Raw genomic sequence first — 57,671 nt, forward strand, 5'->3', positions numbered from 1 at the left:
TCGTGACGCCGAGGACCAGATCGGCCAGGGCGTCTCCCGCCGCCGTACGGGTGTTGAAGTGCGGGTTCAGCTTGCGCAGCGGCCACCCGAGGACCGGTGTGCCGAGGAGCGACCAGGCCGTCCGGAGGGGCAGCGCGAGATCCTTGGCCAGGCCCGTCCCGAAGACCTGCCCCGGATCGAAGGCAAGCGCGGTGAGGCGGTGCTCCGGGAGCCCCGACAGGGACCGGGCGGTGAGCACGGCGCACAACTTGGACGCGGTGTACGCGTGCTCGCCCGCCTTGCGCGGCCGCGGGTCGCATTCGGGATCGCGCTCGGGGTGGGCGAGCAGCTCCGCGTCCGCGTGGCGCGGCGGCGTGAGACCGGCCTGGGTGGCGGGGTCGTACGTACCGCTCGTGGTCTGCACGACGAGTGCGCCGTCCCGCAGGACGGGCAGCAGCAGGCGTACCAGGAGGTAGTGCGCGAGGTGGTTGACCGCGAACGTCGGCTCGAAGCCGTCCGTCGTTCTGCCGGTGACGTCGGGGCGGATCACGCCGGCGTTCAGGACCAACGCGTCGACGGGAGTCCCGCCGAGGCGTCGGCGGACCGCCGCCGCGAAGGCACGCACCGAGTCGAGCTCCGTCAGGTCGAGCGGGAGCGCACCGTCACCGGCTGCCGGACGGCGCGCCCCCAGGATCAGCAGGGCCTTGCCCGGCCGCGTCAGTCGTCGCGCGGCGATCGCTCCGAAGCCCGAAGTGCCGCCGGTCATCACCATCGTTGACACGCTGTCCCCTCGGGAGCCGCCGATCCAGGACGGCTTCGAGCGTAGCGCCCGAAGGGCCGGATGCCGGGCGTCCGGCGTCAGCCCTTCTGTTCCACCCGCACCCAGTCGACCTCCGCCTTCACACCGCCCGCCGCGACCCTGTCCACGCTCGACTGCGGCAGGCCCCAGTACGGCTGGGTGACCTTGTTCCAGCCGGCCGGGTAGGCGCCGCCGAGGGCGAGGTTGAGGATGACGTACTGGTCGTGGTCGAAGACCCATTCGCCGCGGGTGGACTCCAGCTTGTTGCGCGTCGTCTCCTGGACCAGGCGGTCGTCGACGTAGAAACGCATGACCGTCGGGGTCCACTCCACCGCGTAGGTGTGCCACTGGTCGGCCCTGCCGCCGTTCGGATAGGTCTGGCGGGCGCCGACGTTGCCGTCCGCCGAGTAACCGGGGCCGTGCAGTGCGGAGCTCGTCCAGTCCGCGTAACCGATGTTCTCCATGATGTCGGTCTCGCCGGAGGCCGGCCACGAGACGTCCGGGTCGTCCACGTCACTGCCCAGCATCCAGAAGGCGGGCCAGAACCCGTCGCCCACCGGCAGCTTCATGCGTGCGCTGACCTTGCCGTACGTGAAGTCGAACTTGGTGTTGGTGTCGATGCGGCCGGAGGTGAAGTCATAGGTGCCGCCGCCCGCGGTGGTGCAGTTGTCGCAGTAGTCGGCCTCGAGGATCAGACTGCCGTTCTCCGTACGGATGTTGTCCGTGGAGTCGACGTACGCCTGCGACTCGCCGTTGACCGACCCCATCTCCTGACCGGTCCTGACGACCCGCCACTTGGAGCGGTCCAGGCTCCCGGCGGTGAAGTCGTCGAAGAACGTCGTCCTGTACGCCCCCGACTGCTCGCCCGGCAGCGCCGGATACGCGGCGGACGCGCTGCCGCCGGTGCCCCACACCTCGAACTCGTAGAGCGAGTAGCCGAATTGAGCGGTGGACGGGGCCGGATTGTGGAAGGAGCGGCGTTCCTTGCCGAGCATCCGCACATAGCGGCCGGTCGCCGGCTGCGAGAGCCGCACGTTGTCATGCAGCCCCACCGCCTCACCGGGGGACTTGATGTTCGCCCGCCGCGACGCGACCTCCGTGGCGGAGGGCCTGTGGACCGTGCGCCAGGTCCGGTTGTCGTCGGAGACCTGCAGTTCGTAGTCGACCGCGTAGGCCGCCTCCCAGTACAGGTCCACGGTGTCGATGGTGGACCGCGCCCCCAGGTCGACCGAGATCCAGCGGTCGGCGTTCCAGTCGCTGGACCAGCGGGTCTGATCGGCCTTGAGGTCCGCGGGCCGACCGCCGTCGGTCGCGAAGGACGGCGCGTTGCCCGCGTGCTGGTAGCGGTTGGTGTAGGCGGGGTGGTTCAGGGCCAGGTTGGAGCGGGTCGTGGACGCCGGGGCGGGTTCACCGCCGTAGACCTTGAAGGCGTGCAGCGAGTAACCCCAGGACGTCGCACGTTCGACTCCGCGCATCCGCACATAGCGGCCCGTCACCTCCTGGGGGTAGGTGTGGGCGGTGACGGAGCCGCCCGTGCCCGCCGTCTCGGTGTAGAAGGGGGTCCAGTCGGAGCCGTTCCTGGACACCTCCAGGACGTACTTCTTGCCGTAGGCCGCCTCCCAGTCCAGGACGACGCGATCGACGCGGAGCGTGGTGCCGAGGTCGAGGCGTATCCACGCGTCGTCGGCGAACTGGCTCGACCAGCGGGTCGAGGCGTCGCCGTCGAAGGCGGCGCCGGGTCCCGCGCTGCCCGCCTCGTTGCCGGACGCGGTCGCGGAGGACGGGTTCGCGGAGTACGCCTCGGCGGCGCGGTCGGTGTCCCAGGCCGCTGCGGCGACCGCGCCGGGAGGGTCGGCCGGCACGGCGGAGGCGAGGCCGGCCATCAGGGTCAGGACACAGACCGTCGCCAGCGCGACGACCGGGGTGAGTCTCTTTCTGCGGGAGGCGCGGGAGGCGCGGAAGGTACCGGAGCGCATGCTGCTCTCCTTGCGGATGGGGGAGGACTGGCCTGGGACGTCGGGTGACCGGTGGTTCAGGGGAAGGTGACCACCGTGGACGGCACGGTGTCGGAGCCCGACGTGGGAGCACCGATCGCGTTGATGACGTGCGCGTACTGGCCCTTGCCGCCGAGCGAGACGACGAGCAGGTGGTGGAATTTCACGCCCGGTTTGTTCGGAGCCGCGAAGCCGTGTTCCTGCACGATGGTCGGGTCGACGTTGTAGTAGCAGTAGCTGCCAAGGCCCCAGCCCTCATGGGTGTTGACGGAGTCGGCGACCTTGTACGAGGCGAAGCCCCGCAGGCTGCCGTTCTGGATGGCCGCCTGGTTGGGGGCGTCGTACGCCTTCTCGTTCTGGTAGAAGATCGTGCGCCCGCGCTCGCCGTTCCACTGCACGTCGTACTTGTTGAAGTGCTCCACGAACAAGCCGGTCGCGAGCACGTCCGCGCCGTTGACGACCACGCCGTAGTCGGCCCGGTTGGTCTCCCAGCCGACGCCGTCGCCGTGGTCCGCGCGCCAGACCCAGGTGTGGTCGACGATGGTGTGGCGGCTGTTGACCACCATGCTGGTGGTGGCCTTGCCCGCGCCCGCGCCGCCGATGCGGATGAACACGTCCTGGACGGTGGTCGGGTTGCCGACGTGCGAGGCGCTCGCGCCCGAGGGGCCGATCTCGACGAGCGTCCTGGAGTTCTGCGGGCCCGCGTCGACCAGGAATCCGGCGAGCCGCACCCCGTCGACGTCGGCGGTCTTGACCGCGGTGACCCCGTTGTCCGGGATGAGGGTGGCGTAGCCGATGCCGAGGACGACGGAGTTCGCCCGCTTGACCTCGATCGGCCGGTCGAGGTGGTAGATGCCGGGGGTGAGCAGGAGGTGCAGCCCCTGGGCGAGGGCGGCGTTGAGGGTGGCCGCGCTGTCGCCCGCCTTGGCGACGTAGAAGGCGGAGAGGGAGAGGGACTGGCCCTGCGGGGTGCCGTGGCCCCAGCTGGTGCCGCGGGCGTTGGTGCGCAGGGCGGGCAGGAAGACCTTGTACTCGGCGCCGTCGAGATAGATGAAGGGCTTCTCCCGGGAGTACGGGGTGTTGTTCAGGGTGGTGTACGGCGGGTTGGGGAAGGAGTCGCCGGGCGCGCCCTCAACCCCGGAGAAGACCATGTTCCAGACCGCGTTCAGCCAGCCGCCGATCGAGCTGTCGCGGGTGTACCACTGCTGCTGGGAGTACGGCTGGACGGTGCCGTCGATGCGGCTGTCGGCGATGTAGCCGCCGCTGGCCCAGCCGTAGCCGTTGGGGGCGAGGTTCAGGTCGCCGCGGATGTGCATGCGGCGGAACGGCGCGGCCTGTGAGACCGCCCAGCGGTTGGCGCCGCTGACCGGGGAGAGTGAGAGGTTCTCCGCCGACCGCCAGAAGTTCTGGGTGGCGTTTCCGTTGAACCAGCCCGCGTCGACGGTGACGTCGCCGTTGAAGTGGGTGTCGTCGGGGGAGAGCCCCAGGCCCATGATCGAGGTGTAGAAGCCGATCTGGGCGTTGAGGCCGCTGTAGTTGCCGGGCTTGAACAGCAGGGCGTAGCGGTCGGTGCCGAACTGGGCCGACTCCTGCTTCCTGAATATCTCGTCCAGCTTCCCCTGGATGCCGCCGGTGGACGGGTCGAAGACGATGACGTTCGGGCCGAAGTCGGGGGCGAAGGCGTTGGCGGGCCGCGGGCGGCGGGCGGCGGGGGCCTGTGCCGGGGGCGCGTCGGGAGCGGCGACCGCGTGCGAGGCGAGCATCCCGGTGGCCGGGACCGCCAGCGCGGCGGCCAGGGCCGAGCGGCGGGAGAGGGTGGATCTCGCGGCGGGCGCGGGCTGGTGCTCAGACATGGCAAGTCCTTCTGTCGACTGGGCGGTTGAACGCGTCGAAGCGCTGGTGGTGGGGGCGGCGCCGCCCCGGAGTGTTGGGGCGGAGCGGTGCCGCGTGCGGTCGGTTCAGAGGCCGGACTTCGTTCAGAACCTGAACGGTGATCGCTGAGAGAGCGCTCTCTCGCGTTGGATAGTTGTGTCTGGGACAAGGCACGTCAAGGGGGTGCGCACGATGTCGCGCTGACTGGGTGGGAAGAAGTCAACTAGGTGCCGCTGTGGGCGCGTTGACGCCAATCGCTGGTACGTGGGTGATATGTCCGGTGGTGGCGCGGGGCCGTCAACGGCCGTGGAGGCAGGCCGACTTGCCCCCGCATCAGGCAAGGAGAGCCGAACGCCCGCCCACCCCGGTTGCTATAAAGACCCCGTGACTGCCGACACCTCGCGCCCCGCCCGCCCCGTGACCCTGGAGGACGTGGCCCGGACGGCCGGGGTCTCGCGCGCCACCGTCTCCCGGGTCGTGAACGGCGCGCCCACCGTCGACCCGGTGCTGCGCCGCAAGGTGGAGGAGGCGGTCGAGGCCACCGGCTACGTCCCCAACCAGGCCGCCCGCTCCCTGGTCACCCAGCGGACCGACTCCATCGCCCTGGTGGTGTCGGAGCGGGAGCGCCGGCCCGTCGAGGCTCCCTTCGTCGGCCGGATGTTCACCGACCCCCACTTCGGCCGGGTGGTCGGCGGTCTCCTGGACGTGCTGCGCCCGGCCGGGGTCCAGATGGTCCTGATGCTGGTGGACGACGACACCTCGCGCCGGCAGTTCCTCTCGTATCTGCGCCAGGGTCACGTGGACGGGACGGTGCTCGTCTCCTCGCACGCCTCCGATCCGCTCCCCCGACTGCTCGCGGAGACCGGGCTGCCCGCCGTGCTCGCGGGGCGCCCGGCGGAGACGGTCCCGCTGCCGTACGTGGAGGTGGACCAGCGGGCGGGGGCGCGGATGGCCGTCGACCGTCTGGTGGCCGGGGGGCGCCGCACGATCGGCAGCATCGCGGGGCCGCAGGACATGCCGGCCGCCCAGGAGCGCCTGCAGGGGTTCCGCGACGCGCTGGCCGCGCACGGCATCACCGAAGCACCGTGGGCCGAGGGGGACTTCACCCGGGTGGGCGGCGCCGAGGCGACGCGACGGCTCCTTGCCGAACACCCGGACCTGGACGGCGTGTTCGTCGCGTCGGACCTCATGGCGCAGGGCGCGCTGCAGACCCTCCTGCGGGCGGGCAGGCGGCTGCCGCGGGACGTGGCGGTGGTCGGCTTCGACGACAGCGAGGCCGCGGGTGCCTGCGAGCCCGCGCTGACCACCGTCCGGCAACCGGTAGAGGAGATGGCCGCCGAGATGGCCCGGCTGCTCCTGGGGCGGATCAAGCGGCCCGGGCGCGCGCCGCTGTCGATGGTGTTCCGCCCGGCACTGGTCGAGCGGGCCTCGGCGTGAGCGGCGCCGGCCGTGCGGCCCGGCTCAGGACAGCAGCGCCACCAGGGTGACCGTGGTCCCGGCCGCGCAGACCGAGATGTCGAACTGGTCCACGAGGGCCTGGGCCAGCCACAGGCCCCTGCCGCTCTCGGCCTCGTAGCCGTCGGGAAGGGCCGCCGCCACGCACGGCTCCGCCCTGGGCAGCCCCGGGCCGCTGTCCCCGATGACGCACCGCAGTCCCTCGGCCGTGTGTGCGAGATGGATGCGGCCCTTGCCGCCGCCGTGCACGACGGCGTTGCCTGCGACCTCGTGCACGGCGAGCACGAAGTCGCTGAGCCGGGGGTCGCAGAGGCCCGCGTCCTCGGCGCGGCGATTGACCAGGAAGCGCAGGCGCGCCAAGTCGGCGATGGTGAAGGGAAGTTCCAGGAGAGTCGTCCTGTCCGGTGTCGGGGTGAGGGTGGCGTCGATGTGGTCCCGGTGCGGGGCCGGGTCACCGCCGTTGTCGTCGTTGCCGATGCCGCGGTTGAGGATCACTTCGCGGATCACCCTTCGCCCAGGACCAGTTGAGGCACTTCGACGGCTCCGCAGAGCCGTATCACTCTGTCCTGCCCGGGCCGGGAGCGGACCGTCAGAAGGTGGTCGCGGGGCAGCCCGCCCGCGAGCCGCACCAGCGTCGACGCGGCATGTACGTCCATGAAGCACAGCTCGGAGAGATCGAGCAGGCGCGGACGGTCCGGGCCGGTCAGGGCGCGCGCGAGCGCCGAGTCGAACTCCTCGCGCGTGGCGAGGTCGACGTCTCCGGCGATCCGCAGTTCGGCGCCGGTCCTGGCTATGTCCAGGGCGCCCAGGTGGCGCAGGATCTGTTTGGGGTGGGCGCGGTGGACCCGGTCCAGGAGATCATCGCCGAACTTGCGCCGGTCGTACTCGCAGATGGCGGTGAACCCGATGTCGGCGAAGAGCGGCGAAAGCCCGGACTCGTACTCGACCAGGAGATCCCGGTCGACGCCCGGGTCGGCGGCCCAGCCCATGTCGCCGACCGCCCGGATCCCGGAGAAGCCGTCGTGGCGTGCCTTGTCGGTCAACTCCACCCAGGTGGCGACGCGTTCGACGGGGTCGAAGCCGGTGGCCGGGTCGTACCCGGGGACTTCGTTGACCACGACGAGGCGGCCGTCCATGAGTGCGGCCCCCAGCGGAAAGCCGCCGGCGCTCAGCTGCTCGGCCGCGACGGCGGGAGTGGTGTCCCGGTCGGTGAAGAACACCACTTGCTCGCCGCGCGACAGGCCGATGTCGGCGTACGCGGCACGGAGTTCCCAGCGGGTTTCGTCGTCGTCGAATCCGAGGCATGCGTGGTCCCCGGAGTTCAGACGGGTGACGGAGACCGTCCTGGTCACAGAACTGGCATCCATGGGGCAGAGCCTAGGGTCCGCGCGAGGCGACGCGGCCGTCGTGATCACTGTTGACTGAAGTCGTTCCAATCGCTCGACAACTCGATAATTCGTTGCGCGGCGCGCTTGCGGGTGACGATGATCCCCGCATGGTTTCGACTCCTCCCGATGGCCGCGCCGGCATCGACGCCGCCCTGGTGAGGCGTCTGGTCGCCGCGCAGTTCCCGCAGTGGCGCGACCTGCCCGTCAGGCCCGTGGAGGTCGACGGCTGGGACAACCGGACGTACCGCCTCGGTGACACCCTTACGGCCCGGCTGCCGACGGCAGCCGGTTATGTCCCCGCGGTGGCCAAGGAGAACGAGTGGCTGCCGAAACTCGCGCCGTCCCTGCCGTTCGCCGTCCCGCCGATCCTGGGCGCGGGCGCCCCGGGCGAGGGCTACCCCTTCCCGTGGTCGGTCCGCGGCTGGCTCGACGGGGAGACGGCCGCGCGCGGGCGCATCGACGACCTGCCCCGATTCGCGCTCGCCGTCGCGGAGTTCATCCTCGCCCTGCAGCGCTGCGACACCACCGGAGGTCCGCTCGCGGGCGAGCACAGCTGGTACCGAGGGGCGTCACCCGCGCACTACGACGAAGAGACCCGGCGGTGCCTGGCCGCCCTCGAAGGCCACGTCGACACGGAGAGGGCGGCCGCCGTCTGGGACGCCGCCCTCGCCGCCGAGTGGCACGGGGCGCCCGTCTGGTTCCACGGCGACATCGCCCCGGGCAACCTGCTGGTCGCCGACGGCAAGCTGACCGCCGTCATCGACTTCGGCACCTCGGGCGTCGGGGACCCGGCCTGCGATCTGGTGATCGCCTGGGGGATGCTCGCGGGCGAGAGCCGGGAGACGTTCCGGCGCGCGGTCGGGCAGGACGCGGGCACGTGGGCGCGAGCCCGCGGCTGGCTCCTGTGGAAGTGCCTGCTGACCCTGTCCGAGAACATCGGCACCGACCCGGAGCGGGAAGCCGTCGACCGGCGGCTGATCGCCGAGGTCCTGGCAGACCACGAGCTCTTCGGCTGAGCCGGGGCCGGCGGAGTACGGCCGCGCCTCACGTGGGCACGACGGTGACCTCCGTCGCCTTCACGCTGGTCCACACCCGCGTCCCGTCGGCGAGGCCGAGTTCGGCGGCGGCCTGCGGGGTGATCTCGGCGACGAGGTCGGGGGCCTGCGGCGAGGTGATCAGGAGCCGGAGCCTGCTGCCGCTGGTGGTGATCTCGCGGATGGTGCCGGGCCAGACGTTGCGGGGGCTGCCGGTGGGCCTTTCGCGGTGCACGGAGACCGCTTCCGGGGCGATGATCGCCAGGGCCTCGGTGCCCGGCGGCAGCGGGTCGGCGATCACGAGGGTCCCCCCGCCGGGCAGGGCGAGCCCCTCGGGTCCCGCGGTACCGGGCCAGGCGTTGCGGCCCAGCATCCTGGCGACCCAGGGGGAGCGCGGATGCCGGGTCACTTCGGCGGGCGCCTCGTCCTGGAGGGCGAGCCCCTGGTCCAGTACGAGAACCCGGTCGGCGAGGGACACCGCCTCGACGGGATCATGGGTGACGATCAGGCAGACGCCGCCGAAGGTGTCGAGGTGCGTGCGCAGGGTGTGCCGCACGTGGGCCCGGGTGGTCTGGTCGAGCGCGGCGAGCGGTTCGTCCAGCAGGAGCAGCCGGGGCCGAGCGGCCAACGCCCGTGCCAGCGCCACCCGTTGGGCCTGACCGCCGGAGACCTGGGCCGGCCTGCGGTGCGCGAGGTGACCGACGCCGAGCCGGTCGAGCCACTCCTGGGCGCGCCGCCGGGCCTCGGCTCGCGGGACACCCAGCGCGCGCGGTCCGTACGCCGTGTTGGCGAGGGCGCTCATGTGCGGGAAGAGGGCGCCGTCCTGCGGGACCCAGGCGACGTGCCGGCGGTGTGGCGGCAGCCCGGTGACGTCGGTGTCGCCGAGCCGGAGCTCGGCGTGGGCGCGCGGGGTGAGCCCGAGGAGCGCGCGCAGCAGGGTGGTCTTGCCCGCGCCGTTGGGACCGACCACGGCGATCGTGGTGCCCGGTTCTGCGTCCAGGGTGAGCTGGTTGAAGCCGCTGACCTCGGCGTGCAGGGACCAGCGCTCCGGGGTCGGCGACGGGGACGGGAGCTCCACCGCAGCGGACTCCGCTGCCGGGGCCCGGGAAGGCGCGGGCGAGGCCGCCTCCTCCGGCAGCCGCTCGTACCGCCCCTTGCGCCGGTCGCCCGGGGCGCCCATCCAGCGGCCGCGCAGTGCGACGAGCACCGCCATGGCGATGGCGAGCAGCAGCAGCGACACGGAGGTCGCGGCCTCGGGGGAGTCCTGGAGCAGCAGGTACACCTGGAGGGGCAGGGTCTGGGTCGTGCCGGGGAGGTTGCCCGCGAAGGTGATGGTCGCGCCGAACTCGCCGAGGGCCCGCGCCCAGGTCAGAGCGGCTCCGGCGATGAGCCCCGGAGCGACCATGGGCAGCGTGACGGTGCGGAACACCCGTAGCGGCGAGGCACCCAGGGACGCCGCGGTCTCCTCGTAACGGGGGCGGAGTCCACCGAGCGCGCCTTCGAGGCTGATGACGAGGAACGGCATGGCGACGAACGTCGCGGCGATCACCGCACCGGACATGTGGAACGGCAGGGTGATCCCGAACGTGTCCTCGAGCCACGGCCCGAGCAGCCCGCGCCGCCCGAAGGCGAGGAGGAGGGCGACGCCGCCCACGGTGGGCGGAAGCACCATCGGGAGCAGCACGAGGGAACGTACGACCGCCTTGCCGGGAAAGTCGACGCGGGCGAGCAGCCACGCCAGCGGCACCCCGAGCAGCAGGGACAGTGCCAGCGCCCAGAGGGAGACGACGAGGGACAACCGCAGCGCCTGCGTGGTCCCCTCACTGGTCAGATGGGCCCCGAGCTCGCCCCATTCCGTACGGGCGAGGATCCCGATCAGCGGCAGCATCAGGAACGCGACGGCGAGCAGCGCGGGGATCGCGAGGGCGATCGGGGTGCGGGGGCCGGTGGTGCGGCCGCGCAGGCGTTTCATCGTGGTCCCTGGGGTGCGCGCTGGGTGGTTCGCGAGGTGAGGGGGCGTCAGGGGCGGTCCGGGAGACGGCCGGACCGCCCCGACCGGGGAGGCGGCCGGCCCCCTCACCTCGGCGGGTGCGGCTCCATCCTGCCGGGGGTGGTGCTCTTCTCCCGGCAGGGTGGGGCCACGGCTTTCCGGGCGATGGCTACGGCTTCTCGAAGCCGGCGCCCCGCAGGATCTTCTGCGCGGCGGGCGTGGAGAGCCACTTCACGAACGCGGTCGCGGCCTGCGCGTGCTCGGAGGTCTTCAGGGTGGCCGCGGGGTATTCGGCGATCGCGTTCTCGCCGTCGGGGATCTTGACCGCGTCGACCTTGTCGGCAGCGGTGGCCGCGTCGGTCTTGTAGACGAGCCCGGCATCGGCCTCGCCCAGTTCGACCTTGCTCAGGACCGCGCGGACGTTGGGTTCCTGCGAGACCGGCCGCACGTCGATGTCCTGGTCGTCCAGGATCTGCTTGCCGTAGCGGCCGACGGGCACCTCGGGCGCGGCGAGGACGACCTTCAGCTTGCTGTCGGAGAGGTCCTTCAGCTCGGCGACCTTCTTCGGGTTGCCCGCGCCGACCGCGATGACCAGACGGTTCCTGGCGATGACGGACGGCTTCCCGGTGTCGGCGCCGAGCCCGTCCATGGTCTTGGTGTCGGCGGTGACCAGCGCGTCGGCCGGGGCGCCCTGCTTGACCTGGGCGGCCAGTTCCTGCGAACCGGCGAAGGAGAAGTTGACCTTCGTGCCCGGGTGCTCCTTCTCGTACGCGGCACCCGCGGTCTTGAAGACATCGGTGAGCGAGGAGGCGGCGAGCACGGTGAGGTCGGCCTTCGGGGCGGCGGCGCCCGCGGGCTTCTTGCCGCTGTCGTCCTTGCCGTCGTCGTTGCCGCAGGCGGCGAGCGGCACGAGCAGAGCGGCCGTCAGTGCGGCGGCCGCGGCGCGGCGCCGGACGGGGGTGGGAGCGAGGGACATGAGCGAGAACTCCTAGAAGGCGGGCCGACGGCGCGGTCCGGCCCGTGGTGGCGGGCCCTGGGGTGCGGACCAGGGGTCAGGTGCGGTCGATGTGCACGCTGGTGGACTTCACGCGGGCGGTCGCCTGCATGCCGACCTCCAGACCGAGCTCCTCCACGGCCTCCCGGGTCAGGAGCGAGACGAGCCGGTGCGGACCTGCCTGGATCTCGACCTGGGCCGCGACGTCGCCGAGCTTCACGGCGGTGACGATGCCGGGAAAGGCGTTGCGGGCCGAGGTGTAGGGCACCTCTTCCTCACCGCCTGCTCCCTGCGTCTGCCCCTGCGCGACCTCGACGGAGAACGCGGCGAGATCACGGCCGTCGATGAGCCGGCGGCCGCCTTCGTCCCGGTGGGTGGCGACCCGCCCGGCGTCCGCCCAGCGACGAGCGGTGTCGGGGCTGACGCCGAGCAGGCGTGCCGCCTGTCCGATGGTGTAGGACTGCATGCGCGACACGATAGGCCGCATCACCTCGCATCTACAACACTTCTGGGCGTTCCTCCATGGCAGATGCGGACACCTTGGAGGAACGGTCAAGAGGTGGCCTGGGCGGCTTCAGGACGTGGCGTCGCCGCCGCGGAACACCGGCTCCCGCACCTGCGGCACCTGCTTCAGGCCGATGCCGAAGTGCGTGGCGTACGCGTCGAGCACGTCGGTGTCCGTGGCCAGTTCGGCGGTGTGGCGCTGCCCGGACTCCGTCGTGGTGAGGGTGCGGCCGCTGAGGGTGATCCGTCCGGTCTCGGTGAGCATCGAGCAGACCAGTGACCGCGTGAAGTGGGACCGGGGCGAGGTGCGGTGCCACCAGGCGCCGACGGTGAAGTCGCCGAGGGCGCGCGGGCGCCGGTCGACCACGTACTGCGCCTTGCCGTCCCTGCTGACGTCCAGGTCGCCTTCGGGCGTCTCGGTGACGCGGAAGGTACCGCCGGGGTCCTGCTGGTCACCGCGCTCGCCGTAGACCAGCGGGAAGTGGCTGTGGGTGCCGAAGCCGACGTCCGCGAGCAGTTCCTCGTCGTCGGAGGTGCGCACGTGCAACGCCAGGTGGTCGTAGGGAATCCCGGGCCGCCCTTCGGCGTCGTACACACGGGCCTGCAGCAGGGTCACCTGGTAGCCGAGTGCGGTGAGCAGCGCGGCGAAGGCGCCGTTGAGTTCGTAGCAGAAGCCGCCGCGGCGGGCGCCGACGACCTTCGCGACCAAGGAGTCCTCGGTGAGGTCGATGTCCTCGCCGAGGTGGATGGAGAGGTTCTCGAAGGGGACGGCGCGCAGGTGCGCGAGGTGCAGGTCGTGCAGGGCCCGCGCGGTGGGAGCGGCCGGGCGCTGGGCGCCGATGCGGCGCAGGTAGGCATCCGTCGTATCAAAATCCATGGGCGGATTCTCGCGCGTCCACGCATCATGGGCCTGCCCCCGTCGCACAGCCGTTGCCTCGGTGTCGCGGCGCTGCGGGGACCTCTGCTCCCGTACCGAAGGAACCAATGCCGGCCGAACCCGTTCCCTTCCGGACCTCCGTCTCCGACGACGTACTGAACGACCTGCGTACGCGCCTCGAGCGCACCCTCTTCACGCAGCCCTCCGACTCCGCGTACTGGGCGGCGGGCGTCGACCCCGGCTATCTGCGCGAACTCGTGGCCTACTGGGCGGACGGCTTCGACTGGCGCGCCGCCGAGGCCCGGCTCAACGCCTTTCCCCAGTACGTCGCCGAAGTCGCCGGACGACGCGTGCACTTCGTCCACCTGCGGGGCCGCCGCCTCGAAGGTGCCCCCGCGCCGCTGCCGCTGGTCCTGAGCCATGGCTGGCCCAGCAGCTTCGTGGAGATGCTGGCGGTCGCCGGGCGTCTCGCCGATCCGGGCGCGCACGGCGGCGACCCCGCCGACGCCTTCGACGTGGTGATCCCCTCGCTGCCCGGCTTCGTCCACTCCGAGCTGCCCCGCGAGCCGTTCACCCGCAGGGGCGTCGCCGAGATCTGGCACGAGCTGATGACCGGGACGCTGGGCCACGAACGCTTCGGGGCCTTCGGCGGAGACATCGGCGGCGGGGTCACGCAGTGGCTCGGCGCGCTCTATCCGCGGACCGTGGCCGGGGTGCACGTCACCTCCGCCGTGATCACGGAACAGTTCGACGCGGAGCCGCCGACCGCCGAGGAGCGGTCGTATCTCGACGCGCTGGCCGCGTACGACGCGGGCGACCAGGGCTACAGCGAGATCATGTGTACCCGGCCGGACACGATCGCCGCGGCCCTGATGGACTCGCCGGCGGGGCTCGTCGCCTGGATCGCCGACAAGTACCGCGACTGGAGCGACTGCGGCGGCGATCTCGAGACCCGCTGGGACAAGGACACGCTGCTCACCGTCGCGACCCTGTACTGGGCCACCGGCAGCATCGGCTCGTCCTTCCGGCAGTACTACGACTACCCCCGGAACAAGCCGGTGCCGCCCATCACCGTCCCCGGAGCCATCACCCTCAGCCATGAACCGGCCTTCGCGGACTACCCCAGGAGCCTGGCCGAGCGCACCTTCACCGACCTGCGCCACTGGAGCACCCCGAAGCGGGGCGGGCACTTCATGGCGCACGAGGAGCCCGAGCAGGTGGCCAGGGAGCTGCGGACCTTCTTCCGGCCGCTGAGGGGCTGATGGGGAGAAGCTGATCGGGGAGGCCACGCAGCGCCTGAGCGCATCGAGGGACGGCTTAGGTTAGGCTTAGCTAACTTGATGTTGTCGTGTGCTGGGCGTCGCGTGCGGCGCCCTGTGCTGGACCAGGAAGGCGGGGAACGATGCGGGTCCTCTTCGTGTGCGGGTGAGCGTGACCACGGGGGTGCCCGCGGCCGACGCGGCGCCCCGCAGGATCGCGGGCGCCGTGCCCCGCGTCGAGCGCGTCGCCGCCCGTGCCGCCGACGCCACCGAAGCCGAACGTGCCGTCATCCTGGAGGAGTTCTGGGCGGATGCCGCGCGCCGCGGCACCCCCCTGATCGAGGCTCTGGAGGGCGACCCGGACCACCGCGCCGTGACGTTCCTGTGGCGGGGCCACCGCGCCACCCGGCAGGTCCTGCTAGTCGCCGAGGGCATCGCGGACCGCACGGATCTCGCCGCCTCCCGGCTGAGCCCGCTGCCCGGTACGGACATCTGGCACCTCACCTACCGGTTGCGCGCCGACCACCGCGGCTCGTACCGCCTGGCGGCCGACATCTCGCCCGGCGAGCCGCCCGCGTCCGCCGAACTCCTCCAGCGGCGGCTGCTCTCCCTGTCCGCGCACGCCGCGCCCGACCCGCTCAACCGGCGCATGATGCCGGGGCGTTGGCCGGACCGCGACTTCTCCGTGTACGAACTCCCGCGGGCGCAAGCCCAGCCCCCGGCCGAGCGGCGCGCGGGTGTGCCCCGCGGGAGCGTCGAGCGGCACCGGCTGCCCGCCGGGGTGCTCGGCGCCGAGCGGGACGTGTGGGCGTACCTCCCGCCCGGCGGCCGGGCGGCCGAGCTGCCGGTGCTCGTGCTGAACGACGGCGACATGTGGTTCGGACGGCTCGCCTTCCAGGACACCCTGGACGCCCTCGTCGCCGATGGCGCCGTGCCGCCGCTCGCGGTCCTCGCGCCGGATGCCGTCGACAGGGCCACACGCACCCGGGAACTTGGCGCGCACGACAGCCATGTGCGCTTCCTCGCCGACGAACTGCTGCCGTGGGCGGCCGGCCGCCGGCCCCTCACCACCGACCCCGCGCGCACGCTCGTCGCGGGCCAGGGCCTCGGCGGACTGGCCTCCCTGTACGCGGGGCTCCTGCGGCCGGAACGGTTCGGCAACGTCCTTGCCCAGTCCGCGCCCGTCTCGGGTCTCGACGTCGGCGCCGCACGGCGCGTCACCGTGCGCCTGGACGCCGGACTGGGTGAGGAAGAAATTCTTGATCAAAATCGCGATCTGTACGAGACCCTGCGCTCGCGCGACTGCCGGGTGTCCCTGAACACCTACAACGGCGGTCATGACTGGGCCTGTTGGCGTGCAGTCCTGACCGAAGGGCTTGTGGGACTCCTGGGACACTGACCCGCCCGCACTGGCACACTGGTTCGCCCGCTCCGTGTCGCTGTTGGGCTGAACGGGTGAGGTCGCGTAAGAATGAGCCAGTGCAGATATCGAGTGCGAGCCAGGACGGGGTGGAGCGTTGAACAGCCACGACGTCACCGATGAACAGTGGGAAGGGCTCGCCCAGGTCGTACCGCTGCGCAGCCGCAACGAATGGCCGTCCTGGCCCGGCCACCGTGCGATGCCCGACGCGGAGACCGAGGCGCGGCGGCGTTTTGTGGTGATGCGGGTGAACATCTTCGCCGACGCCCGCGAGGTCGCCGAGACCGTGATGGCGCAGATCCCGGTCCTCCTCGACCTGACCGGGGCGGAGACGGAAGTCGCCAAGCGCGTACTGGACTTCAGCAGCGGTGTGGTCCTCGGCCTCGGCTGTGGGATGCACCGGGTCGACAAGAACGTCTTCCTCCTGGCGCCGCCCGGCACCGAGGTGCAGGGGCTCGTCGCGGCGGCACAGTCGTAGCGGAGTCCTGGCGGAGTCCTGCCGGATGCCCCCGCCGCGGGGCGCCTTCTGTGGAGGACACAGGAGTTCGGTGTTCCTGCGGAATCCCTCATTCGTAGGAAGGTCACTTGGGCAAAACGGTTCCCCGGAGCCGTGTCCGCCTACCGTCCCGGACATGACTGTGCACCTCCCGGAGGCGGGCGCCGGGCCACCGACGGGCCCGGACCGGAGCCGCGTCACCGAACTGCGTCTCTCGGCATTCGCCTCGCACCGGAGTGCCGTGTTCCCGCTCGGTCCGCTGACTGTCGTCGCGGGGCCGAGCGGGAGCGGGAAGACCACCGCACTCGTCGCGTACGAGGCGCTGGCGAGGCTCGGTGCGGGCGAGGAACTCGTCGACGTCTTCGCCGATCCCGTGGCCTGTGTGCCCGATCGCGCGCGGGGCGACGAACAGCACCGGCGCGGTTTCCGCATCGGCTGCACGGTCGACGGGCCCGTCGGGGCGGTGCGGCTCGACGTCGCCGTACAGGCCGAGCCCGAACTGCGCGTCGTGGGCGAGCGGCTGACCCGGGGCGGGCTCACCCTTCTGGAGACGGCGCTGCGCGATCCGGGCCGGCGGGCGGTGCAGGCCGCCTGGCACACGGCGGGCATGACGCCGGTGACGCGCGGCCCGCTGCCGGACGACCGGCTCGGCACGGCGCTGCTCCCGCTGCGGGTCGCGGGCAAGACCGAGGGACAGCGCCTGGTGCTCGCCGCGGCCGAGCAGATGGTGGTCGCCCTGCGCTCGGTGTTCCCGTGCGCTCCCCGGCCCGGCCTCATGCGCCTGCCCGTGCCTCCCGGACTGATCGGCGCGGGGCGCCTGTTGAGCGGCTGCGACAACCTCGCCGAGGTCCTTCTGCGTACGAGGGCGGAGTGCGGCCGGCGTCACGCGCGGCTGGTGAGCGCGGTACGGGCGGGGTGTGCGGGGCCGGTCGCGGACGTGCTCGCGGAGGTGGCCGACGACGGGTCGGTCCATGCGCTCATCGACCGGGGCGGCGGCATCAGGTCCCCCATCGGGCGGCTCGGGGACGGCGAGTTGCGGTATCTGGCGCTCGCCCTGGTGCTGCTCACCGGACCCGGGGTGCTCGAGGTGGACCCGGTGGCCGAGGTGCCGGCGGCCTACCAGAGCCTCACCGTGCTCGCCGACGGACTCGACCACTTCCTCGACCAGCGGCAGAAGCGCGCACTCGCCGAACTGGCGGCGTACACCTGCGGGCGCGGCCACATCCGCCTCGTCGGGACGGTGAGCGACGCGTCATGGGGCGCGCTGGTGGGCGGGGCCGCGATGGTAGACCTGGGGCGTGACGGAACTTGATGTAGCGGGACTGCAGCGCAGGCTGGCCGACTTCGCGGCGGAGCGGGACTGGGAGCAGTACCACACGCCGAAGAACCTGGCCGCCGCGCTGAGCGTGGAGGCGTCCGAACTGGTCGAGATCTTCCAGTGGTTGACCCCGGACGAGTCGGCACGGGTGATGGACGACCCGGAATCAGCGCACCGGGTGACGGACGAGGTCGCCGACGTGCTGGCCTATCTGCTGCAGTTCTGTGAGGTGCTCGGCATCGACGCGCTGGCGGCGCTCGACGCGAAGATCGACCGGAACGAGCGGCGTTTTCCCGCGAGGTGAGTCGACGATGCACGGTCCGCGGTCCCTCGGCGGTTCGCGGTCCGTGAGAGTCCGTGAGTCCTGTGCGTCGCAGATCTATGGTGCGTAGATTTGTCACTCTCTGGAGTGGACGCATTGTCCACAGTCGATAACTTGTCCACAGATTTCCGGGTTGCTCTGGCTTTTCGTCCCGCTGGCACTCACTCTGGGTAGTGAGCAAGGGAGTTCGGGCGAACGTGCGGTGGGTGTGCGCGCGGGATGGGTGGGGGTGCGCATGGAGGCGATGCGGCTCATCGAGGCGAGCAGGCACGCACTGGCGCGGAGCCAGGACCCCTTGGACATCGTTGCCGAGGTGTGGCAGTCCCAGGCCCTCGCGCAGGCGATCGGCAGCCGGCTCGCGATCGCCGGCCCTCCGGAGTTACGGGGGGAGGCGCTCGGCCTGAGCGAGGTCGGAGGCAGAGGCTGCGGGGTCCTGGTCGCCCCGGGCGTCGGTACGGAGGGGATCCGGGCGGCGCGGCTCACGGGCATCGGCCGGGCGCGCGAGGTGCTGCGGGGGCTCGACGAACTGCTCGGCGATGTGGGGATCGCGCTGGTCGGCGTGGCCATGGGCGCGGACGACGAGGGGGTGTACTGGCAGTGCATGGAAGCGATCGACGCCGCCGACGAGTCGAGGGACCGGGTGCTCGAGATGCTGCGCAGGCTCGCGGTGCGCGAACAGAGCCTGCCCGAGCCCGACTCGGCGGCGGGGTCGCCATGATCCGGGGGCGTGCCGGGAGCCGGGTGCGGTCGGCCGGGACGGGCGCCGGGGGAGTGCCGGTGCCGTCAGAAGCGGTTGGGCTCGTCGGCTGCTGGGGGACGAGGGGCGGGGGGCGTGGTGTCGCCGGCCGTCGTGGACTGCTGCAGATCCGCGTCGAGCTGGGTCAGGTCCGCGTTGAGCGCGGCCATCAGCTCCTCCATCTGCTGGAGCAGGCCCTTGGGTGGGCCATGCTGCTCGGGCACGGACGGTTCGCGCGCGGCCTCCTGCTCGGGTACGGCTTCCTGCGACATGGCGGCCTCCTCGGCCCTCGCCCTCCGGGCGGCGGAGGGCAGCTGATGCAAGCGACGCACCAGCAGCTGCCGCCGGCGCGGGTGCCGGGCGGTCCGGCTCCGCCCGAGCCAACGATCACCTGCGGCGGCGGGTCACTGGGGCGGGGCCACAGCGGATGCGGGGTTGACGGAATTTCACCCGGCCGGGGCGGCGCGCGACCGCGGGGGCCGGTGGAGTTGACGGGAGTGCGGCAAGGATCGACTCCACCGGCACGGCCGGGCCGCGGGGCGGCCGAGGCGCGGTCAGGTCAGCTGAGACATGACCTGCGAGGAGATCAGCTCCAGGTGGTCGACGTCGTCCAGGTCGAGGATCTGGAGGTACATGCGCTGCGAGCCGACGGCCTGGTAAGCGGCGATCCTCTCCACGACCTCGGCCGGGGAGCCCGCGAGCCCGTTCGCCTTCAGGTCCTCCACGTCGCGTCCGATCGCGTCGGCACGGCGCTTCACCTCCGCGTCCGTCTTCCCGACGCAGGCCACCAGGGCGTTGGAGTAGGTCAGGTCGTCCGCGTTGCGGCCGATCTCCTCCGCGGCGGCGCGCACGCGCTTGAACTGCTGCTCGGTATCGGCGAGAGAGGCAAAGGGAATGTTGAACTCGCTCGCGTAGCGGGCCGCGAGGGCGGGCGTCCGCTTGGCGCCGTGGCCGCCGATGAGTACGGGCACGCTGGGCTGCGCGGGCTTGGGAAGGGCGGGGGAATCGGAGAGCTGGTAGTAGGTCCCGTCAAAGGTGAAGCGCTCGCCGACCGGGGTGTTCCACAGGCCGGTGACGATGGCGAGTTGTTCCTCCAGGCGACCGAACTTCTCCTTCGGGAAGGGGATTCCGTACGCGGAGTGCTCGGCCTCGTACCACCCCGATCCGAGGCCGAGCTCGATGCGGCCGCCCGACATCTGGTCGACCTGCGCGACCTGGATCGCGAGGACGCCGGGCAGCCGGAAGGTGCCCGCGGTCATCAGGGTGCCGAGCCGGATCCGCCGGGTCTCACGGGCAAGTCCGGCGAGGGTGATCCAGGCGTCCGTCGGGCCGGGAAGACCGTCGGAGGAGCCCATCACGAGGTAGTGGTCGGAGCGGAAGAACGCGCTGTAGCCGAGGTCGTCGGTGGCCTTGGCGACGCGGAGAAGCGTCTCGTAGGTCGCACCCTGCTGCGGTTCGGTGAAGATTCGAAGGTCCATGCAGCCATTTTGCCCGGACGCCCGATTCGGGTTCAGTCGCCCGCAGGCCGTGTTGCGGCTCGTCCCCTCAGCTGCCTGAGGAGCCGCTCGGCCGTGTGGCGCGGGGAGCCGGAGGCTAGGCTTCGGCACTGGCTGTCCGGGCGAGGGGCCCGGGGACGGTGTCGGGGCAGGGGTTGGGGTCGAGATGGTCGCTGGCAGAGTTGTCCGGTTCGACGGCGCGCGGGGGTATGGGTTCATCGCCCCGGAGCACGGTGGGGAAGACGTGTTCCTGCACGCCAACGACCTGCTCATCCCGGAGCCCTTGGTGCACCCGGGGGCGCGGGTCGAGTTCGAGATCGAGGAGGGTGAGCGCGGGCCCAAGGCGTCTTCCGTCCGGCTCCCCGCGGGGGCGCAGGCGCAGACGCCGGCGCCGTTCGCGGGCGGCAGGGCCCAGGTGCCGCCGTCCGTCCAGGCGTCGGCCGTCGGGTTCGACGACGGTGAGGAGCCGACCTGCGATGTGCTCAGCGTCGCGGAGTACTCGTTCGAGGTGACCGAGCTGCTCCTGGAGACGGCTCCGTGGATGACCGGGGAGCAGATCAAACAGCTCCGCGAGCAACTGGTGCAGCACGGCAGGAGCCACGGCTGGGCGGAGGGCTGACGGACCACGAGGGCGGCGAAAACCCCTGAGTGAGTCAGTGATGTTCGCTGTACGGTCTAGAGGCGCGCTGGAGCCGCAACCCGTAAGTTTCCGCAGTTCAGATTGCGTTTCGAGGCATACCCGTGTTCCTGACGATCAGTACCTCCGGTACCCCTGAGAGCCCCGCGACCGACCTCGGATTCCTGCTGCACAAGCATCCCGACAAAGCGCAGCGGTTCTCCACGTCGTACGGCACCGCGCACGTCCTGTACCCCGAGGCGTCCGTGGAGCGCTGCACCGCCGCGCTGCTGCTCGAGGTGGACCCCGTGGCGCTGGTGCGGCGGGGCAAGGGCAAGGGGCGGGGCGGGGCACCTGATGCGGCGCTCGCCCAGTATGTGAACGACCGGCCCTACGCCGCTTCGTCGCTGCTCGCCGTTGCGCTCAGCGCGGTGTTCTCCAGTGCCATGCGCGGGGTGTGCAACGCGAGGCCCGAGCGGGCCGGGCAGCCGCTGCCGCTGCACGTCGAGGTGCCGGCGCTGCCGGCGCGTGGCGGCGCGGACCTGGTGCGCAAGCTGTTCGAGCCGCTGGGCTGGACGGTCACGGTGACGCGGGTGCCGCTGGACGAGCAGTTCCCCGAGTGGGGCGACTCGCGGTACGTCCACCTCGTACTCGACGTGCCCGACGGGAAGTTGACCCTCGGGGAGGCGCTCCGGCACCTCTATGTCCTTCTTCCGGTCCTCGACGACGCCAAGCACTACTGGGTCTCGTCGGACGAGGTCGACAAGCTGCTGCGTGCCGGTGAGGGCTGGCTCGCGGACCACCCGGAGCAGAAGGTCATCACCAGCCGCTATCTGGCGCGGCGCTGGTCGCTGACCAGGGAGGCCATGCATCGGCTCGAACTGGTGCGGCTTGCCGACGCGGACGACACGGACGTCGACGACCTCGACAACGCGGTCGACGACGAGAGCGCCGATCCGGATGCCGAGGAGGGCGCGGACAAGACCGTGCCGCTCGCCGTGCTGCGACGTGAGGCGATACTCGCGGCGCTGGAGGCGGCCGGGGCAGGGCGGGTGCTCGACCTCGGGTGCGGGCAGGGCCAGTTGGTGCAGGCGTTGCTCAAGGACACCCGGTTCACCGAGATCGCCGGTGTCGATGTGTCGATGCGGGCGCTGACCATCGCCTCGCGGCGGCTGAAGCTCGACCGCATGGGCGAGCGACAGGCCGAGCGCGTCAAGCTCTTCCAGGGCTCGCTCGCGTACACCGACAAGCGGCTCAAGGGGTATGACGCCGCTGTGCTCAGCGAGGTCATCGAGCACCTCGACGAGGAGCGGCTGCCCGCCCTCGAGTACGCGGTGTTCGGTTCCGCGCGGCCGCGCACCGTGCTCGTGACGACGCCGAACGTCGAGTACAACGTCCGCTGGGAGACGCTGCCAGCCGGGCATGTCCGGCACGGCGACCACCGGTTCGAGTGGACGCGCGAGGAGTTCCGGGGGTGGGCCGGGCAGGTGGCCGAACGGCACGGGTACGCCGTGGGGTTCGTGCCCGTCGGGGACGACGACCCCGAGGTGGGGCCGCCGACTCAGATGGCCGTCTTCACCCAGACCGACAAGGCCGACAGGACCGACAGGACCGACAAGAACGCGAAGGAGGTGCGGGCGGCATGACGAACGAAACCAGTAACAGCAGCGGCAACGCCAACACCAACCGTCCCGGCGCCGGCACCAGCACGGAAGCCGCTCACGCGGGACGCGTGCTGCCCGTCACCGACCTCTCCCTCGTCGTCCTCGTCGGCGCCACCGGCTCCGGCAAGTCCACCTTCGGCCGCAGGCACTTCAAGCCCACCGAGGTGCTCTCCAGCGACTTCTGCCGCGGCCTCGTCGCCGACGACGAGAACGACCAGGGCGCGAGCGGCGACGCCTTCGACGTGCTGCACTACATCGCGGGCAAGCGCCTCGCCGCGGGCCGGCGCACCGTCGTCGACGCGACGAACGTGCAGAGCGAGAGCCGCAAGCAGCTGATCGACCTCGCCAGGCAGTACGACGTCCTGCCCATCGCCATCGTCCTGGACGTGCCCGAGGAGGTCTGCGCCGCGCGCAACGCACAGCGCGCCGACCGGGCGGGCATGCCCCGCCGCGTCATCCAGCGCCACCAGCGTGAACTGCGGCGCTCGCTCAAGCACTTGGAGCGCGAAGGGTTCAGGAAGGTCCACGTCCTCAGGGGTGTGGAGGAGGTCGACCTCGCCACCATCGTCACCGAGAAGCGCTACAACGACCTCTCGCACCTCACCGGCCCCTTCGACATCATCGGCGACATCCACGGCTGCGCCTCCGAGCTGGAGACCCTGCTCGGCAAGCTCGGCTACGTCGACGGCACGCACCCCGAGGGGCGTACGGCCGTGTTCGTCGGCGACCTCGTCGACCGCGGCCCGGACTCCCCGGGCGTGCTGCGCCGCGTGATGTCGATGGTCGGCGAGGGCACCGCCCTGTGCGTACCGGGCAACCACGAGAACAAGCTCAGCCGTTACCTCAAGGGCCGCAAGGTCCAGCACACCCACGGACTCGCCGAGACCGTCGAACAGTTGGAGGCCGAGAGCGAGGAGTTCCGCGCGAGCGTAAGAACGTTCGTGGACGGCCTCGTCTCGCACTACGTCCTGGACCGGGGCAAACTCGTCGTCTGCCACGCGGGCCTGCCCGAGAAGTACCACGGGCGTACGTCGGGCCGGGTGCGCTCGCACGCGCTGTACGGCGACACGACCGGCGAGACCGACGAGTTCGGGCTGCCCGTGCGCTATCCGTGGGCGGAGGACTATCGCGGCAGCGCCGCCGTGGTCTACGGCCACACCCCCGTGCCGACCGCGACCTGGCTGAACAACACCATCTGCCTGGACACCGGTGCCGTCTTCGGCGGCAGCCTCACCGCGCTGCGCTGGCCGGAGCGCGAACTGGTCGACGTACCGGCGGAGCGGGTCTGGTACGAACCGGCCAAGCCGCTGCGCACCGAGGCGCCCGGCGGTCACGACGGGCGCCCGCTCGACCTGAACGACGTGCACGGCCGCCGCGCCGTGGAGACACGGCACGCGGGACGTGTCGCGGTGCGCGAGGAGAACGCGGCGGCGGCCCTCGAGGTCATGAGCCGGTTCGCCGTCGACCCGCGGCTCCTTCCGTACCTCCCGCCGACGATGGCGCCCACCGCGACATCGCAGCGTGAGGGCTACCTGGAGCACCCGGCGGAGGCCTTCGCGTCGTACGCCGGTGACGGAGTCGGCAGGGTCGTGTGCGAGGAGAAGCACATGGGCTCGCGCGCCGTGGCCCTGGTGTGCCGTGACGCGGACGTGGCCCGCGAGCGCTTCGGCGTGGACGGTCCGACCGGCTCGCTCTGCACCCGCACAGGCCGCCCCTTCCTGGACGACGCGAAGGTCACCGAGGAGATACTCGGGCGGCTGCGCGCCGCCGTCACCGAGGCGGGCCTGTGGCAGGAGCTCGACACGGACTGGCTGCTGCTCGACGCGGAGTTGATGCCCTGGTCGCTGAAGGCCTCCGGCCTGCTCCGTACCCAGTACGCGGCTGTGGGCGCCGCGTCCCGAGCCGTCTTCCCCGGTGCGATCGCCGCCCTGGAAGCGGCGACGGCCCGCGGCGTGGACACCGGAGGGCTCCTGGCGAAGCAGCGGGAACGAGCCGTGGACGCAGCCGCGTTCACGGACGCCTACCGCCGCTACTGCTGGCCGACCGAGGGCCTGGAGGGCGTGCGTCTCGCGCCGTTCCAGATCCTGGCCGTCCAGGGCCGCAGCCTCGCCGCTCTCCCGCACGACGAACAGCTCGGCCTGATCGACCGCATGGTGGAGCACGACGGCACCGGACTGCTGCAGACCACCCGGCGGCTCTATGTCGACACGGGAGACGAGGCATCGGTCCAGGCAGGCATCGACTGGTGGCTGGAGATGACCAGCCGCGGCGGCGAGGGCATGGTCGTCAAGCCGGTCGAGGCGCTGGTCAGGGACGCGAAGGGCAGGATCGTGCAGCCCGGCATCAAGTGCCGCGGCCGCGAGTACCTCCGGATCATCTACGGCCCCGAGTACACCCGCCCCGACCACCTCGACAAGCTGCGCAACCGGTTCCTGGGCCACAAGCGCTCGCTGGCGATCCGTGAGTACGCCCTCGGCCTCGAGGCCCTGGACCGCCTCGCGGCCGGCGAACCGCTGTGGCGCGTGCACGAGGCGGTGTTCGCGGTCCTGGCCCTGGAGTCGGAACCGGTGGACCCGCGGCTCTAGGAGACAGCCCGCGGCTCTGGGAGACAGCCCGCGGCTCTGGGAGACAGCGGGCCTCCTTTGGCCAACAGCGGGCGTCGGCCGTCCGGCAGGGGAAAGATGGACCCCATGGGATTCCATGTCGACTCCGAGGCCGGGCGGCTGCGCCGCGTGATCCTGCACCGCCCTGATCTGGAGCTCAAGCGGCTCACGCCGACCAACAAGGACGCGTTGCTCTTCGACGACGTCCTGTGGGTCCGCAGGGCGCGCCAGGAACATGACGGATTCGCCGACGTGCTGCGTGACCGCGGGGTGGCCGTCCACCTCTTCGGCGACCTGCTGACCGAGGCGATGGACGTGCCCGGGGCGCGCCTGCTCGTGCTCGACCGGGTCTTCGACGAGAAGGAGTACGGCCCGCTGGCGACGGACCATCTGCGGGCCGCCTTCGAGACGTTGCCGTCCGCCGAGCTCGCCGAAGCGCTGATCGGCGGGATGACGAAGCGGGAGTTCCTGGAGCGCCATCCCGAGCCGACGTCCGTGCGTTTCCACTGCATGGACCTGGACGACTTCCTGCTCGGTCCGCTGCCCAACCACCTCTTCACGCGCGACACCTCGGCGTGGATATACGACGGCGTCTCCATCAACGCGATGCGCTGGCCCGCGCGGCAGCGCGAGACCGTGCACTTCGAGGCGATCTACCAGCACCACCCGCTCTTCCGGGCCGAGGAATTCCACACGTGGTCCCGGGGGCAGTCGGACTACCCCTCCACCATCGAGGGCGGCGACGTCCTGGTGATCGGCCGGGGCGCGGTCCTCATCGGCATGAGCGAACGCACCACGCCGCAGGCCGTCGAGATGCTCGCGCACAAGCTCTTCGCGGCGGGCTCCGCGCAGACGATCGTGGCCCTGGACATGCCGAAGAGACGCGCGTTCATGCATCTCGACACGGTGATGACGATGGTCGACAGCGACACCTTCACGCAGTACGCGGGCCTGGGCATGCTGCGCTCGTACACCATCGAGCCGGGCGTCGACGGGCGGGAGCTGAAGGTCACCGACCATCCGCCCGAGCACATGCACCGGGCGATCGCGGCGGCTCTCGGGCTGCCCGGTATCCGGGTCCTCACCGCCACGCAGGACGTGCACGCGGCCGAGCGGGAGCAGTGGGACGACGGCTGCAACGTGCTGGCGGTCGAGCCGGGCGTCGTCGTGGCGTACGAGAGGAACTCGACCACGAACACGCATCTGCGCAAGGAGGGCATCGAGGTGATCGAGATCCGGGGCAGCGAGCTGGGGCGGGGCCGGGGCGGTCCGCGGTGCATGAGCTGCCCGGTGCAGCGGGATGCCGTCGACTGAGCGGGTGCGCGGCAGATGTTCGGGTGGGGTGCGCGGCAGCAGCCCGTGCGGGACGGCCGGGCCCGCGCGAGAATGGGGACTGTATAGAAATGTGGAGCGTCGTATAGACTTCCAGTGTCCCCTTACGCGTACCCCTGGAGCGCCATCATGGCCATCGACCTCACCGGCCGCCACTTCCTGAAGGAGCTGGACTTCACCGCCGAGGAGTTCCGCGGCCTGATCGATCTTGCCGCCGAGCTGAAGGCGGCCAAGAAGGCGGGGACCGAGACGCAGAGCCTGCGCGGCAAGAACATCGCGCTGATCTTCGAGAAGTCCTCCACGCGGACGCGCTGCTCCTTCGAGGTGGCCGCCGCCGACCAGGGTGCGTCGACGACCTACCTCGACCCGGCCGGATCCCACATCGGCAGCAAGGAGTCCGTGAAGGACACCGCCCGGGTGCTCGGCCGGATGTTCGACGCCATCGAGTTCCGCGGTGACGCGCAGTCCACGGTCGAGGAGCTCGGCGCCCACGCGGGCGTGCCCGTCTACAACGGCCTGACCGACGACTGGCACCCCACCCAGATGCTCGCCGACATGCTCACGATGACCGAGCACAGCGCGAAGCCCCTCACCGAGATCGCCTTCGCCTACCTAGGTGACGCCCGTCTCAACATGGGCAACTCGTACCTGATCACCGCGGCGCTCCTCGGCATGGACGTCCGCATCGTCGCCCCCAAGGCCTACTGGCCCGCCGACGAGGTCGTCGCCCAGGCACGCAAGCTCGCCGAGGGCAGCGGCGCGCGCATCACGCTCAGCGAGGACGTCGCCGAGGGCGTCGCCGGCGCGGACTTCGTCGTGACCGACGTCTGGGTGTCCATGGGTGAGCCCAAGGAGGTCTGGGACGAGCGCATAGCGGCGCTCGGGCCGTACGCCGTGACCATGGACGTCCTGCGCGCCACGGGCAACGCCGACGTGAAGTTCATGCACTGCCTCCCCGCCTTCCACGACCTGGGCACGAAGGTCGGCCGCGAGATCCACGCCCGGCACGGTCTAAGCTCTCTCGAGGTCACCGACGAGGTCTTCGAGTCGGCGCACTCCGTCGTCTTCGACGAGGCGGAGAACAGGCTCCACACGATCAAGGCCGTCCTCGTGGCCACACTCGCCTGAACGCGTCACAGCACGCTCACACTGGTGGGGCCGGGGAACACCTTCCCCCGGCCCCGCTTCTTTGCGGCACACCCCAGCCGCGACCCAGCACCACCGAAATGAGAACCACCGCATGCGCTCGACCGGTCCGGCAGGACTCCGCATCAAGTCCCCCGAACTCCTCGTCGCCGAATCGGGCGCCGACCTGGAAGGCCACGGCCTCAAGCGCACCATGGGGCTCTTCCAGCTCGTGTGCTTCGGCGTCGGCGCGATCGTCGGCACCGGCATCTTCGTCGGCCTTTCCGACAGCGTCGCCGAGGCGGGCCCCGCGGTCGCCGTCTCGTACTTCCTGGCCGCCGTCACCTGCATCTTCACCGCCTTCTCGTTCGCCGAGCTGGGCGGCGCGATCCCGGTCTCCGGCAGCTCGTACTCCTTCGCCTACGCCTCGCTCGGCGAGCGCACCGCGTTCCTCGTCGGGTGGTGCCTGCTCCTGGAGTACGGCGTCTCCGTGTCCGCCGTGGCGGTGGGCTGGAGCCAGTACCTGAACGAGCTGCTCGAAAGCCTCACCGGCTGGCACCTGCCCGACGCGCTCTCCGCCGGACCCGGCGAGGGCGGCGTCGTGAACCTGCCCGCCGTCGTCGTGATCCTGCTGGCCGCCGTACTGCTCGTACGCGGCATCCGCGAGAGCGCGCGGGCAACGGCCGCCATGGCCATGCTCAAGATCGGCATCCTGCTGCTGTTCCTCGCGATCGCGTTCACCGCGTTCAAGGCCGGCAACCTCACCCCCTTCGCGGGCGCCGGAGCCTCGGGCATCACCGCGGGCGCCTCGCTCGCCTTCTTCTCGTTCATCGGCTTCGACGCGATCACCACGGCGGGCGAAGAGGTCAAGAACCCCCGCCGCAACATCCCGATCGCCATCCTGATCTGCATCGGAGTCGCCACGCTGCTGTACGTCGCCGTCGCCATCGGGGCGATCGGCGCACTGGGCGCCGACGCGGTCGCCGACAAGCCCGCCGCGCTCTCGCTGGTCGTCGACCAGGTCACCGACTCGGCGGTCGGCGGCGGCATCATCGCCTTCGGCGCCGTCGTGGCCATCGCGTCCGTCGTCCTCGCCGTGATGTACGGGCAGACCCGCATCCTGATGTCGATGTCCCGCGACGGGCTCATCCCGCGCGTCTTCGAGCGGGTGTCGCCGAAGACGTCGACGCCGGTCGCCAACACCTGGATCGTCGCCGCGGTCTTCGCCGTCCCCGCCGCCTTCTCGTCGCTCGACGTGGTGGTCAACCTGACGACCATCGGCACCCTGGCGATCATGGTCGTGGTGAATGTCGCGGTGCTCGCGCTGCGCCGCTCGGCGCCGGAGCTGAAGCGCACCTTCCGGGTGCCGCTGTACCCGGTGAGCCCGGTTCTGGGCGTGGGTTTCTGCCTCTACCTGATCTGGGGGACGGGCTGGACGACGTGGGTGCAGTTCGCCGTGTTCCTGGTCGTCGGCTCCCTGGTGTACGCGCTGTACGGGCGCCGTCACTCCCGGCTCGGCAAGGCCGCCGAGGCCGAGGCCGAGCCGGCTACGCCGCGGGGAGCGTGAACCAGACCGCCTTGCCGGAGCCGGTCGGGCGGTGACCGCAGGACGAGCTGAGGGTGCGGATCAGGAGCAGGCCGCGCCCGTGCTCCTGCCAGGGGTCGGGCTCGCTCATCGGCGCGGGATCGCTGAGATCGCCGGGCGGCAGCGGGTTCGAGTCGTGGACCTCGACCTGGCAGCCGGACGGCAGGAGCTCGATGACGAGCTCTATCGGCTCGTGCCCCGACGTGTGCTCCACCGCGTTGGCCACCAGCTCGGCCGTGAGCAGCTCGGCGGTATCGCTGTCGGCGGACGACTCGATCTCCGCGAGTGCGGTACGCACCAGCGCGCGGGCGATCGGTACTGCCGCGGTGGTGTGCGGCAGCGCGATGCGCCACGAGGTGGGAGCGGAGGGTTCTGGCAAGGCGGGTCCGTTCAGGGAAGCAGGCGATCCTGCTTTCAACCGTACGAATCTTAAGCGCTATGTCGACAGGGTCGACGGTCGGGCATTTCCGGGACGTCCGGCCCTGGGGGGCTCTCTGTGAAAAGACGTGGATAGCGGGATTTAAGTTCCCCTCGGGGCCTGTGACGAACGTCGTGTATCGCGTGCTCGTGACGACAGTCACGGATGAGTGATAACTTCGAGAGACAGCGAGAACTTCAAGAGCTGGACCGCCGCCGCCCCTACCGAGGAGGCCGCACGTCGCCATGAGTCCCTTCACCGGCTCCGCCCCCCGCACCCCCGACTGGCAGCACCTGCGCTTCGAGGTGGACGACGGGGTCGCCACGGTCACCCTCGCCCGCCCCGACAAGCTGAACGCGCTCACCTTCGGGGCCTACGCCGACCTGCGCGATCTCCTGGCCGAGCTGTCCCGCGACAAGTCCGTACGCGCCCTGGTGCTCGGCGGCGAGGGGCGCGGCTTCTGCTCGGGCGGTGACGTCGACGAGATCATCGGCGCGACCCTCGGCATGGACACCGCGCAGCTGCTCGACTTCAACCGCATGACGGGACAGGTCGTCCGCGCCATCCGTGAGTGCCCCTTCCCGGTGGTCACCGCCGTGCACGGGGTCGCCGCGGGCGCGGGCGCCGTGCTCGCCCTCGCCTCGGACTTCCGGGTGGCGGACCCCTCGGCAAGGTTCTCCTTCCTCTTCACGCGGGTCGGCCTGTCGGGCGGCGACATGGGGGCGGCTTACCTCCTGCCCCGCGTCGTCGGACTCGGCCACGCCACCCGCATCCTGATGCTGGGCGACCCGGTGCGCGCTCCCGAGGCCGAACGGATCGGCCTGATCAGCGAGCTGACCGACGAGGGCAAGGCGGCCGGGGCCGCACAGTCCCTCGCGCGCCGCCTCGCCGACGGCCCCGCACTCGCGTACGCGCAGACCAAGGCGCTGCTCACCTCCGAACTCGACATGCCCCTCTCCGCCGCCGTAGAGCTGGACGCGGCGACCCAGGCCCTCCTGATGAACGGCGAGGACTACAAGGAATTCCACGCGGCGTTCAAGTACAAGCGCCCGCCGAAGTGGCAGGGGCGCTGAGATGGGCGAGACGCGAGGGAGCGGGCTGCCCGTGCGGGGCGAGGAGCCGCCGCCCGGCGAGCAGCGTGCGGCCGACGGGCGGCCCCCGTCCGGGGAGCGGCCCGTGCCCGTCGAGGCACCCGCTCCCGCCGCGCGGTCCGTGCACGGCGGGCCGGGCAGCTCCGCCGAGGCGGCCGGTGCCGTCCGGGTGCCCACGCCCACGCAGCCCGAGGCGCACCGCATCGCCGTCATCGGCGGCGGCCCCGGCGGGCTCTACGCCGCGGCCCTGCTCAAGCGCCTCGACCCGGAGCGTGAGATCACCGTCTGGGAGCGCAACGCCCCCGACGACACCTTCGGCTTCGGGGTCGTCCTCTCGGACGAGACGCTCGGCGGCATCGAGCACGCGGACCCCGTCGTCTATGCCGCGCTGCAGGCCGAGTTCGTGCGCTGGGACGACATCGACATCGTGCACCGGGGGAGCCGGCACACCTCCGGCGGGCACGGCTTCGCCGCGCTGGGGCGCCGCAGGCTGCTGGGCATCCTGCACGAGCGGTGCCGGGAGCTCGGCGTCGACCTGCGCTTCCGTGCCGAGGCGCCGCCCGCCGCCGAGCTCTCCGCCGCGTACGACCTGGTGATCGCGGCGGACGGCGTGCACAGCCTCACGCGCGAGGCGCACGCCGAAGCCTTCGGGCCGAGCGTCGAGACGCACCGCTGCCGCTACATCTGGCTCGCCGCCGACTTCGCCTTCGAGGCCTTCCGCTTCGAGATCGCCGAGACCGAGCACGGTGTGATGCAGCTGCACGGCTACCCGTTCTCCACTGCCGGGACGGGTGAGTCGACGGTCATCGTCGAGATGCGCGAAGAGGTGTGGGAGGCGGCCGGATTCGCGGAGCTCGACGAGCGCGAGTCGACCGAACGCTGCGCCAAGATCTTCGCCGACGCGCTCGACGGCCGGACTCTGCGCGGCAACAAGTCCGCCTGGATCAACTTCCGCACGGTCGTCAACAAGCGCTGGTCGCACGGCAATACGGTGCTGCTCGGCGACGCCGCCCACACCGCCCACTTCTCCATCGGCTCCGGCACCAAGCTCGCCGTCGAGGACGCGCTCGCGCTGGCCGCCTGCCTCCAGGAGCAGCCCGGCATCCCCGAGGCCCTCGCCGCGTACGAGACGGAGCGCCGTCCCGTCGTCGAGTCCACGCAGCGCGCGGCCCGCGCGAGCCTGGAGTGGTTCGAACGGCTCCCGGACTACCTCGGCCAGCCGCCGCGCCAGTTCGCGTTCAACCTGCTCACCCGAAGCCGCCGCGTCACCCACGACAACCTCCGGCTGCGGGACGCCCACTTCACCGAGTCCGTCGAGCGCGAGTTCGGCTGCCCGGACGGTACACCGCCGATGTTCACGCCCTTCCGGCTGCGCGACCTCACCCTGCGCAACCGCGTGGTCGTGTCCCCGATGGACATGTACTCGGCCGTGGACGGCGTCCCCGGCGACTTCCACCTCGTCCACCTGGGCGCGCGGGCGCTCGGCGGCGCGGGCCTGGTCATGACCGAGATGGTGTGCGTCAGCGAGAACGGCCGCATCACGCCGGGCTGCGCCGGGCTCTACACCGACGAACAGGCCGAGTCCTGGCGCCGGATCACCGACTTCGCGCACGCACAGGCGCCCGGCACCGCGATCGGCGTCCAGCTCGGACACTCGGGCCGCAAGGGCTCGACGAAGCTGATGTGGGAGGGCATCGACGAACCCCTCGACGCGGGCAACTGGCCGCTGGTCGCGCCATCGCCCCTCCCGTACAAGGCGAACAGCCAACGTCCCGACGAGCTGGACCGGGCCGGGCTCACCGCGATCCGCGAGCAGTTCACCGACGCGGCCCGGCGGGCCGAGCGCGGCGGTTTCGACCTCCTGGAACTGCACTGCGCGCACGGCTATCTGCTGTCCGGGTTCCTCTCGCCGCTGACCAACCGCAGGACGGACGAGTACGGCGGCTCCCTGCAGAACAGGCTGCGCTTCCCCCTCGAAGTCTTCGACGCCATCAGGGAGTTGTGGCCTGAAGGTAAACCCATGACGGTCCGCGTCTCGGCCACCGACTGGGCCGACGGCGGCACGACCGCGGAGGACGCCGCCGAGATCGCCCGCGCCTTCGCCGCGCACGGAGCCGACGCGATCGACGTCTCCACGGGCCAGGTCGTCTCCGACGAGCGCCCCGCGTACGGCCGTTCGTACCAGACCCCGTTCGCCGACCGCATCCGCAACGAAACCGGCGTCCCCGTCCTCACCGTCGGCGCCATCTCCTCCTGGGACGACGTCAACTCACTGATCCTGGCGGGCCGTACGGACCTGTGCGCGCTCGCACGCCCGCATCTGTACGACCCGCACTGGACCCTGCACGCGGCGGCCGAGCAGGGCTACGCGGGACCGGGCGTCAGCTGGCCCCTCCAGTACGGTGCGGGCAGTCGCCGCCCGCAGACAGGGCGTACGGACGCGCCCAAGCCGCGCCTCAAGCTGGGGAGTTGACGAACCCCGCTCCCGCGTCCCGCAGCCGTCCGTCGAGCGCCGTGAACACCTCGGCGGACCGGTCGCCGGGCCACCCGTCCGGCAGGAGTTCCCCCGGCAGGCCCGGGTCCGCGTACGGCAGCCGGCGCCAGGAGTCCAGGGCGAGGAGGTAGTCGCGGTACGCCTCCTCCGGCGGGGTGTCCGTGCGCCCCTGCCAGGCCCGGAGCACCGGCTCGTGCCGGTCGAGGAAGGCCTCGTGCTCCTTGGCGATGGAGGACAGGTCCCACCAGCGGGCCACTGCCTCCGCCGTCGCCGCGAAGCCCAGGTGCTCGCCCCGGAACAGGTCGACGTACGAGGCGAGTTGAAGGCGCTGCAGGGTGTGCCGGGTCTCCTCGTAGAGGTGCGCCGGGGCGATCCACACCCCCGGAGCGGCCGTTCCGAAGCCGAGACCGGCGAGACGCGAGCGCAGCACGTGCCGCTTCTGGCGCTCGGACTCCGGCACCGAGAAGACGGCCAGCACCCAGCCGGCGTCCTGCCGCGCGGCCGGAGGAGAGGCGTAGATGCGCCGGTCGCCGTCCTCCAGGAGCTGTCGCGCGTCCGGTGACAGGGCGTACCCCGCCGCGCCCGCGGCCGTCCGCGCCGGGAGAAGGAGCCCGCGCCGCTTGAGCCGGGACACGGACGAGCGCACGGACGGGGCGTCCACGCCGACCGGGGCGAGGAGCCTGACCAGCTCGGCGACGGGCACCGGGCCGGGGGCCGCGCGCCCGTAGGCGCCGTAGAAGGTGACGATCAGGGACCGTGGAGTGTGCTGCTCGGACACGTGATCACTCTACGGGCCCGGGCTCCCGCAGCCGGAACCGTTGCAGCTTGCCTGTCGCGGTGCGCGGCAGCGCGTCCAGGTAGACGATCTCGCGCGGGCACTTGTACGGAACGAGCTCGCCCTTCACGAACTCGCGCAGCCGGTCGGGATCCCGTTCGGTGCCCGCGCGCGGGACGACGTAGGCGACGACTCTCTGTCCGCGCAGCTCGTCGGGGAGCCCCACGACGGCGGTCTCCAGGACGTCGGGGTGGCGCATGAGCGCCTCCTCGACCTCCGGTCCCGCGATGTTGTACCCGGCCGAGATGATCATGTCGTCCGCGCGGGCCACATAGGTGAAATAGCCGTCGGCGTCGCGGACATAGGTGTCGCCGGTGACGTTCCAGCCGTGGCGTACGTACTGAAGCTGCCGCTCGTCGCCCAGATACCGGCAGCCGACAGGGCCGCGCACGGCGAGCAGGCCGGGCTCGCCGTCCGGCACCGGAGCACCCGAGTCGTCGACCACGCGCGCGTGCCAGCCCGGGACGGGGCGGCCCGTGGTGCCGGGGCGGATCGCCTCGTCGGCGGCGGAGATGAAGATGTGCAGGAGCTCCGTGGCGCCGATGCCGTTGATGATGCGATGCCCGGTGCGCTCGTGCCAGGCCCGCCAGGTGGCGGCGGGCAGGTTCTCGCCCGCGGAGACGCACCGCCGCAGGGTGGAGACGTCCGGGGCGTCCGGCTTGCCCAGCTCGTCGAGCATCGCCCGGTAGGCGGTCGGCGCCGTGAAGAGCACCGTCACGCCATGCTCGGCCACCGCGGGCAGCAGCTGCTTGGGCCCCGACTGTTCGAGCAGGAGCGAGGAGGCGCCGGCCCGCAGCGGGAAGATGACGAGGCCGCCGAGCCCGAAGGTGAACCCCAGCGGCGGGCTGCCCGCGAACACGTCGTCGGGGCCCGGCTTCAGGACGTGGCGCGCGAAGGTGTCGGCGATGGCCAGCACGTCACGGTGGAAGTGCATGCAGCCTTTGGGGCGGCCCGTGGTGCCGGACGTGAAGGCGATGAGGGCGACGTCGTCGGCGGAGGTGGCGACGGGGTCGTAGACCTCCGGCTGCCGGGCGGCGCGCGCCGTCAGGTCGTCGTCCGCGTCTCCGCCGAAGGTGGTGACCTTGAGCCCGGGAATCCCGGCCTTGATCAGGTCGTCCACGGCACGGGCGTCGCACAGGGCGTGGCGGACCTCGGCGATCTCACAGATCGTGGCCAGCTCGTGCGGACGCTGCTGGGCAAGGACGGTGACGGCGACCGCGCCCGCCTTCATCACCGCGAGCCAGCAGGCGGCGAGCCAGGGGGTCGTCGGGCCGCGCAGCAGGACGCGCTGGCCGGGCAGGACGTCGAGCTCGCCGGTCAGGACGTGCGCGATCCGGTCGACGTGGCGCCGCAGCTCGCCGTACGTCCACACGTCGCCGGAGCTCGCGCGAAACGCGGGCCGGTCGCCGCCGAACCGCTCCACCGTGCGGTCCAGGAGCTCGGCGCCGCAATTGAGGCGATCGGGGTAGTGCAGCTCGGGCCGGTCGTGGACGAACGCGGGCCACTGCTCCGGCGGCGGGAGATGATCCCGGGCGAAGGTGTCCACGTGAGCCGATGGGTGGAGTCGCAGTGCACTCTTGGCGTCCACAGCGGGTCGCCCCCTTGCCGTTCGGGCTTGTGGTGAGCTCGCGCAACGAGCGTATCGTGTTGGTGACGACAGTCAACGGTGCGCGATAGAGGAGGGGCCCGGCATGACGGCATTCTCGCTCAATCCGGAACAAACGGCCTGGTGTGCGGAGCTGCGCACCCTCGCGGACGAGCGGCTGCGCCCGCTGGCGGAGAAGGGCGAGCCGGGGCGAGTGAACCGCCCCCTGGTGGAGGCGCTGGGGGAACTGGGTCTGCTCGAACCCCTCTTCGCGGGCGAGGGGCCCGGCGCCGGTCCCGCCTCCCGCGCCCCGCACGTCGCTTCCGGCGCCCTGGGGCTCTGCCTGCTGCGCGAGTCCCTCGCCCACGCCTGCACGGAGGCCGAGACCGCCCTTGCCCTGCAAGGGCTCGGGGCGCACCCCGTGGCCGCGTTCGGCTCCGTGCGGCAGCGCGAACAGTGGCTCGCGCCGGCCCGCGCGGGGCGCGCCGTCGCCGCCTTCGCGCTCTCCGAACCGGGGGCGGGCTCGGACGCCGCCGCGCTCGCGCTGAGCGCCGCACCGGACGGCCCGTCCGCCTGGCGGCTCACCGGCGAGAAGTGCTGGATCTCGAACGCCCCCGAAGCCGACTTCTACACCGTCTTCGCCCGTACGACCCCCGGCGCCGGCGCCCGTGGTGTCACCGCCTTCCTCGTGCCGGCCGACCGGGCGGGCCTCACCGGCACGCCCCTGGACATGCTCTCCCCGCACCCGATCGGTGCACTCGCCTTCGACGGCGTGACCGTCACCGGCGAGGACGTGCTCGGCGAACCCGACCGCGGCTTCCGCGTCGCCATGACCACCCTCAACCGCTTCCGCCCCAGCGTCGGCGCCTTCGCGGTCGGCATGGCGGCGGCGGCCCTCGACGCCACCCTCGCGCACACCGCCGAACGGGACGCGTTCGGCGGCAAGTTGAAGGATCTCCAGGCGGTGGCCCACCAGGTCGCCGAGATGGCCACCCGGACCGAGGCGGCCCGCCTCATGGTGCACGCGGCAGCCGCCGCGTACGACCGCGGCGAACCGGACATCGCCCGACGCGCCGCGATGGCGAAGCTGCTGGCCACCGAGACGGCGCAGTACGTCGTGGACGCGGCGGTCCAACTGCACGGCGCGCGCGCCCTGCAGCGGGGGCACTTGCTGGAGCATCTCTACCGGGAGGTGCGGGCGCCTCGTATCTACGAAGGGGCGAGCGAGGTCCAACGGACCATCATCGCCAAGGAGTTGTACGCCGCGCAGGCGTCCGCCGCTCAGCCGCCCGCCGCTCAGTCGTCCGCCGCTCAGCCGTCCGACGCTCGGGCCGTGACCCGGGCCGCCACCCCTGAGGAGCCCACCGCATGAGCCTCGAACGCGTCAACCCCGCCGAACTCTCCCCGCCCACCGGCTTCTCGCACGCCGTCACGGTCACCGGTGGCCGTCTCGTCTTCCTGGCGGGCCAGACCGCGCTCGACGGCGACGGCAAGGTCACCGGCACCAACCTGCCCGAGCAGTTCGAGCGTGCGCTGACCAACCTCCTCACCGCCCTGCGCCACGCGGGCGGCACCCCGGCCGACCTCGCCCGCGTCACCGTCTACGCCACGGACGTCGCGGACTACCGCGAGCAGGCCCCTCAACTCGGCCGCATCTGGCGGCGGTTGGCGGGCCGCGACTACCCCGCCATGGCGGTGATCGGCGCGGTCCGGCTCTGGGACGAGCAGTGCCTCGTGGAGCTGGACGGGGTGGCGGTCGTCGACTGATCCGCATAGCGTCGGGCCGACGATCACGTGAGGAAACGGGGCGGCCATGGCACGGATCGAACTCACCGCGGGGCCGGTCGAATACGAGGACACGGGCGGGACAGGTACGCCGATCGTGCTCCTGCACGGCCTCGTGCAGGACGGCAGCGTATGGCGCCACGTCGTCGACGAGCTGGGCGAGGAGTTCCGCTGCCTGGTGCCGACCCTCCCGTACGGCAGCCATCGGTCGGCGCTGAAGCCGGGCGCCGAGCTGACTCCGGTGACGATGGCCCGGCTGATCGGTGAGTTCGCCGACGCGTTGGAACTGGGCGACGACGCGGTGTTCGTCGAGAACGACGCGGGGCGGCTTCAGCAACTGGCGGCCGAACGGCCCGAGCGTGTCGGCCGCATGGTCATCGCGGGCTGCGAGGCCTTCGACAACTACCCGCCCCGTGCCGGCGGCAAGATGATGGACGCCGCCGCGCGTGTCCCCGGCGGCATCGCACTCCTCGTCCGCATCCTGTCCGTGCGGGCCCTGCGGCGGGTCCCCGGGACGGGGTTCGCGGTCATGGCGCACCGCCCCGTTCCGCACGACCTGACGGACCGCTGGCTGGAGCCGCTGCGCACCGACCCCGCGGCCCGCCGGGTCCTGGTCCGCTATCTGCGCTCGGCGCGCAGGGCGGAGATGCGGGAGGCGGCGGAGGCTCTGCGCGGGTACGACAGGCCCGCGCTGATCGTCTGGGGCAGGCAGGACAAGATGATGCCCCCGGAACACGGCCGCAGGTTCGCCGAACTGCTGCCCAAGAGCCGGCTTGTGGAGCTGGACGACTGCCGCACCTTGATCCCGCTCGACCGCCCCGAGGGCCTGGCTGCGGCGATCCGGGACTTCGTGACAAGTACGTGAGCGCCCCGCCGGGCGTCGCGGGTGATGCGTCCGCGGGCCCGGTGAGGGCTGGTCGCGCAGTTCCCCGCGCCCCTTGAGGGGCGGGGGACTCTCAGTTGCGGCCCTTGAAGGATGTTGTGGTGAAGGCTGTTTTGTCGCGGGGGGTCGTGCCGTCGGTGAGCCACCAGTGCGTGGGTTTCTCGCCGTACACGCCGAAGGCCGCGCCCGCGCCCCAGTACAGGATCAGCTCCTCCTTGCCGTCGCCGTCGAAGTCGGCGGCGGCGTACGGGCGGGCGTGCCCTCCCCGTGCCGGGGTCTTCTTGCCGTTCGTGCGGGCCGGCCCCTTCCGGAGCACCTCGGTGCGGCCCTTCTCGCCTTCCATCAGCAGCGCGCCCTTGTCCGTGGCGACGAGGATGCCGTCCCTGCCGTCCCCGTCCGGGTCCGCGGACGTGTAATCGCCGGGCCCGTAGTACGAGTTGCCGCTCTTCGGGATCTTGTGCGTGATCGGGGCGCCGCCCTTGCCGGGGTAGACCGCGAGCGAGGCGACCGTCTCCGGGTCCTCTCCTGTGTCCGGTTCGTTGTTGCGGCTTCCGTTGTCGCCGATGGCCAGATCCCGGGCGCCGTCACCGTCGTAGTCACCGAACGCCACCGCGTTGCCCTTGCGCAGCTTGACCGCGGTGCGGGAGAGGCCGCTCCCGGCGCCCGCCGGGTAGAGGACACCGCCCGTCTGCTCGCCGTCGTCACCCTCGTGCACGAGAAGACCGGTCGCGCGCGGCTTTCCCGAAGGGGCGATGTCATCCGCGGCCAGCCAACTGCCCCCGCCGGGCCGGGTGTCGGTGCGGGCCGGGGCCCCGGAGCGGGTGAAGGGGCCGTACAGCAGGACCACGGATCCGTCCTGGCGGAGCGCGGCGATGTCGTGGTGGCCGTCACCGTCGAAGTCGCCCCGCTCGGGGCCGGTCAGATCCACGCCCGGACCGCCTGCCGGTATCCGGATCCGGGTCGGCTCGGCACCGGGCTTCGGCCCGCTCGGGCGGCCCCAGTCCACGACCGGCCGCTGCCGGTCCGTGTAGAAGCCGTCCTGGGACTCCTCCTCGGGCACCTTCTCGGTGATCACGGTGACGAAGTCGGGATAGCCGTCGCCGTCCAGATCGGCGGTGGTGACGGTGCCCGGGGCGTAGTCGTACACCGCGTGGGTCGAGGGGTCGAGCCCTTTCGCGGAGCCGAAGACGACGCCGGTCCGCCCGTCCTTGTTCTCGTCGCGGGAGGGCACGGCGACGAGCAGATCGCGGTGCCCGTCCCCGTTGATGTCGTCCGGGTCCTTGGAGCCCTTGCCGCCGGAGGGCGGCGGGCCGCCCGCGGAGGGAGTGGACACCGGATTGCCGTCCCGCGACGGCGGCTTGTCCGCCGGCCCCGGCCCGTCACCGCATCCCGCCGCGAAGAGGCCGAGAGCGGCACACAGCACGAGGGCGCGTACGCCGGGGACAACGGTGCGATCTTCCATGCACCCACCCCAACACCGCGCCCTCGCAAGCCTCCAGTGACGACCGGCGATCGTTGCCCAGTCGTAGCGGGAGAGGCCGCCACCCGGACCGCGCTAGATGTCCCGGAACGTCTCGATCTGCGCGCCCACGGAGTTGAGCCGCTCGGCCAGCTCCTCATAGCCACGGTTGATCACGTACACGTTGCGCAGGACGGACGTGCCCTCGGCGGCCATCATCGCGAGCAGCACGACCACGGCGGGCCGCAGCGCAGGCGGGCACATCATCTCGGCGGCGCGCCAGCGGGTCGGCCCCTCCACCAGCACCCGGTGCGGGTCCAGGAGTTGGAGGCGTCCGCCCAGGCGGTTCAGGTCGGTGAGATAGATCGCGCGGTTGTCGTAGACCCAGTCGTGGATCAGCGTCTTGCCCTGCGCCGCCGCCGCGATGGCCGCGAAGAAGGGGACGTTGTCGATGTTGAGGCCGGGGAACGGCATCGGGTGGATCTTGTCGATCGGCGCCTCCAGCTTGGAGGGCCGGACGGTGAGGTCGATCAGACGCGTACGGCCGTTGTCGGCGAAGTACTCCGCCGTGCGGTCGTGGTCGAGCCCCATCTCCTCCAGGACCGCGAGCTCGATCTCCAGGAACTCGATCGGGACACGCTTCACGGTCAGTTCGGACTCCGTGACGACCGCCGCGGCGAGCAGGCTCATCGCCTCGACCGGGTCCTCGGAGGGGGAGTAGTCCACGTCGACGTCGATGTTCGGTACGCCGTGCACCGTGAGGGTCGTCGTGCCGATGCCCTCGACCTTGACGCCGAGCGCCTCCAGGAAGAAGCACAGGTCCTGGACCATGTAGTTCGACGAGGCGTTGCGGATGACGGTCGTGCAGTCGCTGCGCGCCGCGGCGAGCAGGGCGTTCTCGGTCACGGTGTCGCCGCGCTCGGTCAGCACGATCGGACGGTCCGGTACGACGTCACGCGCGACCTCCGCGTGGTAGAGCCCCTCGGTCGCGGCGATGTCGAGACCGAAGCGGCGCAGCGCGATCATGTGCGGCTCGATCGTGCGGGTGCCGAGGTCGCAACCGCCCGCGTACGGCAGCTTGAAGCGGTCCATGCGGTGCAGCAGCGGACCCAGGAACATGATGATCGAGCGGGTCCGGATCGCGGCCTCCGCGTCGATCGCCTCCATGTCGAGCTTGGCCGGCGGCACGATCTCCAGGTCGACCCCGTCGTTGATCCAGCGGGTGCGCACGCCGATCGAACCGAGGACCTCCAGGAGGCGGTAGACCTCCTCGATGCGCGCCACGCGGCGCAGCACCGTGCGTCCCTTGTTGAGCAGGGAGGCGCAGAGCAGCGCCACGCAGGCGTTCTTGCTCGTCTTGACGTCGATGGAGCCGGAGAGCCGACGATTGCCGACCACTCGCAGATGCATGGGACCCGCGTACCCGAGCGAGACGATTTCACTGTCGAGAGCCTCGCCGATTCGGGCGATCATCTCAAGACTGATGTTCTGGTTGCCGCGCTCGATGCGGTTCACGGCGCTCTGACTTGTGCTGAGCGCGTCGGCGAGCTGCGACTGTGTCCAGCCCCGGTGCTGACGGGCGTCGCGGATGAGCTTGCCGATACGTACGAGGTAATCGTCTGCCATGTTCCGCAGGTTATCTCAGATATGAGATGACGCACGCGCTGGGGTAGGCCATCCGGGAAACGACCGATTCCGTACGGGAAACTGCCGATTCGGTACGGAAGTTCCCGTACGTCGTTCGCGTACGCCACCTGCCCGTGTCCGGTCAGCCGCATCCGCACGATGCGTGCCGCCCACCGTGCACCGCGGCCTGCGCCGTGAGCCGGGGTCCGGCCGCCGCGCGCGTCACCCGGGCGGCGGCTGCGCGCCCGGCCGACGACTCGGCGTCATGCACCACTGTGCCTGCGGTCAACGTCAGACGCACTTCGGAGGAGCTGATGTCAGCCACCGGACACCGCGTCACATCGCGGTCGAGCAGCACCAGATCGGCCGACTTTCCCGTTTCCACCGACCCCGTCAGGTGGTCCATACGGAGCTGTCGCGCCGTGCCGAGGGTGTGCATGAGCAGGGCGGACGAGCGGCTGAGACCCTCCTCCTCGCGGTACAGGACACCCTCGCCCTCGGCCCCGAAACGGTCGACGGCGGTACGCACCTGGTTCCACACCTGGAGCGGATCGACGGGCCAGTCCGAGCCACCGGCGAGCCGCGCCCCGTGCCGCTCCAGGCTGCGCGCCGGGTACTGCCAACGGTGCCGCCCGGCTCCGATGTAGGGCAGCAGGGCGTCCATGGTCCAGGTGTTGCGGGTGGCCCACTGGAGCTGCATGCAGGGGATGACGCCGAGGCGGGCGAAGCGGGGCAGGTCGGCGGGGTCGACGAGTTGGAGGTGGGCGGTGGTGTTGCGCAGGCCGCGCGCCCCGGTCGTGCGCAGGGCGTACGCGTACCCGTCGAGGGAGGTACGGACGGCGCGGTCGCCGATGGCGTGCGCGTGCATCTGCCAGCCGGCCTCGTTGAAGGCAGCGGTGAGCCGGCCGTAGTCCGCCGCCGACACGTACAGGTCTCCGCGGTTGTCGGTCGGCCTGCCGTCCTTGTCGAGATAGGGCTTCAGGAGCGCCGCGGTCTGCGCCGGGTACTCGATGACCCCGTCGAGGAAGACCTTGACGGTGCCGAAGCGAAGTCCCCGTACGTCACCGAAGTCGCGCCGCAACCCGCGCGCGAAATCCAGGGCCGCCGTCGGGTCCTTGGCCAGGTCCGAGTCGATCCGCAGCGCGGGCACGACGCGCTGCGGCAGGGCGCCGCGTTCGGCGAGCGCCTGATAGACGCTCAGCTCGCCCTTGCCGACGACCGCTTCCATGAAGGTGGTGATCCCCGACGCGGCGGCCTCGGCGAAGATCTTGGCTGCGGCGGCCACGAGCTGCTCGCGGTCCGGTTCGGGGATGTGCCGGGTCACCAGGGGCTGCGCGTCGTCCTTGAGCACGCCGCTCGGCTTGCCGTCCGGGCCCTTGACGATCTTGCCGCCGGCCGGGTCCGGTGTGGTGGCGGTGATCCCCGCGATGTCCAGGCCGCGCCGGTTGACCCAGAGGTTGTGCCCGTCGCCGCCGATCAGGGCCACGGGGCGCCGGGTCGGCAGGGCGTCGAGCATCGAGTGGTGGGGCGCGGTGCCGTGCGGCAGCAGGCCCACCGGGTTCCAGTCCTCCACCACGAGCCACCCGTCGGGCTCCTGGTCGTTCGTGTCCTTCAGGAACCCGGTGAGCGTCTTGCGCAACTCCTCGACGGTCTGTTCGGCCCCCGCCAGCGACGGCTTCAGCGAACGGTCGGCGGCGCCCATCGGGTGGGCGTGCCCGTCGTGGATGCCGGTCATGAGGGTGCCGCCGCGCCCGTCGACGACTTCGGTGTCCCGCCCGATGAACCGTTTGAGGGCGGCGTCGCGCCCGACGGCGAGTATCTTCCCGTCCCGGCCGACGGCGACGGCCTGCGCGGGAGCGTGCCCCCGGGTGCCGCTGAACACACGGGAGTTGTGCACGACAAGCGCGGCGGACCGGCGGGGCGAGGCGGCGGCTTCGGGTACCCCGGTGAGGGCGACGACGCCGGTGGCCCCGGCGGCGGTGAGGAGAGTGCGGCGTGGGAGGTGCGCGGACGGCATGAGGGCTCCTCGGGGTGATCAGGTGGCTGGGCGGGATGGATCAGCCAAGACGCGGCGGCGCGGACGCACCGTCGACCCGCACCCGGGACACTTCGCGAGTAACGCGTTAACCAAAAGCCGCCCCCCACAACGGATTCCGTGGAGACACTGCCCCCCGGCACAGGGAATCCGTAGGATGACGGCCGTGCCAGGGCCCACCCTCACCGACATAGCCCGCGCAGCGGAGGTATCGACCGCGACGGTCTCGCACGCCCTGAACGGCACGGGCCGCCTCGGCGCCGCCACCCGCCGCAGGGTCAGGGAAACCGCCACGGCCCTCGGCTACGGCACCCGCCGCACCGACCCGCGCACACGGACGCTCGGCATCGCCGTGACCACGTTCGCGACCGCCTGGAACTACACGGAAGTCGCCTACTTCTCGCGCGCCGTCACCGCGGCCACCTCCGCGGCCCACGCACGCGGCTACGCCCTCACCACGCTGCCCGCCGACCGGGCCGCCGACGACACGTGGCACAGCCTCGCCGTCGACGGCATGCTGATCATGGACAGCCCGCGTGGCGACCCGATGGTGCACGCGCTGCGCGCCCGCGGCATCCCGCTCGTCTTCGACGGCGCCCCCGGCGACCCGCGCCCCGGCGACCACTGGGTCGACAACGACCACGAGGCCACCACCCGCGAGGTCCTCGACCACCTCGCCGCGTCCGGCGCCCGCCGCGTCGCCCTGCAGTCCGGCCACGGCGACGAGCACTACGCGCACGCGGTGACGGAGGCGTACGCCGCATGGTGCGCGGAGCGCGGCGCCGACCCGCTGGTCGTGCCCTTCGACGTGACGGACGGCCAGGGGCGCTCGTTCGACGCGCTGTTGCGGGGCCCGGACCGCGCCGACGCCGTCTACGCGGCGTACGACCCGGGCGGCCGTCAGCTCCTGGCCGCCGCGGCCCGCATCGGCCTGCGGGTCCCGGACGAACTGCGCGTGGTGTGCGCGAGCGAGGACCCCGGGTACGCGGCGACGCTCCCGCCCGTGACCACGGTGACCCTCGACCCGGAGCGGACGGCGCGCGCCGCGGTCGGCCTCCTCGTCGACCTGATCGAGGGCGGCGGTGACGCGGCGCCCGGCCCCGTCGTCGTACCGGCGGCCCTCCTGGTGCGTGACTCCTCGCGCGCTCAGCCCGCGGCCGGATAGTCGGCGTACCCCCGCGCGCCCCCCTGGTAGTACGTGGCGGGGTCACCGGCGGCCAGTTCGCGGCCCAGGGCGAACCGGCTCACCAGGTCGGGGTTGGCGACGAAGTGGGTGGCGAAGGACACGGCGTCCGCGCCGCCCGCGCCGACGAGGGCTTTCGCGGAGTGCTCGTCGAAGCCGTTGTTGGCGATCAGCGGCCCGTCGAACCGCTTGCGGTAGCGCGCGAACGCCTCGGGGTCGGGGGTCCCCCCGGCCGCCGGGAGGTCGGGGCCGCGCAGGTGGAGGTAGGCCAGCGGCCGGTCGTTCAGCTCCGTCACCCACGCGTCGAAGTCACCGAGCAGCTCCTCGTCCACGACGAAGCGCTCGGTCGCCGCCATGTACGGCGAGAGCCGCACGCCCACCCGCCGCCCCTCCCACTCGGAGGCGACCGCGTCGACGACGTCGAGCAGCAGCCGCCCCCGCCCCGCGCGGTCACCGCCGTAGGCGTCGGTGCGGTGATTGAGGCGCGGGTTGAGGAACTGGGCGAAGAGGAAAGCGCCGAGGGCGCCGATCTCGACCCCGTCGAACCCGGCACGCCGCGCGTTGGCCGCCGCCGCGCGGAATTCCTCCACGGTCGCCTCGATGTCGCCCGTGGTCATCGCGCGCGGCGTGAGCGTCTCCTTGAACCCGCCGGAGGTGAAGGTCCTCGCGCGGGGGTCGATCGCCGAAGGCCCCGCGGGCAGTTCGCCGCCGAGGTGGTCGGGGTGCGAGGCGGCCCCGGTGTGCCAGAGCTGCTGCACGATGCGGCCGCCGAGGGCGTGGACCACGTCGGTGACCCGGCGCCATCCGGCGACCTGGGCCTCGCTGTAGATGCCGGGGACGTTGACGAACCCGACGGCCCGTTCGCTGACCCAGGTCCCCTCGGTGACGATGAGCCCGGCGCCGGCCCGCTGCCCGTAGTAGGCGGCGTGCAGGGCGGTGGGGACGAGGCCCGGGTTGTCGGCGCGGGCCCGGGTGAGCGGGGCCATCACCACGCGGTTGGGCAGCCGGAGCTCGCCCAGGTCCATGCCGTGCAGGAGGGGCTGGGCGAGGGTGGTGGGCAGGGTGGCGGTCATGGCGGTTCTCCTTCGTGGCGTTACTGTCACGGCGGCTCTGGCGCCGGGGACACGAAGGTGACGGCGTACGACGGGGAAAGGTGACCGATGGACGGGCAGGAGATCCTCGCGGACCGCTTCGAGGCGCACCGCGGCCATCTGCGCGGGCTCGCCTACCGCATGCTCGGCTCGCTCAGCGACGCCGACGACGCCGTGCAGGAGGCCTGGCTGCGGCTGAGCCGCACCGCTGCCGACGCCGACGCCGCCGAGATCGAGAACCTCACCGGCTGGCTCCGTACGGTCGTCTCCCGCGTCTGCCTGGACATGCTCAGGTCGGCCGCCGCACGCCACGAGCAACCGGCGGGCGAGCACCTGCCCGACCGCGTCCCGGAGTCCGGCGACGGCGGGGACCCGGAGGAGGAGGTGCTCCTCGCCGACTCGGTGGGCCGCGCGCTGCTCGTGGTCCTCGACACACTGGGGCCCGCCGAACGGGTCGCCTTCGTGCTGCACGACCTGTTCGCCGTGCCGTTCACGCAGATCGCGCCGATCGTGGAGCGCACCCCGGTCGCCGCCAAGAAGCTCGCGAGCCGCGCGCGCCGCAAGGTGCAGGCCCCGCCCGAGGCCCTTGCCGCCCCCGGGCTCGCGGGGGACCGGCGGGTCGTCGAGGCCTTCCTCGCGGCGGCACGCAGCGGAGACCTGGAAGAGCTGCTCACCGTCCTGGCCCCCGACGTGGTGCGCACCGCCGACCTCACCGCGGTGCTCCGCGGCGCACGGGCCGTGGCGGAGGAGACCGTGTTCCTGCGGCGCAACGCCCGCTTCGCGGAGCCCGCGCTCGTGGACGGCTCGGTGGGCCTGGTCGTGGCCCCGCACGGACGACTGGTCCTCGCCCTGCTGATCAGGGTCGACGACGAGCGGATCGCCGCGTACGAGGTGGTCACGGATCCGGTGCGGCTGCGTGCGCTGGAGTTCTCCGTGCTCCCTTCGGCATGCGGGCAGGCGGGCGCGCCTCGTCGTACGCGCGGGTGATGTACTAGAGTTATCTCGACATCGAGATATCTGCCGAGGCGCACCAGAAGCCGCCACTCGGTAAGGGTTACCTAACTAAGCCTTACCTTAGCGGATCGACGAGGAGTCGTGGCGGCAGGATGTGACGGAAACGCGCACATATATGAAGGAGACTGTCGTGTCGGCGAACAGCTTCGACGCCCGCAGCACGCTGCGCGTGGGCGACGAGTCGTACGAGATCTTCAAGCTGGACAAGGTCGAGGGCGCCGAGCGGCTGCCCTACAGCCTGAAGGTCCTCCTTGAGAACCTGCTCCGCACCGAGGACGGCGCGAACATCACCGCCGACCACATCCGTGCGATCGGCGGCTGGGACTCCCAGGCCCAGCCCTCGCAGGAGATCCAGTTCACGCCGGCCCGCGTGATCATGCAGGACTTCACCGGCGTGCCGTGCGTCGTCGACCTCGCCACCATGCGTGAGGCCGTCAAGGAGCTCGGCGGCGACGCGGACAAGGTCAACCCGCTCTCCCCGGCCGAGCTGGTCATCGACCACTCCGTCATCGCCGACAAGTTCGGCACGGCGGACGCCTTCGGCCAGAACGTCGAGCTGGAGTACGGCCGCAACAAGGAGCGCTACCAGTTCCTGCGCTGGGGCCAGACCGCCTTCGACGACTTCAAGGTCGTCCCCCCGGGCACCGGCATCGTCCACCAGGTCAACATCGAGAAGCTGGCCCGTACGGTCATGGTCCGCAACGGCCAGGCCTACCCCGACACCCTGGTCGGCACCGACTCGCACACCACGATGGTCAACGGCCTCGGCGTGCTTGGCTGGGGCGTCGGCGGCATCGAGGCCGAGGCCGCGATGCTGGGCCAGCCGGTCTCCATGCTCATCCCGCGCGTCGTCGGCTTCAAGCTGACCGGTGAGCTGCCCGCCGGCACCACCGCCACCGACCTCGTCCTCACGATCACCGAGATGCTGCGCAAGCACGGCGTCGTCGGCAAGTTCGTCGAGTTCTACGGCGAGGGTGTGGCGGCCACGAGCCTCGCCAACCGCGCCACCATCGGCAACATGTCGCCGGAGTTCGGCTCCACCGCCGCGATCTTCCCGATCGACGACGAGACGCTGAAGTACCTGCGCCTGACCGGCCGTGACGAGCAGCAGGTCGCGCTCGTCGAGGCGTACGCCAAGGAGCAGGGCCTCTGGCTCGACCCGGCCGCCGAGCCCGACTTCTCCGAGAAGCTGGAGCTCGACCTCTCCACGGTCGTCCCGTCGATCGCCGGTCCGAAGCGCCCGCAGGACCGCATCGTCCTCGCCAACGCCGCGCAGCAGTTCGCGCAGGACGTGCGCAACTACGTCAACGACGACGAGGAGGCCGGCAAGGAGTCCTTCCCGGCGTCCGACGCCCCGGCCAGCTCCAACGGCATCCCGACGAAGCCGACCACCGTCACCGCCCCCGACGGCTCGACGTACGAGATCGACCACGGCGCCGTCACCGTCGCCGCGATCACCTCCTGCACCAACACCTCGAACCCGTACGTGATGGTCGCCGCCGCGCTCGTCGCGAAGAAGGCCGTCGAGAAGGGCCTGACCCGCAAGCCGTGGGTCAAGACCACCCTCGCCCCGGGCTCCAAGGTCGTCACCGACTACTTCGACAAGGCGGGGCTCACCCCCTACCTCGACAAGGTCGGCTTCAACCTCGTCGGCTACGGCTGCACCACCTGCATCGGCAACTCGGGCCCGCTGCCCGAGGAGGTCTCCAAGGCGGTCAACGACGCCGACCTGGCCGTGACGTCCGTCCTCTCCGGCAACCGGAACTTCGAGGGCCGCATCAACCCCGACGTCAAGATGAACTACCTGGCGTCCCCGCCGCTGGTCGTCGCGTACGCCATCGCCGGTTCGATGAAGGTGGACATCACCCGGGACGCGCTCGGCGCGGACCAGGACGGCAACCCCGTCTACCTGAAGGACATCTGGCCCTCCGAGGCCGAGGTGAACGACGTCGTCGCCAACTCCATCGGCGAGGACATGTTCAACAAGTCCTACCAGGACGTCTTCGCGGGCGACGCCCAGTGGCAGGCCCTGTCGATCCCGACCGGCAACACCTTCGAGTGGGACCCGCAGTCGACCTACGTCCGCAAGCCCCCTTACTTCGAGGGCATGACGATGGAGACCACCCCGGTCTCCGACATCGAGGGCGCCCGCGTCCTGGCCAAGCTGGGCGACTCGGTCACCACCGACCACATCTCCCCGGCCGGTGCGATCAAGGCCGACACCCCGGCCGGCAAGTACCTCACGGAGCACGGCGTCGAGCGTCGCGACTTCAACTCCTACGGCTCCCGCCGAGGCAACCACGAGGTCATGATCCGCGGCACGTTCGCCAACATCCGCCTGCGCAACCAGATCGCGCCGGGCACCGAGGGCGGCTTCACGCGTGACTTCACGAAGGAGGACGGCCCCGTCTCCTTCATCTACGACGCCTCGCAGAACTACCAGGCGGCCGGCACCCCGCTCGCGATCCTCGCGGGCAAGGAGTACGGCTCCGGTTCGTCCCGTGACTGGGCCGCCAAGGGCACCGCGCTCCTCGGCGTCAAGGCCGTCATCGCCGAGTCGTACGAGCGCATCCACCGCTCGAACCTCATCGGCATGGGCGTCCTGCCGCTCCAGTTCCCGGAGGGCCAGTCCGCCGAGACCCTCGGCCTCACCGGCGAGGAGTCCTTCTCCTTCACCGGCGTGACCGAGCTGAACGAGGGCCGCACGCCGCGCACCGTCAAGGTCACCACCGACACGGGCGTGGAGTTCGACGCGGTCGTCCGCATCGACACCCCCGGCGAGGCGGACTACTACCGCAACGGCGGCATCATGCAGTACGTGCTGCGCTCGCTGATCCGGAAGTAGACACCGGCGCAAGTAAGCATTGCCGAAGGGCAGTTGGGCCCGCATCCCCCTCACCGGGGGGTGCGGGCCCTACCCTTTGTAGGGCAAGAGCGCGCGGCGGCGACGGGGGATTCTGTGGACGCTGGAGCAGTGGGCATCAAAGTCGCGTCCTCGGTCGTGGTGCCGTTACTGAAACGGCTGCTGCTGCCGCCGCCCAAGGCGCCGGGAGCCGAGTACACCGAACGGCCCGTACGCATCAAGGGGTTGCTGTCCTTCGCCGGGGACCACCCCTCGCTCAGCAAGGACGACATGCACCGGCTCGCCCAAGAGCTCGTGCGCCGCGCGGTGCGGTCGGCGGTGCCGCACGAGCGGCCGATCGCGGACGACGAGCACGACGCCGTCGGCCAGGCCCTGACCCGTACGCTCTTCGCCCTCGGCGAGCTCGACATGGACGACGTCGGAGTCTTCAAGCTCGGGCCCGAAGGTCTTGCCGCCGAGCTGTCCCGCGAGGCCGGGCCCGAGACACGCAGGCTGCTCACCCGCGACGCGGCGCTCTTCCACGACGTGCTCCTGCGCACGGCCTGCGTGCACCTCGTGCGCTTCTTCACCCAGCGGCCCGGATTCGCGGCCCGCGCGCAGCTCGAGGAGTTCCAGGAACTGCAGCGGCAGAGCGATCAGTTGGAGGTCATCCTGCGCCGCGTCTCGGGCGACGACTGGACGACGGCGGACGCGCGCTTCGAGGAGAAATACTCCGACTACGTCATCAAGGAGCACGGCAGCCTCACCCTCTACGGAGTCGACCTGCGCAAGACCGACCGCAAGGTGTGGCCCCTGGAGAGCGCCTACCTGAGCCTGCGCGCGGTCGCGACGGCCGCCGCGGACGACGAACCCGACCTGGACACCGAGGGAAGGGCGGCGGTGCTTGAGGAGAGCGTCGAGTCCGTCCTCGTCGGGCACCGCCGCGTACTCCTTCAGGGGGTCGCGGGCACGGGCAAGACGACGCTCGTCCAGTGGCTGGCCCTGACCACCGCGCGGCAGGACACGGTGCCGGGGCATCTGCCGCAGCTCCTCGGCCGCGTTCCGTTCGTCCTGCCGCTGCGCACCCTGGTCCGCGAAGGCACCGAACTGCCCCTGCCCGAAGACTTCCTGCGCCGGACGGGCTGCCCGCTCGTGGGCACCGAACCCGACGGCTGGACGGCGCGCGTGCTGCAGAACGGCCGCGGGCTGCTGCTCATCGACGGCCTCGACGAGATCCCCAAGGCCGACCGCGCGCGCACCCGGGAGTGGCTGCGCCGGCTCCTGTCCGCGTTCTCCGGCAACCTGTGGCTCGCCACCACCCGCCCCTCCGCGCTCGCCCCCGGCTGGCTGGAGCGCGAGGGCTTCCACGAGTTCACCCTGAACGCGCTGCGCCCCGACGACCTGCGGCGCTTCATCCAGCGGTGGCACACGGCGACAGCGGCGCGCAAAGGGAAGGACGACGAACTGATCCAGTCCTTGCGCACCAGGCCGGAACTGAGCAGGCTCGCCACCAACCCGCTCATGTGCAGCCTGATGTGTGCCCTGCACGAGGAACGTCACGGCTTCCTGCCCGAGGGGCGGGCCGCCCTCTACAAGGCCGCCCTGTCCATGCTGCTCGAACGGCGAGACAAGGAGCGCGGCGTACGGCCCAAGATCAGCGAGACGGACGCCACCCTCAGCGAAGAGGCCGCCTCCGAACCCCTCAAGCGCTTCGCGTACTGGCTGATCCGCAACGAACGCACCCAGATCGAGCGCCCGGACGCCGTGGACCTGGTCCGCAGGCTCCAGCCCCAGGTGCCGAGCCTCCAGAAGATGGGAGCACCCGAGGACGCCCTGCAGTACCTCATCGAGCGCACCGGCGTACTCCGTGAACCCGCTTCGGGAGCCGTCGACTTCATCCACCGCACCTTTCAGGATTATCTCGGGGCCAAAGCGGTGCTCGAAGAGCGGGACTTCGGCATCCTGGTGAAGAACGCCCATGCGGACGAGTGGGAGGACGTGGTGCAGATGGCCGTCGCGCAGAGCGATCACAAGGGACGTGCCGATCTGCTCATCCGGCTCAGCGATCGCGCCAACCGCGAGAAGGACTCGACGGTCCAGGCCAGGCTGCGGCTGCTCGCCCTCGCGTCGCTCGAACAGGCCACCCGGCTCGACCCCGACGTGCGGCGGACCATCGAGACCGAGGCGGCGCGCATGGTCCCGCCGCGCAGCCTGCGCCAGGCCAGGGTCCTCGCGCGCACGGGGCCGCTGCTGCTCGGCCTGCTGCCCAGGGCGCGGGACCTGGACGGCGACGAGGAACTCGCGACCGTCCACGCGATCTGCCAGATCGGCGGGGACGCCGCCATCCCGCGCCTGCGGGAGTTCCTCGGCACCCGCCAGCCCGTGGTGCGGGCCCAACTCCTCGGCCACTGGGACCGGTTCGAGACCAGGGTGTACGCCGACGAGATCCTCCGACCGCTCCTCACCGCGGACCCCTCGCAGCCCGTCACCGTGCGCTCGGGCGCCGAGCTCGACGCCCTCGCGACGCTGCCCGGCTGCGAACGCGTCGGCATCCACGGCGACTTCACCCCCGAGGCCGTACGCGCGGCGCTGGACCCGCGGCGCCTTCGCGAGCTCCGGCTGCGTGGCGCGCTCCAACTGCAGGACCTCGGTCTGCTCGCGGACTTCCCCGCGCTGGAGAGCCTCACCCTGCGGGGCTGCCGCAACATCAGGGAGCCCGCGCCGCTCACCCGGCTGCCCCAGCTGCACACCCTCGTCCTCGAGGACCTCCCGCAGTTCGAGCCACTGGCCAAGCTCGCCGAATGCCCGCGCCTCACCGCCCTGCACCTGGGGCTGCAGGTGCCCTGGCGTGGGCTCGACGATCTGTCCCACCTCAATGACCTGCGCGTCCTCGCGCTGCCGATGGGCACGGTCGAGCTGACGGGCATCGAGAACTTCCGGGCACTGGAGGAACTGCGCCTGCACGAGGCTGGCGAACGCCTGCTGCCGGACGGGTGGGGCGCCCTGCTCGGCCGCCTGCCCGAACTGCGCACGCTGACCCTCTCCCCGGAGCAGCTGAGCACGCTGCTCTTCGATCCCAAGGCGCAGGTCTCGCAGGTCACGCATCTCTACGTGTACGCCAAACCGGGTGCGCCCGTGTCGTTGCGGCGCATCGCCCGGAGGCTGCCGGGACTTGTCGAAATACATCTCACCCAGGGCTCCGACATCGATCTCTCGCACCTGGCAGGACTGTCCGGGCTGCGGCGGGTCAGGCTCGCGTACCCGGGTGAGGTAAGGGCGGCGGTAAATCTACCGGACCGGGTCGATCTGGAGATTTACCCGCAACCCTGAACCGAAGGGGGGTAAGTTCCACTGTTCCGAGGGGAGTTGGAGCAACAGTCAGCGGCTGGTTTCCGGGGGAGCGCTGCGCCTCGCCCCGGTGGTGGCCGAAGGCTCCCAGGGGGAAGCAGGAAGTCGTCGGATGGGCAAGCCGCAAACGCCACTGCTGTACGGTCGCGATCCACTGGTGGGCTCACTCATCCCGTCACTCACCGGTCTGGCGTACGACGAACGGGCGCGCAGGAAACGGGAGTTCGGGGACGATGTGCCCGTCGTGCTGCTCACCGGGCAGCACGGACTCGGCCGCAGCGCCGTCCTCGACGGTCTCGCGCGGCACTACTTCAAGCGGCTCCCGCTGGCCCATGTGCGGGCCGTGGTGCCGGGGGCACCCGCCGCCGTGCTCGCCGTCCCCGCGCAGGACGGGGACGTGCCCGCCGAGCCCGCCGCCGACTTCGTCCAGGTCCTCGAGCGGATCGTGTGCGCGCTCGCACCCGGGATCGGCCTGTTCCCCGTCCTGCTGCCCGGCTTGTTCGCGGTCTCCGGCTGGTCCCTGGACAACGCGGACGGGCGGGACGCCGTGTGCGCCCGGCACGCCCGGCTCCTGATCGCCTGCGGCCTCATCGCCGGGGGCGAGCGGGACGTGGCGCGGCAGTGGTCGGAGCGGGTCGAGGCCTCCGTCGCCGAAGCGGCGGGCGTGGCCGACGCCGGCACCGAGCCGGTGGACGACGACGGTTCACTGCCGGTCACCGCGGCGATCCTGCGGGAACTCCAGTCACTACGGGGCCTCGGCCCGGCCCGGAACTGGTACGGGCGCCGGCACACCACACCGGACGGCGCCACCGGGCAGCCCGATGTCCTGCTGGAACTCGGCCGGCGCTTCCACCGGGGCGGCGACTACCGGCGCGCCGTCGAGAAAACTCTCATGGCGGCCTTCCTCAAGGAGACGGCCGACGCCTACGGCATGATGCGGCACCTGAACCGCGAACCCTGGCCCCTCATCCTCATCGACGAGGCGCATGCCCCCGCCGGGCAGCGCTTCCTGAAACTGCTCCTCCAGCACCGCGCCATCGCGCAGCGGCCCCACCGCGACCGGATCACCGTCGTCGCCACCCGCCTCGGCGACGTACCGCAGGAGGAGGCGCCGCAAGCGGTGCGCCGCGCACTGGCCGACCTGCTGCCCGCCGCGGGCGGCGCGCGGCGCAAACAGGCCGCCGCCATCTGGCGGCGTGCAGGACACGATCCGTCGGCCGGACTGCTCGTCGTGCCGCTCACACCGCTGAGCAGGGACGACGTCCTGTCGATGCTCGACCGGGCGTCCGTGCGGCTGCTGCACCCGCACCTGGCGTCGGCGCTGCACTCGCTGACCGGAGGGCACCCGGCGGCCAGCACCGTGCTGTGCGAGGCCGTGGTGCACGCGGCCCGGCAGAACCGCGCGGTGGCCCCCAGGGATCTGCTCGACCTGCCCACCCCGCAGGGGCGCCCCGTCACCCAGGTGCTCCTGGAGGACCTGCTGCCCGACCGGCGCCAGCGTGACCGGCTCCTCGTGCTGTGCCTGGCACGGGACAACGCGACCGCGGAGGCACTCGCCGAGGACCTGCGCCTCGACGGGCCCGAGCAACTGCCCGCCAACGCGGCGGCGCAGTATCTGGTGGAGCGGCAGTGGCAGCAGTCCGTTCCCGTCGACGCGCCGCTGGTCGAGAACCGGCTCCTGCAGTCGCTCCTCGTCCACGAGGCGCGCCGCACCTCGCCTCCCTCCGACGATCCGCACAGCTGGTACGAGATCCACCGCTTCCTGCACGCGCACCACGTGCAGCGCTCCGACGCCGAGGACACCGGGGAGGCGGACGCGCTGCGGCACAGCCTGGCCGCCGGGAACGCGCCACAGGTGGTGGACATGCTGGCGGACGAGTTCGGCGCGGAGGAGGCGGAGCAGAGCGTCCAGCACTGGCTGGAATGCCTGCGGCACTGCGCCACCGCCCCGACGCCGCCGGCCAGACGGACCGGCCCGGACGTGAACTCCCCCGATGAGTCCGGCGGTTGGAGCGACCACCGGGTGGAGATCGCCCTCGGGGAACACGCGGCCCGCTACACCCACCTCGACGAGGCGGGCCGCAGCATCAACCGGCTCCTGCACGCCCTGTGGTACCTGTCCGAGCCGTACGCCGACGCGGCGATCGACCCGGACGCCGAAACCCTGTGCCAGGCGGTGGGCGACGAACTCGGATTCCTCTGCCGCCGCCACCCCACCTGGTACGCAGCCCTTGGCAGGGCAGCCCGCGACTGGCCGGTGGCCGCCCGCAAACGGCAGATCCTGCCCGTCCCCGCCAGTGAGGGGTCATGATGTTCAACCACCCGCCCAAGGAGTGGGGCCCCCTCGAATGGCTCGTGGCCGCGGTGGTGGTCGCCGCCCTCGTCGCCGGCCTGGTCACCTGGACCGGCTCGCGTCCCGGACCGTGCGGGGACGGCCTCGAAGAGATCGCCGGGGAATGCATAGGGGTCACCGACCAGGCCTTCGACGCGGACGAGAGGACCGAGAGCCTCATCCAGGCCGTGGCCGACGAGAACGCCCGCGTCGAGCAGGACTGGGAGAACCCGCCGGGCGGCAGCGCCCGCATCCCCTACGTACGCATCGCCCTGATGATGCCGTTCACGTCGGACGCCTCCAGCGCGATGACCGGCGACATGATCCGGCGCGCACTCGCGGGCGCCCACGCGGCACAGCTGCAGGCGAACAGCGCCAGCGGGCCGCACTATCAGCTGCTCTTCGCCCCCGACGGCAGACACCTCAGCGAATGGGAGCCCGTCGTCGACCGTCTCGCCGAGATGACGCAGGACACCGAAGCCCCGCTCGTCGGGGTCACCGGCATCCCGAGCAGTACGACGGAGACCCGCGAGGCCGTCGCCGAGCTCACGAAACGCCGTATCCCCACGGTCGGCCCGGTCATCACCGCCGCCTCCATGAACTTCAGGTACTTCTTCAAGACGTCGCCCAACAACCAGGAGTTCGTCAAGGCCCTGTCCCACTACGTCGACCGCTACCCGCAGAAGAAGAAGGGCCTCCTGCTCTGGGACAGCCGTGAGGGAGACGTGTACTCGAAGAATCTGCGCGAGATCTTCGAACGGCACTTCGGCAAGGCGTACGACCTGAAGAACCACAACTCCCACTACATCGGCTCGTCCGGCAAGGACCAGGGGGTCCCGCAGCGCTTCGCCGACGCCGTGGCGAGGATCTGCCGCGACAAGACGGACACCGTCTTCTTCGCGGGACGTGACCAGGACCTGCCGGCGTTCATCAACCGCCTCGCCAATGAGGGCGGTTGCACCCGCAGCGGCAAGCTGCGGATCCTCAAGGTCGGCATCGGCCTCGAACCGACGCTCACCTCCGCCGACATCGAGCGCAGTCTGCGCAGGGCCAACGCCACGATCGTCGATGCCTCGGCCTTCGATCCCGACTGGGCGAACGACCCCGGCGGCGCGCCCTCGGGTTTCTCCCCGTTCCAGGCGCGCTTCAACACGATCGACAACGAGCACAAGCTGGGCACCAAGGCCTTGGCGGACGGGTACGCGGCCATGTACTACGACGGCTTCGCTCTCCTGGTGTCCGCCGTCGACCGGACGTACAGCGAGATCAGCGAGGACGGCAAGAAGACGCCCGCGCACCGGCTGCCCTCCACCAAGGACGTGTACAGCACGCTCACCCACCCGACCCTCAGCGACGACACCTGCACCGGCTGTCTCGTCGGGGCAGGCGGCACCTACGGGTTCACCGGGCCGGGCGAGAACAACCAATGGTCCGTCTGCAAACCCGTACCGATCATCGAGTTCCCCCCGGTGGCCCGCTCCGACAAGGAGAAGCTGCCGCTGTACCGGACGTACCGGGGGGACAAGGAGAAGAGCTGCCCGTCATGAACGGGCGACGCGGCGGCTCTTCGGCGACTACTCGGGGAAGCCGCCGTACGGCACCGTGATGAGCTCCATGGCGTGCCGCGAGGGGTCCAGGAAGTACACGCCACGGCCGCCGTCATTGGTGTTGATCTCACCCGGCAGCTTCTGATGCGGATCGGCCCAGTGCTCGATGCCGCGTGCGCTGATCTTCTCGTACGCGGCACCGAACTCGGCCTCGGAGACCAGGAAGGCGTAGTGCTGCGGGGTGATCTTGTCCGCGGGGATGGTCGCGAAGTCCAGGGTGACGGAGTTGCTCAGTGCCACCGCGATGAACGGGCCCCACTCCGAGGTGATCTCAAGGCCCAGCAGATCCGCGAAGAACTCGGCGGATTCCCGGTTGTCCCGGGCGTGGATGATCGTGTGATTCAGTTCGACGGGCAAGGAATGCCTCCAGAAGGCATCTCCCGACACCTCCATGCCTCACCCAGCCGGTGACCGACACGCGATGTCGCCGTGGATCTTATGCACGACGCCACCGCGGTGTCGAGCCATTTGCCTTGCTCCCGCGGCTACTTCGGGCGGTCGGCCATGAAGTCCCGCCGACAGGCCGTGAGTACGGCCTGTCGGCGGGACCTGTCTGCCACTCGTCTCGACGGTCAGCTCAGCAGCTCGACCTCCGCGAGCGTGGCGGAGCCGTCGGGCACGAGCCGGTAGTGCGCGTACGTCCCCGGGTCGTCGACCGTGAACACCCGGGTCTGCTGGTCCCAGGCGAAGGACTCGCCGGACCGCTTGTCCAGCTCCTTCCACTTCTCGCCGTCGGCGGAGCCCTGAAGGACCCAGCCGTCCGGTGCCTTCGCCTTGTCGGTGGACGACGTCAGCGTGTACTGCACGGCCTTCGTCTCCTTGGCGACCGGCAGGTCGACGGCCGCGTCGGAGGTCGCGTCCGTGGCCGAGGAGTTGTCGAAGAGCGCGCCGTCACCCTTGATGGCGTCACCGCGCGGCGAGGGCACCTTGTCGTCCTGCGTGACCGACGTCGGCTGGGCGTTCTTGCCCGTGCCCCACGACGACGGCTTGGGGCCCATGTCGAACTCGAGGACGCCGCCGCGTGCGATCTCCTTGTGGGGGAGCGCGGTGGAGTTCCACTTCTTGCCGTTGACCTTCAGGCCCTGCACGTACACGTTCTTGGCGCTGTTCCTGGGCGCCTTGACGACCAGGTCGCGGCCGTTGTCCAGGTGCACGGTCATCTTCGTGAACTGCGGGGAGCCGATC

At 71.4% G+C, this 57,671-nt stretch carries 45 protein-coding genes (2 of these 45 only partly in view); 25 read left to right on the plus strand and 20 right to left on the minus strand.

The window, feature by feature from the left end:
- The 3 genes from ACWD02_RS17970 to ACWD02_RS17980 all read right to left on the minus strand — a co-directional run.
- Positions 1 to 751, minus strand: partial view of an SDR family NAD(P)-dependent oxidoreductase gene (locus tag ACWD02_RS17970; RefSeq protein WP_451212033.1) — the 5' portion only. 149 nt of this gene lie to the left of the window's left edge; the window shows 751 of its 900 coding nt (coding positions 1–751); it begins with the start codon at positions 749 to 751; the stop codon falls past the left edge of the window.
- An 86-nt stretch (positions 752 to 837) separates the two neighbouring features.
- The gene (locus tag ACWD02_RS17975) at positions 838 to 2,661 is read right to left on the minus strand and encodes a discoidin domain-containing protein (RefSeq protein ID WP_451212036.1); all 1,824 of its coding nucleotides are present in this window, start codon (positions 2,659 to 2,661) and stop codon (positions 838 to 840) included.
- A gap of 149 nt (positions 2,662 to 2,810) precedes the next feature.
- Positions 2,811 to 4,625 (minus strand): coagulation factor 5/8 type domain-containing protein, encoded by a 1,815-nt coding sequence (locus ACWD02_RS17980; RefSeq protein ID WP_451211164.1) that lies wholly within the window; start codon positions 4,623 to 4,625, stop codon positions 2,811 to 2,813.
- A gap of 403 nt (positions 4,626 to 5,028) precedes the next feature.
- On the opposite strand from ACWD02_RS17980, the gene ACWD02_RS17985 reads away from it, so the two are divergent.
- Positions 5,029 to 6,081 (plus strand): LacI family DNA-binding transcriptional regulator, encoded by a 1,053-nt coding sequence (locus ACWD02_RS17985; RefSeq protein WP_451211167.1) that lies wholly within the window; start codon positions 5,029 to 5,031, stop codon positions 6,079 to 6,081.
- A 24-nt stretch (positions 6,082 to 6,105) separates the two neighbouring features.
- On the opposite strand, the gene ACWD02_RS17990 is transcribed toward ACWD02_RS17985, so the two are convergent.
- Positions 6,106 to 6,594 carry an ATP-binding protein gene (locus ACWD02_RS17990; RefSeq protein WP_451211170.1) on the minus strand — a complete coding sequence of 163 codons (489 nt, stop codon included), beginning with the start codon at positions 6,592 to 6,594 and terminating at the stop codon, positions 6,106 to 6,108.
- Positions 6,595 to 6,602: 8 nt separating this feature from the next.
- On the minus strand, positions 6,603 to 7,466 hold the full coding sequence (locus tag ACWD02_RS17995; protein WP_451211173.1) for an MEDS domain-containing protein: 864 nt from the start codon (positions 7,464 to 7,466) through the stop codon (positions 6,603 to 6,605).
- Between the two features lie 128 nt (positions 7,467 to 7,594).
- Between ACWD02_RS17995 and ACWD02_RS18000 the strand changes: the two genes are divergently transcribed.
- The gene (locus ACWD02_RS18000) at positions 7,595 to 8,503 is read left to right on the plus strand and encodes an aminoglycoside phosphotransferase family protein (protein ID WP_451211175.1); all 909 of its coding nucleotides are present in this window, start codon (positions 7,595 to 7,597) and stop codon (positions 8,501 to 8,503) included.
- A 28-nt stretch (positions 8,504 to 8,531) separates the two neighbouring features.
- Here ACWD02_RS18000 and ACWD02_RS18005 read toward each other — a convergent pair whose 3' ends face one another.
- From ACWD02_RS18005 to ACWD02_RS18020, 4 genes are all read right to left on the minus strand, one after another.
- The gene (locus ACWD02_RS18005) at positions 8,532 to 10,493 is read right to left on the minus strand and encodes an ABC transporter permease (protein WP_451211178.1); all 1,962 of its coding nucleotides are present in this window, start codon (positions 10,491 to 10,493) and stop codon (positions 8,532 to 8,534) included.
- Positions 10,494 to 10,680: 187 nt separating this feature from the next.
- A complete protein-coding gene (gene modA / locus ACWD02_RS18010) occupies positions 10,681 to 11,487 on the minus strand; it encodes a molybdate ABC transporter substrate-binding protein (protein ID WP_451211181.1) in 807 nt (268 codons plus the stop codon).
- A gap of 76 nt (positions 11,488 to 11,563) precedes the next feature.
- Positions 11,564 to 11,971 carry a TOBE domain-containing protein gene (locus ACWD02_RS18015; RefSeq protein WP_451211184.1) on the minus strand — a complete coding sequence of 136 codons (408 nt, stop codon included), beginning with the start codon at positions 11,969 to 11,971 and terminating at the stop codon, positions 11,564 to 11,566.
- 108 nt (positions 11,972 to 12,079) lie between these two features.
- The gene (locus ACWD02_RS18020) at positions 12,080 to 12,886 is read right to left on the minus strand and encodes an arylamine N-acetyltransferase family protein (RefSeq protein ID WP_451211187.1); all 807 of its coding nucleotides are present in this window, start codon (positions 12,884 to 12,886) and stop codon (positions 12,080 to 12,082) included.
- A 107-nt stretch (positions 12,887 to 12,993) separates the two neighbouring features.
- Here ACWD02_RS18020 and ACWD02_RS18025 point away from each other — a divergent pair, with 107 nt between their 5' ends.
- From ACWD02_RS18025 to ACWD02_RS18050, 6 genes are all read left to right on the plus strand, one after another.
- Positions 12,994 to 14,148, plus strand: coding sequence for an epoxide hydrolase family protein (locus tag ACWD02_RS18025; RefSeq protein WP_451211190.1), 1,155 nt, complete (start codon positions 12,994 to 12,996; stop codon positions 14,146 to 14,148).
- 163 nt (positions 14,149 to 14,311) lie between these two features.
- Positions 14,312 to 15,544 (plus strand): enterochelin esterase domain-containing protein, encoded by a 1,233-nt coding sequence (locus ACWD02_RS18030; RefSeq protein WP_451211193.1) that lies wholly within the window; start codon positions 14,312 to 14,314, stop codon positions 15,542 to 15,544.
- A gap of 118 nt (positions 15,545 to 15,662) precedes the next feature.
- Positions 15,663 to 16,043, plus strand: coding sequence for a cell division protein SepF (locus ACWD02_RS18035; RefSeq protein WP_160507707.1), 381 nt, complete (start codon positions 15,663 to 15,665; stop codon positions 16,041 to 16,043).
- Between the two features lie 154 nt (positions 16,044 to 16,197).
- A complete protein-coding gene (locus tag ACWD02_RS18040) occupies positions 16,198 to 17,373 on the plus strand; it encodes an ATP-binding protein (protein WP_451211196.1) in 1,176 nt (391 codons plus the stop codon).
- Complete coding sequence (locus ACWD02_RS18045; protein WP_451211198.1) at positions 17,360 to 17,683, plus strand: nucleotide pyrophosphohydrolase; 324 nt, start codon at positions 17,360 to 17,362, stop codon at positions 17,681 to 17,683. The genes ACWD02_RS18040 and ACWD02_RS18045 overlap by 14 nt, the downstream gene beginning before the upstream one ends.
- Before the next feature lie 253 nt (positions 17,684 to 17,936).
- On the plus strand, positions 17,937 to 18,419 hold the full coding sequence (locus ACWD02_RS18050; protein WP_451211200.1) for a DUF6099 family protein: 483 nt from the start codon (positions 17,937 to 17,939) through the stop codon (positions 18,417 to 18,419).
- A 65-nt stretch (positions 18,420 to 18,484) separates the two neighbouring features.
- Here the strand turns inward: ACWD02_RS18050 and ACWD02_RS18055 are convergent, their stop codons facing one another.
- Positions 18,485 to 18,709, minus strand: a complete 225-nt coding sequence (locus ACWD02_RS18055) for a hypothetical protein (RefSeq protein WP_451211203.1) — start codon at positions 18,707 to 18,709, stop codon at positions 18,485 to 18,487.
- Positions 18,710 to 18,991: 282 nt separating this feature from the next.
- Positions 18,992 to 19,915, minus strand: coding sequence for an LLM class F420-dependent oxidoreductase (locus tag ACWD02_RS18060; RefSeq protein WP_451211206.1), 924 nt, complete (start codon positions 19,913 to 19,915; stop codon positions 18,992 to 18,994).
- A 184-nt stretch (positions 19,916 to 20,099) separates the two neighbouring features.
- Here ACWD02_RS18060 and ACWD02_RS18065 point away from each other — a divergent pair, with 184 nt between their 5' ends.
- The 6 genes from ACWD02_RS18065 to ACWD02_RS18090 all read left to right on the plus strand — a co-directional run bounded on the left by ACWD02_RS18065 (position 20,100) and on the right by ACWD02_RS18090 (position 28,840).
- Positions 20,100 to 20,552: a cold-shock protein gene (locus ACWD02_RS18065; RefSeq protein ID WP_451211209.1), complete on the plus strand. Its 453-nt coding sequence runs from the start codon at positions 20,100 to 20,102 to the stop codon at positions 20,550 to 20,552.
- Positions 20,553 to 20,674: 122 nt separating this feature from the next.
- Complete coding sequence (locus ACWD02_RS18070; protein WP_451211212.1) at positions 20,675 to 22,195, plus strand: 3' terminal RNA ribose 2'-O-methyltransferase Hen1; 1,521 nt, start codon at positions 20,675 to 20,677, stop codon at positions 22,193 to 22,195.
- Positions 22,192 to 24,798: a polynucleotide kinase-phosphatase gene (locus tag ACWD02_RS18075; RefSeq protein ID WP_451211215.1), complete on the plus strand. Its 2,607-nt coding sequence runs from the start codon at positions 22,192 to 22,194 to the stop codon at positions 24,796 to 24,798. Before ACWD02_RS18070 ends, ACWD02_RS18075 begins: the two co-directional genes overlap by 4 nt.
- A gap of 105 nt (positions 24,799 to 24,903) precedes the next feature.
- Complete coding sequence (locus ACWD02_RS18080; RefSeq protein WP_451211218.1) at positions 24,904 to 26,130, plus strand: arginine deiminase; 1,227 nt, start codon at positions 24,904 to 24,906, stop codon at positions 26,128 to 26,130.
- Positions 26,131 to 26,277: 147 nt separating this feature from the next.
- The gene (gene argF, locus ACWD02_RS18085; RefSeq protein ID WP_451211220.1) at positions 26,278 to 27,276 is read left to right on the plus strand and encodes an ornithine carbamoyltransferase; all 999 of its coding nucleotides are present in this window, start codon (positions 26,278 to 26,280) and stop codon (positions 27,274 to 27,276) included.
- Positions 27,277 to 27,388: 112 nt separating this feature from the next.
- Positions 27,389 to 28,840, plus strand: a complete 1,452-nt coding sequence (locus tag ACWD02_RS18090; protein WP_451211223.1) for an amino acid permease — start codon at positions 27,389 to 27,391, stop codon at positions 28,838 to 28,840.
- On the opposite strand, the gene ACWD02_RS18095 is transcribed toward ACWD02_RS18090, so the two are convergent.
- Positions 28,821 to 29,252: an ATP-binding protein gene (locus ACWD02_RS18095; protein WP_451212039.1), complete on the minus strand. Its 432-nt coding sequence runs from the start codon at positions 29,250 to 29,252 to the stop codon at positions 28,821 to 28,823. The two genes, ACWD02_RS18090 and ACWD02_RS18095, sit on opposite strands and share 20 nt — an antisense overlap.
- Before the next feature lie 269 nt (positions 29,253 to 29,521).
- Between ACWD02_RS18095 and ACWD02_RS18100 the strand changes: the two genes are divergently transcribed.
- Both ACWD02_RS18100 and ACWD02_RS18105 read left to right on the plus strand, forming a co-directional pair.
- Positions 29,522 to 30,349, plus strand: a complete 828-nt coding sequence (locus ACWD02_RS18100) for an enoyl-CoA hydratase family protein (RefSeq protein ID WP_451211225.1) — start codon at positions 29,522 to 29,524, stop codon at positions 30,347 to 30,349.
- Between the two features lies 1 nt (position 30,350).
- Positions 30,351 to 32,840: a bifunctional salicylyl-CoA 5-hydroxylase/oxidoreductase gene (locus ACWD02_RS18105; RefSeq protein WP_451211228.1), complete on the plus strand. Its 2,490-nt coding sequence runs from the start codon at positions 30,351 to 30,353 to the stop codon at positions 32,838 to 32,840.
- On the opposite strand, the gene ACWD02_RS18110 is transcribed toward ACWD02_RS18105, so the two are convergent.
- Positions 32,824 to 33,639, minus strand: a complete 816-nt coding sequence (locus tag ACWD02_RS18110) for a PaaX family transcriptional regulator (RefSeq protein ID WP_451211231.1) — start codon at positions 33,637 to 33,639, stop codon at positions 32,824 to 32,826. The two genes, ACWD02_RS18105 and ACWD02_RS18110, sit on opposite strands and share 17 nt — an antisense overlap.
- 4 nt (positions 33,640 to 33,643) lie before the next feature.
- Positions 33,644 to 35,284, minus strand: coding sequence for an AMP-binding protein (locus tag ACWD02_RS18115; RefSeq protein WP_451211234.1), 1,641 nt, complete (start codon positions 35,282 to 35,284; stop codon positions 33,644 to 33,646).
- Positions 35,285 to 35,387: 103 nt separating this feature from the next.
- Here ACWD02_RS18115 and ACWD02_RS18120 point away from each other — a divergent pair, with 103 nt between their 5' ends.
- Genes ACWD02_RS18120 through ACWD02_RS18130 form a run of 3 tightly spaced genes read left to right on the plus strand, consistent with a single transcriptional unit; the run spans position 35,388 to position 37,931 of the window.
- Positions 35,388 to 36,653, plus strand: coding sequence for an acyl-CoA dehydrogenase family protein (locus tag ACWD02_RS18120; protein WP_451211237.1), 1,266 nt, complete (start codon positions 35,388 to 35,390; stop codon positions 36,651 to 36,653).
- The gene (locus ACWD02_RS18125; protein ID WP_451211240.1) at positions 36,650 to 37,048 is read left to right on the plus strand and encodes a RidA family protein; all 399 of its coding nucleotides are present in this window, start codon (positions 36,650 to 36,652) and stop codon (positions 37,046 to 37,048) included. Before ACWD02_RS18120 ends, ACWD02_RS18125 begins: the two co-directional genes overlap by 4 nt.
- Positions 37,049 to 37,094: 46 nt before the next feature.
- The gene (locus ACWD02_RS18130) at positions 37,095 to 37,931 is read left to right on the plus strand and encodes an alpha/beta fold hydrolase (RefSeq protein ID WP_451211243.1); all 837 of its coding nucleotides are present in this window, start codon (positions 37,095 to 37,097) and stop codon (positions 37,929 to 37,931) included.
- A gap of 91 nt (positions 37,932 to 38,022) precedes the next feature.
- Here the strand turns inward: ACWD02_RS18130 and ACWD02_RS18135 are convergent, their stop codons facing one another.
- The 3 genes from ACWD02_RS18135 to ACWD02_RS18145 form a co-directional block, all read right to left on the minus strand.
- Positions 38,023 to 39,411 carry an FG-GAP repeat domain-containing protein gene (locus ACWD02_RS18135; protein ID WP_451211246.1) on the minus strand — a complete coding sequence of 463 codons (1,389 nt, stop codon included), beginning with the start codon at positions 39,409 to 39,411 and terminating at the stop codon, positions 38,023 to 38,025.
- A gap of 93 nt (positions 39,412 to 39,504) precedes the next feature.
- Complete coding sequence (locus ACWD02_RS18140) at positions 39,505 to 41,034, minus strand: helix-turn-helix domain-containing protein (RefSeq protein ID WP_451211249.1); 1,530 nt, start codon at positions 41,032 to 41,034, stop codon at positions 39,505 to 39,507.
- Between the two features lie 142 nt (positions 41,035 to 41,176).
- Entirely contained in the window at positions 41,177 to 43,051 is a 1,875-nt protein-coding gene (locus tag ACWD02_RS18145; protein WP_451211252.1) for an amidohydrolase, read from the minus strand.
- Positions 43,052 to 43,226: 175 nt separating this feature from the next.
- Between ACWD02_RS18145 and ACWD02_RS18150 the strand changes: the two genes are divergently transcribed.
- Complete coding sequence (locus tag ACWD02_RS18150; RefSeq protein WP_451211254.1) at positions 43,227 to 44,234, plus strand: LacI family DNA-binding transcriptional regulator; 1,008 nt, start codon at positions 43,227 to 43,229, stop codon at positions 44,232 to 44,234.
- Here the strand turns inward: ACWD02_RS18150 and ACWD02_RS18155 are convergent.
- A complete protein-coding gene (locus ACWD02_RS18155; protein WP_451211256.1) occupies positions 44,216 to 45,325 on the minus strand; it encodes an alkene reductase in 1,110 nt (369 codons plus the stop codon). The two genes, ACWD02_RS18150 and ACWD02_RS18155, sit on opposite strands and share 19 nt — an antisense overlap.
- 87 nt (positions 45,326 to 45,412) lie before the next feature.
- Between ACWD02_RS18155 and ACWD02_RS18160 the strand changes: the two genes are divergently transcribed.
- From ACWD02_RS18160 to ACWD02_RS18180, 5 genes are all read left to right on the plus strand, one after another.
- The gene (locus ACWD02_RS18160; protein ID WP_451211259.1) at positions 45,413 to 46,330 is read left to right on the plus strand and encodes a sigma-70 family RNA polymerase sigma factor; all 918 of its coding nucleotides are present in this window, start codon (positions 45,413 to 45,415) and stop codon (positions 46,328 to 46,330) included.
- A gap of 157 nt (positions 46,331 to 46,487) precedes the next feature.
- Entirely contained in the window at positions 46,488 to 49,202 is a 2,715-nt protein-coding gene (gene acnA / locus ACWD02_RS18165) for an aconitate hydratase AcnA (protein ID WP_451211261.1), read from the plus strand.
- A gap of 129 nt (positions 49,203 to 49,331) precedes the next feature.
- Positions 49,332 to 52,529, plus strand: a complete 3,198-nt coding sequence (locus ACWD02_RS18170) for an NACHT domain-containing protein (RefSeq protein ID WP_451211264.1) — start codon at positions 49,332 to 49,334, stop codon at positions 52,527 to 52,529.
- Positions 52,530 to 52,659: 130 nt separating this feature from the next.
- Complete coding sequence (locus ACWD02_RS18175) at positions 52,660 to 54,858, plus strand: ATP-binding protein (protein WP_451211267.1); 2,199 nt, start codon at positions 52,660 to 52,662, stop codon at positions 54,856 to 54,858.
- The gene (locus ACWD02_RS18180; protein WP_451211270.1) at positions 54,855 to 56,426 is read left to right on the plus strand and encodes an ABC transporter substrate-binding protein; all 1,572 of its coding nucleotides are present in this window, start codon (positions 54,855 to 54,857) and stop codon (positions 56,424 to 56,426) included. The genes ACWD02_RS18175 and ACWD02_RS18180 overlap by 4 nt, the downstream gene beginning before the upstream one ends.
- Positions 56,427 to 56,453: 27 nt before the next feature.
- Here the strand turns inward: ACWD02_RS18180 and ACWD02_RS18185 are convergent, their stop codons facing one another.
- Positions 56,454 to 56,843: a VOC family protein gene (locus tag ACWD02_RS18185; RefSeq protein WP_451211273.1), complete on the minus strand. Its 390-nt coding sequence runs from the start codon at positions 56,841 to 56,843 to the stop codon at positions 56,454 to 56,456.
- A gap of 215 nt (positions 56,844 to 57,058) precedes the next feature.
- Positions 57,059 to 57,671 carry the 3' end of a GH92 family glycosyl hydrolase gene (locus ACWD02_RS18190; RefSeq protein ID WP_451211277.1) on the minus strand. 3,263 nt of this gene lie beyond the right edge of the window, so only the last 613 of its 3,876 coding nucleotides appear in the window; its start codon lies off the right edge, out of view; its stop codon occupies positions 57,059 to 57,061.

This window comes from Streptomyces sp. NPDC002853, from assembly GCF_053591915.1.

Coding starts and splice junctions, on each gene's coding strand:
- ACWD02_RS17975 (WP_451212036.1), bottom strand. CDS start 2,661: ATGGCCGGCCTCGCCTCCGCCGTGCCGGCCGACCCTCCCGGCGCGGTC.
- ACWD02_RS17980 (WP_451211164.1), bottom strand. CDS start 4,625: ATGTCTGAGCACCAGCCCGCGCCCGCCGCGAGATCCACCCTCTCCCGC.
- ACWD02_RS17995 (WP_451211173.1), bottom strand. CDS start 7,466: ATGGATGCCAGTTCTGTGACCAGGACGGTCTCCGTCACCCGTCTGAAC.
- ACWD02_RS18000 (WP_451211175.1), top strand. CDS start 7,595: ATGGTTTCGACTCCTCCCGATGGCCGCGCCGGCATCGACGCCGCCCTG.
- ACWD02_RS18005 (WP_451211178.1), bottom strand. CDS start 10,493: ATGAAACGCCTGCGCGGCCGCACCACCGGCCCCCGCACCCCGATCGCC.
- modA (WP_451211181.1), bottom strand. CDS start 11,487: ATGTCCCTCGCTCCCACCCCCGTCCGGCGCCGCGCCGCGGCCGCCGCA.
- ACWD02_RS18015 (WP_451211184.1), bottom strand. CDS start 11,971: ATGCAGTCCTACACCATCGGACAGGCGGCACGCCTGCTCGGCGTCAGC.
- ACWD02_RS18020 (WP_451211187.1), bottom strand. CDS start 12,886: ATGGATTTTGATACGACGGATGCCTACCTGCGCCGCATCGGCGCCCAG.
- ACWD02_RS18025 (WP_451211190.1), top strand. CDS start 12,994: ATGCCGGCCGAACCCGTTCCCTTCCGGACCTCCGTCTCCGACGACGTA.
- ACWD02_RS18040 (WP_451211196.1), top strand. CDS start 16,198: ATGACTGTGCACCTCCCGGAGGCGGGCGCCGGGCCACCGACGGGCCCG.
- ACWD02_RS18050 (WP_451211200.1), top strand. CDS start 17,937: ATGGAGGCGATGCGGCTCATCGAGGCGAGCAGGCACGCACTGGCGCGG.
- ACWD02_RS18055 (WP_451211203.1), bottom strand. CDS start 18,709: ATGTCGCAGGAAGCCGTACCCGAGCAGGAGGCCGCGCGCGAACCGTCC.
- ACWD02_RS18060 (WP_451211206.1), bottom strand. CDS start 19,915: ATGGACCTTCGAATCTTCACCGAACCGCAGCAGGGTGCGACCTACGAG.
- ACWD02_RS18065 (WP_451211209.1), top strand. CDS start 20,100: ATGGTCGCTGGCAGAGTTGTCCGGTTCGACGGCGCGCGGGGGTATGGG.
- ACWD02_RS18075 (WP_451211215.1), top strand. CDS start 22,192: ATGACGAACGAAACCAGTAACAGCAGCGGCAACGCCAACACCAACCGT.
- ACWD02_RS18080 (WP_451211218.1), top strand. CDS start 24,904: ATGGGATTCCATGTCGACTCCGAGGCCGGGCGGCTGCGCCGCGTGATC.
- argF (WP_451211220.1), top strand. CDS start 26,278: ATGGCCATCGACCTCACCGGCCGCCACTTCCTGAAGGAGCTGGACTTC.
- ACWD02_RS18090 (WP_451211223.1), top strand. CDS start 27,389: ATGCGCTCGACCGGTCCGGCAGGACTCCGCATCAAGTCCCCCGAACTC.
- ACWD02_RS18100 (WP_451211225.1), top strand. CDS start 29,522: ATGAGTCCCTTCACCGGCTCCGCCCCCCGCACCCCCGACTGGCAGCAC.
- ACWD02_RS18105 (WP_451211228.1), top strand. CDS start 30,351: ATGGGCGAGACGCGAGGGAGCGGGCTGCCCGTGCGGGGCGAGGAGCCG.
- ACWD02_RS18120 (WP_451211237.1), top strand. CDS start 35,388: ATGACGGCATTCTCGCTCAATCCGGAACAAACGGCCTGGTGTGCGGAG.
- ACWD02_RS18125 (WP_451211240.1), top strand. CDS start 36,650: ATGAGCCTCGAACGCGTCAACCCCGCCGAACTCTCCCCGCCCACCGGC.
- ACWD02_RS18130 (WP_451211243.1), top strand. CDS start 37,095: ATGGCACGGATCGAACTCACCGCGGGGCCGGTCGAATACGAGGACACG.
- ACWD02_RS18135 (WP_451211246.1), bottom strand. CDS start 39,411: ATGGAAGATCGCACCGTTGTCCCCGGCGTACGCGCCCTCGTGCTGTGT.
- ACWD02_RS18140 (WP_451211249.1), bottom strand. CDS start 41,034: ATGGCAGACGATTACCTCGTACGTATCGGCAAGCTCATCCGCGACGCC.
- ACWD02_RS18145 (WP_451211252.1), bottom strand. CDS start 43,051: ATGCCGTCCGCGCACCTCCCACGCCGCACTCTCCTCACCGCCGCCGGG.
- ACWD02_RS18150 (WP_451211254.1), top strand. CDS start 43,227: ATGACGGCCGTGCCAGGGCCCACCCTCACCGACATAGCCCGCGCAGCG.
- ACWD02_RS18155 (WP_451211256.1), bottom strand. CDS start 45,325: ATGACCGCCACCCTGCCCACCACCCTCGCCCAGCCCCTCCTGCACGGC.
- ACWD02_RS18160 (WP_451211259.1), top strand. CDS start 45,413: ATGGACGGGCAGGAGATCCTCGCGGACCGCTTCGAGGCGCACCGCGGC.
- ACWD02_RS18175 (WP_451211267.1), top strand. CDS start 52,660: ATGGGCAAGCCGCAAACGCCACTGCTGTACGGTCGCGATCCACTGGTG.
- ACWD02_RS18180 (WP_451211270.1), top strand. CDS start 54,855: ATGATGTTCAACCACCCGCCCAAGGAGTGGGGCCCCCTCGAATGGCTC.